This is a genomic window from Rhodanobacter fulvus Jip2 (assembly GCF_000264315.1).
Lineage (GTDB): Bacteria > Pseudomonadota > Gammaproteobacteria > Xanthomonadales > Rhodanobacteraceae > Rhodanobacter > Rhodanobacter fulvus.
Window position 1 is genome coordinate 1 of the sequence record NZ_AJXU01000018.1, and the last position, 56,646, is coordinate 56,646.

46 protein-coding genes and 1 pseudogene are annotated in these 56,646 nt (G+C 67.3%); 25 read left to right on the plus strand and 22 right to left on the minus strand.

Going from position 1 to position 56,646, the window contains the following annotated elements; all coding sequences use genetic code 11:
- Positions 1-58 precede the first annotated feature (58 nt).
- The 8 genes from UU9_RS03825 to UU9_RS03860 form a co-directional block, all read right to left on the minus strand.
- Positions 59-379 (minus strand): DUF3325 domain-containing protein, encoded by a 321-nt coding sequence (locus UU9_RS03825; protein ID WP_007080401.1) that lies wholly within the window; start codon positions 377-379, stop codon positions 59-61.
- Positions 372-2,039, minus strand: a complete 1,668-nt coding sequence (locus tag UU9_RS03830; RefSeq protein ID WP_007080402.1) for a PepSY-associated TM helix domain-containing protein — start codon at positions 2,037-2,039, stop codon at positions 372-374. The genes UU9_RS03825 and UU9_RS03830 overlap by 8 nt, the downstream gene beginning before the upstream one ends.
- Positions 2,040-2,052: 13 nt before the next feature.
- Positions 2,053-2,367 (minus strand): hypothetical protein, encoded by a 315-nt coding sequence (locus UU9_RS03835; RefSeq protein ID WP_007080403.1) that lies wholly within the window; start codon positions 2,365-2,367, stop codon positions 2,053-2,055.
- Between the two features lie 29 nt (positions 2,368-2,396).
- Positions 2,397-4,487 carry a TonB-dependent siderophore receptor gene (locus UU9_RS03840; RefSeq protein WP_007080404.1) on the minus strand — a complete coding sequence of 697 codons (2,091 nt, stop codon included), beginning with the start codon at positions 4,485-4,487 and terminating at the stop codon, positions 2,397-2,399.
- A 421-nt stretch (positions 4,488-4,908) separates the two neighbouring features.
- Positions 4,909-5,478, minus strand: a complete 570-nt coding sequence (locus tag UU9_RS03845; RefSeq protein ID WP_007080405.1) for an SCO family protein — start codon at positions 5,476-5,478, stop codon at positions 4,909-4,911.
- Positions 5,479-5,487: 9 nt separating this feature from the next.
- Positions 5,488-6,249, minus strand: a complete 762-nt coding sequence (locus UU9_RS03850; RefSeq protein ID WP_007080406.1) for a formylglycine-generating enzyme family protein — start codon at positions 6,247-6,249, stop codon at positions 5,488-5,490.
- Positions 6,250-6,251: 2 nt separating this feature from the next.
- Positions 6,252-7,775: a copper-containing nitrite reductase gene (gene nirK, locus UU9_RS03855; protein WP_040670200.1), complete on the minus strand. Its 1,524-nt coding sequence runs from the start codon at positions 7,773-7,775 to the stop codon at positions 6,252-6,254.
- Between the two features lie 119 nt (positions 7,776-7,894).
- Positions 7,895-9,142 carry an NnrS family protein gene (locus UU9_RS03860; protein WP_007080408.1) on the minus strand — a complete coding sequence of 416 codons (1,248 nt, stop codon included), beginning with the start codon at positions 9,140-9,142 and terminating at the stop codon, positions 7,895-7,897.
- 185 nt (positions 9,143-9,327) lie between these two features.
- On the opposite strand from UU9_RS03860, the gene UU9_RS03865 reads away from it, so the two are divergent.
- The 12 genes from UU9_RS03865 to UU9_RS03920 all read left to right on the plus strand — a co-directional run bounded on the left by UU9_RS03865 (position 9,328) and on the right by UU9_RS03920 (position 23,797).
- Complete coding sequence (locus tag UU9_RS03865) at positions 9,328-10,089, plus strand: glucose 1-dehydrogenase (RefSeq protein WP_007080409.1); 762 nt, start codon at positions 9,328-9,330, stop codon at positions 10,087-10,089.
- Positions 10,090-10,113: 24 nt separating this feature from the next.
- Positions 10,114-10,548, plus strand: coding sequence for a universal stress protein (locus UU9_RS03870; RefSeq protein ID WP_007080410.1), 435 nt, complete (start codon positions 10,114-10,116; stop codon positions 10,546-10,548).
- Positions 10,549-10,585: 37 nt separating this feature from the next.
- Positions 10,586-13,117, plus strand: coding sequence for a cation-translocating P-type ATPase (locus UU9_RS03875; protein ID WP_007080411.1), 2,532 nt, complete (start codon positions 10,586-10,588; stop codon positions 13,115-13,117).
- A gap of 174 nt (positions 13,118-13,291) precedes the next feature.
- A complete protein-coding gene (locus tag UU9_RS03880) occupies positions 13,292-13,900 on the plus strand; it encodes a TetR/AcrR family transcriptional regulator (RefSeq protein ID WP_007080412.1) in 609 nt (202 codons plus the stop codon).
- A 46-nt stretch (positions 13,901-13,946) separates the two neighbouring features.
- Positions 13,947-14,372 (plus strand): hypothetical protein, encoded by a 426-nt coding sequence (locus UU9_RS03885; protein WP_007080413.1) that lies wholly within the window; start codon positions 13,947-13,949, stop codon positions 14,370-14,372.
- Positions 14,373-14,400: 28 nt separating this feature from the next.
- Entirely contained in the window at positions 14,401-15,426 is a 1,026-nt protein-coding gene (hlyD, locus tag UU9_RS03890; protein ID WP_040670202.1) for a secretion protein HlyD, read from the plus strand.
- A 1-nt stretch (position 15,427) separates the two neighbouring features.
- Positions 15,428-17,200 carry an ATP-binding cassette domain-containing protein gene (locus tag UU9_RS03895; protein WP_007080415.1) on the plus strand — a complete coding sequence of 591 codons (1,773 nt, stop codon included), beginning with the start codon at positions 15,428-15,430 and terminating at the stop codon, positions 17,198-17,200.
- Complete coding sequence (locus UU9_RS03900) at positions 17,197-18,360, plus strand: ABC transporter permease (RefSeq protein WP_007080416.1); 1,164 nt, start codon at positions 17,197-17,199, stop codon at positions 18,358-18,360. Before UU9_RS03895 ends, UU9_RS03900 begins: the two co-directional genes overlap by 4 nt.
- A 4-nt stretch (positions 18,361-18,364) precedes the next feature.
- Positions 18,365-19,483: an ABC transporter permease gene (locus tag UU9_RS03905; RefSeq protein WP_007080417.1), complete on the plus strand. Its 1,119-nt coding sequence runs from the start codon at positions 18,365-18,367 to the stop codon at positions 19,481-19,483.
- 31 nt (positions 19,484-19,514) lie between these two features.
- Positions 19,515-21,152: an efflux transporter outer membrane subunit gene (locus tag UU9_RS03910; RefSeq protein ID WP_007080418.1), complete on the plus strand. Its 1,638-nt coding sequence runs from the start codon at positions 19,515-19,517 to the stop codon at positions 21,150-21,152.
- A 33-nt stretch (positions 21,153-21,185) separates the two neighbouring features.
- A complete protein-coding gene (locus tag UU9_RS03915; RefSeq protein WP_040670204.1) occupies positions 21,186-22,607 on the plus strand; it encodes a bifunctional enoyl-CoA hydratase/phosphate acetyltransferase in 1,422 nt (473 codons plus the stop codon).
- Positions 22,604-23,797 (plus strand): acetate/propionate family kinase, encoded by a 1,194-nt coding sequence (locus tag UU9_RS03920; RefSeq protein ID WP_007080420.1) that lies wholly within the window; start codon positions 22,604-22,606, stop codon positions 23,795-23,797. Before UU9_RS03915 ends, UU9_RS03920 begins: the two co-directional genes overlap by 4 nt.
- On the opposite strand, the gene UU9_RS03925 is transcribed toward UU9_RS03920, so the two are convergent.
- A complete protein-coding gene (locus UU9_RS03925; RefSeq protein ID WP_007080421.1) occupies positions 23,794-26,193 on the minus strand; it encodes a phosphoketolase family protein in 2,400 nt (799 codons plus the stop codon). The two genes, UU9_RS03920 and UU9_RS03925, sit on opposite strands and share 4 nt — an antisense overlap.
- Before the next feature lie 213 nt (positions 26,194-26,406).
- On the opposite strand from UU9_RS03925, the gene UU9_RS17240 reads away from it, so the two are divergent.
- On the plus strand, positions 26,407-27,150 hold the full coding sequence (locus tag UU9_RS17240; RefSeq protein WP_007080422.1) for a SpoIIAA family protein: 744 nt from the start codon (positions 26,407-26,409) through the stop codon (positions 27,148-27,150).
- Positions 27,151-27,357: 207 nt separating this feature from the next.
- Here UU9_RS17240 and UU9_RS03935 read toward each other — a convergent pair whose 3' ends face one another.
- From UU9_RS03935 to UU9_RS03945, 3 genes are all read right to left on the minus strand, one after another.
- Complete coding sequence (locus UU9_RS03935) at positions 27,358-27,981, minus strand: DUF2238 domain-containing protein (protein WP_050982378.1); 624 nt, start codon at positions 27,979-27,981, stop codon at positions 27,358-27,360.
- A gap of 77 nt (positions 27,982-28,058) precedes the next feature.
- Complete coding sequence (locus UU9_RS03940) at positions 28,059-29,663, minus strand: L,D-transpeptidase family protein (protein WP_040670206.1); 1,605 nt, start codon at positions 29,661-29,663, stop codon at positions 28,059-28,061.
- Between the two features lie 413 nt (positions 29,664-30,076).
- Positions 30,077-31,378, minus strand: a complete 1,302-nt coding sequence (locus UU9_RS03945) for a GGDEF domain-containing protein (RefSeq protein ID WP_237710206.1) — start codon at positions 31,376-31,378, stop codon at positions 30,077-30,079.
- A gap of 253 nt (positions 31,379-31,631) precedes the next feature.
- Between UU9_RS03945 and UU9_RS03950 the strand changes: the two genes are divergently transcribed.
- The 8 genes from UU9_RS03950 (at position 31,632) to UU9_RS03985 (ending at position 39,987) form a co-directional block, all read left to right on the plus strand.
- Positions 31,632-33,023: an MBL fold metallo-hydrolase RNA specificity domain-containing protein gene (locus tag UU9_RS03950; protein ID WP_007080426.1), complete on the plus strand. Its 1,392-nt coding sequence runs from the start codon at positions 31,632-31,634 to the stop codon at positions 33,021-33,023.
- 212 nt (positions 33,024-33,235) lie between these two features.
- On the plus strand, positions 33,236-34,543 hold the full coding sequence (locus UU9_RS03955) for a hypothetical protein (RefSeq protein WP_202799799.1): 1,308 nt from the start codon (positions 33,236-33,238) through the stop codon (positions 34,541-34,543).
- Position 34,544: 1 nt separating this feature from the next.
- Positions 34,545-35,105, plus strand: a complete 561-nt coding sequence (locus tag UU9_RS03960) for a peptidase associated/transthyretin-like domain-containing protein (RefSeq protein WP_156804176.1) — start codon at positions 34,545-34,547, stop codon at positions 35,103-35,105.
- Positions 35,106-35,405: 300 nt separating this feature from the next.
- Entirely contained in the window at positions 35,406-35,657 is a 252-nt protein-coding gene (locus tag UU9_RS03965) for a hypothetical protein (protein WP_007080429.1), read from the plus strand.
- Positions 35,654-36,613 (plus strand): cytochrome c, encoded by a 960-nt coding sequence (locus UU9_RS03970; protein ID WP_007080430.1) that lies wholly within the window; start codon positions 35,654-35,656, stop codon positions 36,611-36,613. The genes UU9_RS03965 and UU9_RS03970 overlap by 4 nt, the downstream gene beginning before the upstream one ends.
- Positions 36,613-38,295 carry a cbb3-type cytochrome c oxidase subunit I gene (locus tag UU9_RS03975; RefSeq protein ID WP_007080431.1) on the plus strand — a complete coding sequence of 561 codons (1,683 nt, stop codon included), beginning with the start codon at positions 36,613-36,615 and terminating at the stop codon, positions 38,293-38,295. Before UU9_RS03970 ends, UU9_RS03975 begins: the two co-directional genes overlap by 1 nt.
- A gap of 222 nt (positions 38,296-38,517) precedes the next feature.
- The gene (locus UU9_RS03980; RefSeq protein WP_007080432.1) at positions 38,518-39,276 is read left to right on the plus strand and encodes a cyclic nucleotide-binding domain-containing protein; all 759 of its coding nucleotides are present in this window, start codon (positions 38,518-38,520) and stop codon (positions 39,274-39,276) included.
- 147 nt (positions 39,277-39,423) lie between these two features.
- Complete coding sequence (locus UU9_RS03985; RefSeq protein WP_007080433.1) at positions 39,424-39,987, plus strand: GNAT family N-acetyltransferase; 564 nt, start codon at positions 39,424-39,426, stop codon at positions 39,985-39,987.
- A gap of 46 nt (positions 39,988-40,033) precedes the next feature.
- Here UU9_RS03985 and UU9_RS03990 read toward each other — a convergent pair whose 3' ends face one another.
- From UU9_RS03990 to hppD, 7 genes and pseudogenes are all read right to left on the minus strand, one after another.
- Complete coding sequence (locus UU9_RS03990; protein WP_007080434.1) at positions 40,034-40,795, minus strand: helix-turn-helix domain-containing protein; 762 nt, start codon at positions 40,793-40,795, stop codon at positions 40,034-40,036.
- A 31-nt stretch (positions 40,796-40,826) separates the two neighbouring features.
- A complete protein-coding gene (gene hemN, locus UU9_RS03995; RefSeq protein WP_007080435.1) occupies positions 40,827-42,227 on the minus strand; it encodes an oxygen-independent coproporphyrinogen III oxidase in 1,401 nt (466 codons plus the stop codon).
- Between the two features lie 168 nt (positions 42,228-42,395).
- On the minus strand, positions 42,396-43,382 hold the full coding sequence (locus UU9_RS04000; RefSeq protein WP_007080436.1) for a fumarylacetoacetate hydrolase family protein: 987 nt from the start codon (positions 43,380-43,382) through the stop codon (positions 42,396-42,398).
- Positions 43,383-43,450: 68 nt separating this feature from the next.
- On the minus strand, positions 43,451-44,041 hold the full coding sequence (locus tag UU9_RS04005; RefSeq protein ID WP_007080437.1) for a hypothetical protein: 591 nt from the start codon (positions 44,039-44,041) through the stop codon (positions 43,451-43,453).
- Positions 44,038-45,393, minus strand: coding sequence for a homogentisate 1,2-dioxygenase (gene hmgA, locus UU9_RS04010; protein WP_040670217.1), 1,356 nt, complete (start codon positions 45,391-45,393; stop codon positions 44,038-44,040). The genes UU9_RS04005 and hmgA overlap by 4 nt, the downstream gene beginning before the upstream one ends.
- A gap of 234 nt (positions 45,394-45,627) precedes the next feature.
- Positions 45,628-45,837 (minus strand): annotated as a pseudogene (locus tag UU9_RS18345) (GIY-YIG nuclease family protein); the annotation flags it as partial.
- Positions 45,838-46,023: 186 nt separating this feature from the next.
- Positions 46,024-47,118 carry a 4-hydroxyphenylpyruvate dioxygenase gene (gene hppD / locus UU9_RS04015; protein WP_040670208.1) on the minus strand — a complete coding sequence of 365 codons (1,095 nt, stop codon included), beginning with the start codon at positions 47,116-47,118 and terminating at the stop codon, positions 46,024-46,026.
- A 127-nt stretch (positions 47,119-47,245) separates the two neighbouring features.
- On the opposite strand from hppD, the gene UU9_RS04020 reads away from it, so the two are divergent.
- Positions 47,246-47,707: a MarR family winged helix-turn-helix transcriptional regulator gene (locus UU9_RS04020; RefSeq protein ID WP_007080440.1), complete on the plus strand. Its 462-nt coding sequence runs from the start codon at positions 47,246-47,248 to the stop codon at positions 47,705-47,707.
- 4 nt (positions 47,708-47,711) lie between these two features.
- Here the strand turns inward: UU9_RS04020 and acnA are convergent, their stop codons facing one another.
- The 3 genes from acnA to UU9_RS04035 form a co-directional block, all read right to left on the minus strand.
- Entirely contained in the window at positions 47,712-50,528 is a 2,817-nt protein-coding gene (gene acnA / locus UU9_RS04025; RefSeq protein ID WP_007080441.1) for an aconitate hydratase, read from the minus strand.
- Positions 50,529-50,961: 433 nt separating this feature from the next.
- On the minus strand, positions 50,962-52,470 hold the full coding sequence (locus tag UU9_RS04030) for a peptide MFS transporter (RefSeq protein WP_007080442.1): 1,509 nt from the start codon (positions 52,468-52,470) through the stop codon (positions 50,962-50,964).
- A gap of 135 nt (positions 52,471-52,605) precedes the next feature.
- Positions 52,606-53,454 carry a tryptophan 2,3-dioxygenase gene (locus tag UU9_RS04035; RefSeq protein WP_007080443.1) on the minus strand — a complete coding sequence of 283 codons (849 nt, stop codon included), beginning with the start codon at positions 53,452-53,454 and terminating at the stop codon, positions 52,606-52,608.
- A gap of 324 nt (positions 53,455-53,778) precedes the next feature.
- Between UU9_RS04035 and pdhA the strand changes: the two genes are divergently transcribed.
- From pdhA to UU9_RS04050, 3 genes are all read left to right on the plus strand, one after another.
- Positions 53,779-54,864, plus strand: coding sequence for a pyruvate dehydrogenase (acetyl-transferring) E1 component subunit alpha (gene pdhA / locus UU9_RS04040; RefSeq protein ID WP_007080444.1), 1,086 nt, complete (start codon positions 53,779-53,781; stop codon positions 54,862-54,864).
- 3 nt (positions 54,865-54,867) lie between these two features.
- A complete protein-coding gene (locus UU9_RS04045) occupies positions 54,868-55,848 on the plus strand; it encodes an alpha-ketoacid dehydrogenase subunit beta (protein WP_007080445.1) in 981 nt (326 codons plus the stop codon).
- A gap of 170 nt (positions 55,849-56,018) precedes the next feature.
- The coding region (locus tag UU9_RS04050; protein WP_007080446.1) for a biotin/lipoyl-containing protein at positions 56,019-56,646 on the plus strand (628 nt) is incomplete at its 3' end.

Consider the following 56,646-nt stretch of genomic DNA (forward strand, 5'->3'; position numbering starts at 1 on the left):
CCGCTGCGCGGCTACGCTCAGGGAGAACGGTGGCTGATGCGATCCAACGAAGGTCGCGTCACACCCACGGCGCCAGCACGCGCAACCAGCGTGGACGCCAGGCCAGGGTGAAGGCAACCAGCAGGGAGGCGCCGGTCGAGGCCATCACCCAGACCAGCACGGCCATGGACGCGTGGTCTACGGCCAGGCACAAGCCCAGTGCGGCGATGATGCCCGCCACGCCCAGCCATCGCAGCAGACGCGCCATCGCCGATGAGGGAATGCGCTCCCACACCTGCTGCGCGTGTCCCGGCATCGACACCGCCAGCCAGCCCATGCCGGCCACGCTGGCAAGCCATGCCGCCAGTAACAGGTATGTCGCGAGCGCGGCTTCAGACACGCGCCATCTCCATGCCGGCGATGCGTGACTGCGCGGCGCTGGCGCGGCGCTTCAGTGCACGAGCCGTCAGGCAGGCCACCGCCGCGCTGCACAGCAGGAACAGGTCGATGCCCGCCACCGGCCAGTAGCCGGTCGCGATCGTGCGCCATAGATAATCGCCGGTGGATATTCCGTTCAACGCCACGGCCGCCAGCGCCAGCGTGGCGATCGCCCAACACTGTTCGCGCCAGGCCGGGTTGGCCAGCCCCTGCGCCACCGGCGCACTGCGCCAGCCGGCATGCAGCAGCGCCAGTGCCCAGGTACACCAGAACACGTAGCGCTCCCAGTCGCCGCGTGCCGGCAGGTTCTCCGGCAGCAGGCGATTGGCCACCAGGATGCCCAGCGTGGCCAGCACCATGCCGGTCACCGTGGTGACAGCCAACGCATCCACGATGCGCGCGCCCTGGCTGCCCCGCTGCGCATGCTGGCGCTTGCGCTTCTCGACAAAGAACACGAAGCCGGTGGCAATGCACACCGCGCCGGCCAGCCCGCCCAGCATGTAGAACCAGCGCAGCAGCCAGTGACGGAAATGCTGCAGGTGCAGCCCGGTGAGGAACTCGCTGACGCGACCCGTGGGCGTGGCTGGCGGGTCCACGCGGATCAGTTCGCCGGTCGACGCCTTGAAGTGGATGCCGTCGCCCACCAGCGCGATGCGGTCCGTGCCGGCGCGGTAGACGCTGACGTAGCCGTTGGCATCGCCCACATGCTGCAGCATCAAAAAGCCCACATCGCCGGCCTTGCCGTCGGCGGCCCAGCGGCGTTGCGCCTCGGCCACCATCGCGTCCACCGAAGCCAGCCCCGCTGGCACGCCGGCGCGATCGTGTGGCAGGCCGGTTTCCTGCGCTTCCACCTGCTCATGCAGCTCGTGCAGGCCATGCAGCTGCGTTTGCCCGACCGGAAAGTAGTAAGTGCTGGCGAAGATCACCAAGCCGGTGAAGGCAAAGAAGAAGTGGAACGGCAGCGCCACCACGCCGGTGAGGTTGTGCAGGTCCAGCACGCTGCGCAGGCGCGCCTTGCCCGGACGGAAGGTGAAGAACTCGCGCAGCAGCTTGCGGTGCATGATCACGCCGCTGACCAGCGCCGCCAACATCATCAGCGCGGAAAAACCCACGATCCAGATGCCCAGGTTTTTCCAGTCCAGCGTGAGGCTGTAATGCATCGGGTAGAAGAAGCCGCTGCCGATCTTGAGCTGGTCATCGGGCAGCGCCTTGCCGTTGCGCGGGTCGATGGTGTCGTAGGCCCAGATCGCCTCCTCCGGGTCCTTCGCGTTGGGCACCTCGTAGCCGGCGTACAGCTCCAGCACCGGATCGCGGTGGGTGGTGTAGGCGCTCCAGTTGACCACGGTGTCGAAACGTTGCGGCATCGCGCCGTCGACCCGCGAGCGCATGGCGTCGATCGCCTCGGGCGTGGGGTGCATGCGCTCGAACGCCGGTCGCAGCACCTGCTCGAACGAGGGCATCGGCTGCGGCGCGATACGGGTGGTGGGGACCGTCCAACGGTCGATCTCGCGATCGAACACCGACAGCGCGCCGAAGAAGAATGCCGCCATCAGCACGAAGCCCAGCACCAAGCCGAACCAGGTGTGCAGCCAGGCCATGGCCTGTCGGAAATTGGCGAACATGATCGTCCCCACCTCAGGTCAGCAACGATTGCACGAACGAACCGATGGCCGTCATCAGCGCGCCCGCGCCCAGCAACACCAACCAGGCCAGCGCCAGCCGACGCGTGGCCACGGTGCCCAGGAAGGCCGCCAGATAAGCAAGCAGCCCCGCCATGGCGCCCAGGAATTCGGCATCGTGGAATTCCATGTCCGCGGCGGACAACAGGCTGGTCACGGCGGCAACCGTGCCCCACGCGAAGACGTAGCCACCAAGCACGGCGGCCGCGATGCGCGAGACGACGCGAAGGCGGGCCGTGGACGGGTATGGGACAACGAGAGTGTTGGACATCGGCTATTGCCTCCCCACGGTGAAGTCACTCAGAAGCGCCAGTCGAGGCTCAACATGTAGTTGCGCGGTGCGCCGTAGAAGCCGCTGTAGCGCAGCGTGTTGATGTACTTCTCGTTGCCGATGTTCCTGACGTTGAAACGCAGCGTGGCATCGGGGCGGAAGTCCCAGGCGACGAAGCCGTTGAATACCGCGTAACTGCCCTGGCGCACGGCGAAGCCGCTGGTCTCCACGTTGGAGATGGCGCTCTGCCAGCGCCCGCCGATGCCGAACGACAGCGGCGTGTAGCTGGGCAGGTGCGCGCTGAGCATCAGGTTGGCGGTACGGCGCGGCACCCAGCGGTAAGTGTCGTCGCCATCCTGGCCGGTCAGTTTCAGGGCGGTGTAGCCGAACACCAGGTCGACGTTGTCGCCGAGCTTGCCGGTGGCTTCGAATTCGACGCCTTTCGATTCGACATCGACGCCGCCGTAGTAGTACTGGCCGTCGTCGTTGTAGCCGATGCCGGTGGCCAGTCCGTCCTGCTCGGCCTTGAACACGGCCAGCGTCGTCAGCAGCCGGTGGTCGAGCCAGTCGGCTTTCACGCCCACTTCGACATTGGTGCCCTTGGTGGGATCGAGGTAACGCTGTTCCTTGTCGGCCTGATCCTGCGGCTGGTAGATGTCCGAATAGCTGACATAGCCCAGCACGTGCTCGTTGAAATCGTAGGTGAGGCCGCCGTAGGGGCTGGTGTGGCCCTCGGTCTGGTCGAAGGGCACGCCGTAGTTGGCGCCGTCGCGGTGGTAGTTCGCGTAGTTGAAGCCGACCACGGCCTTGAGCCGGTCGGTAAGCGCCAGCCGGGTGGCGCCGAACGCGCGCTTCAGTCGCTGATCCAGCGTGCTGTAGACCGAGAGCTCGCCCCACTGCGGCTCGGCGACCGCATCGCCGGCCCACGGAAAGCCGGGCATCGCGATGTAGCCGCAGGTTTCAGTACCGCATATCGCCTGCGCGTATTCCCGGTTGGTCGCTTCGCTCCTGCCCACGCTGACACCCAGCGTCAGTTCCTGGTCGCGGCCGAACAGCTGGAAATGACCATTGAGGGTGGCCGCACCGAGGTGGGCCGTCGTTGCATCGGGGCCGCCCCAGGGATAGCCGTACAGACCCAGGTTGGTGCCCGGCTGCATGCCGGTGCCGTCGACGTCGGTGGCGTAGAACATCCGGGTGTCGTTGTCGATGCGGCGGTAGTTGTAGGAAAGCTTCAACTGCCAGTCCGCGGCCAGCTGGTGGGTGTACTCCAGGAAGCCGGTCTGGCTGGTGGTGTTCCAGTAGGTCCAGTCCTGGGTGGTCGATGCGCCGCGATCCCATTCGGCCTGGCTCCCGTCGCTGTACATGAAACTCAGCGCGCCCCACATGTTGCCGTTGGTTTTGGCCTTCTGCCACGAATAGCCCAGCGCCAACGTACCGTTCTCGCCCACCTGGCCGTCGATCACGCCGTAGAGGAAATCGCGTTTGTCGTCCTTGCCGCGCAGGTACGAGTCGCCCTCCTCGTGGGCGGCGACCACGCGCCCGGCCCAGCTGCCGTCGGTGGTGAACGGGGTCGAATAATCCGCCTGGACGCGCGTGGTGCCCCACGAACCGTAGCTGATGCCGACCGAGCCCTGCTCGTCATTGGTCGGGCGCTTGCGCACGTAGTTGATGGTGCCGGCCGCGTTGCCCACGCCGGTCAGCAGGCCGTTGGCGCCGCGGATCACTTCCAGCTTCTCGTAGCCGTAGGCATCCATTGCACCGGTGGCGACGCCCCAGCCATTGGGCAGGCCGACGCCGTCGATCTGGGTGTTCTCGATATCGAAACCCCGCGAGGTATAGGTGGTGCGGTTGGTTTCCCATTCCTCCACCTGCACGCCGGTGGCCAGGCGCAGCGCATCGTTGACGCTGGTGGCGCCGAACTGCGCCATCTGCTCATCGCTCACCACGCTGATCGACTGCGGCGTGTCCTTGATGCCCAGATCGAGGTTGGTCGCGCCGCTGGAAACACGGTCGGCGCGCTGGGCCACGACCATCACCGCGCCCAGATCGGTGGCGTCGCCGCCGTCTCCCGCTGGCTGCGGGGTGGCAAGCGCCGCACCCGATGAACAGGCCAGCGCCATGCAGATCGCAAAACGCAGACGGCCATGGGTTGCTGCGGTCGAACGATTTCCGGGCGCGCTGAAAGACGGCAGACGAAGGGGGCTCGTGGGGCGCATGAGGATCCTGGGTAGGGAGGAACGGACGCTGCTCCGCATCGCGATGGCATGCGCCGCCGCGGCCTGAAGGCAACGAATCAGTGCATTATTAAATGCGAATGCTTCTCATTATGCAAGACTTGCCGACAACGGTATCGCCGGTCACCCACGGGGCTCCGAACGCCGCACTTCTGACGGAGGCACGTTGGCCGTGGATCGGGGCGGCGCGCGTGGACGGGATTCGGCCGCGCGGCGCGGCGTCTTGTCGGTACCGGCTCGATCGAAGCGCTTCCGCGCCGGGGCTACAGCAAAAGCATCGCGACTGAAGTCGCTCCCACCGTGGGGGTCAGTGCGTTGCCAGCGTCTTGTCGATGGCCTGGACGAACGCGGGATCGACGCGGCCGATAATGGTGGTGCGCGCCACGATGCGGCCGTCGGCATCGAGCAGGATCAGTTCGCTGCTGTGATTGAAATCGCCGTCAGGAAGCTGGCGGTATTGCAGGCCGAACAGCGCCGCCAGCGGACGGGCGTCCTTCGCCTCGGTGCGTGCGAGTGTCCAGTGGCGCATATCGAGCCTGCGCGCGGCGGCGTAGTTGCGCAGCGCCTCCACGTTGTCGCGTTCGGGGTCGAAACTCACCGCCAGCAGGGCCAGCTTGTCGCGCGCGGGTTCGGCCACGGCCTTGCGGGTGAGTTTCATGGTGTCCACGATCATCGGGCAGACCATGGCGCAGGAGGTGTAGATCATGCTGACCAGTTGCACCTGTCCGCGGCGCGCGGCCAGCGGCCGTGCGTGGCCGTCCTGATCGGTGAGGGTGACGTTGAACTGGTAAACCGAATCGGGCGGCAGCGGCGTGGCGGCAAAGGCCTGGCCGGCCAGCAGCAGCGCGAGGAGCAACCATGGGGCAAGGCGTTTCATGGAAAAACCTCAGTCGGGCTTCGCGCAGCGAAAGCCCATGTTGTTGGTGGTGTCCACCGCCTTCAACGCGCTCAGCATGGCGATGCGCATCAGGGTGGCGTAGTTCTCTTTTTCCTGCATGCTGACGGCGCCGGCGCCGCAGAACTTCATCTTGTCGGCGCCATCCTGGTCGCGGCTGTCGCTGCCCACCAGCAAGGCGTTGAAGTCGTCCACCCATTCCCACACCACGCCGTTGAGGTCGCGCACGCCATGCACGTCCGCAGCACCGCCGATGGTCGGCAGCGATTGGCTGGATGGACGGCTATACCACTGCAGCACGCGCTCGCGCCACGCGGGATCCTTGCGTGCATCGGAGCGGGTAGCGTCGGCCGCGGCGGCGTATTCCCATTCGTACCAGCTGGGCAGACGGGCGTGTTCGCTTTCGCAATAGGCCTGGGCGGCAAACCAGCTCACCCGTGTCACCGGCTGTTGCGGCAAGGCATCGCCCAGCGCGTCGGGCGCGGCCCAGTGGGTGAGGTAGCGGCGGTCGGCGAAGACCGGGGCCACCTGATCGCGCCGCCATTGCGGGTGCGCTTTCACGAAGGCGAGGAACTCGGCGTTGGTCACCGGCTCGGTGCGCATATGGAACGGCGCGATCTTTGCCGGTGCCGCCTTGCCGTCGGCGGGTAGCACGCTGGTGAACGTGCCGCCCGGCAGCGGGGCGTATTCCGCCGCCGCCACCGGGCCGGCCAGCAGCGCGCCCAGCATCAGCATTGATGGCCAGGCGCGCATGCTCAGTGCTCCGGTGCCGCGGCGGGTGCCGGCTGCGCGCGGACCTTGGCCACCTCTTCCTTGGTGATCTGGCCGCCGGCGTTATCCCAGCTGTTCAGCACGTAGGTGAGGATGTTGGCCACCTCGTCATCGTTGAGCTGGCTCATCGGCGGCATCACCGAGTCGTAATCCACGCCGTTGACGGTGATCTTGCCGTGCAGGCCGTGCAGCGGGATCGAGATCAGGTGCTCGCGATCCTGCTTGACCAGGTAATCCGACTTGGCCAGCGGGGGGAACACGTTGGTCATGCCCTTGCCATCGGCCTGGTGGCAGACCGAGCAGGTGCCGGTGAACAACTGCTGGCCGGCCTTGATCTGGTCTTCCTTGGTCAGCGTACCCGCGGCATTCGCCTTGGCCGCCGCCGTCACCGCGTGCAGGTTGGGCTCGGCGCGGTCGCCCAGGTAGACCGAGTCCACCTCCTTGCCCGAATAAACCAGCTTGTTCTCCGGCCCGTCCACCTTGAGGATGCCCAGCGCACCCTTGTTGAAGGCGCGGAAGATCGAGTGGTCGACCAGCACGTAGCTGCCCGGCACGTCGGTGTGGAATTCGACGATGGCCGCGCCGCCGGCGGGGATCAGCGTGGTCTGCACGTTCGACTGCGGGTGGGTGCCGCCCTCGGGCTGCACGCGGTCGAAGATCTCGCCGATCACGTGGAAGCTGGAGATCAGGTTGGGGCCGCCGTTGCCCACGAACAGGCGCACCGTTTCGTTGGTTTTGGCGGTGAGCGCGTTGTCGCCGGTGAGCGCACCTTCGTGGCCGTTGAACAGCACGTAGGTGGGGTGCTCGTCGATGGCCTTGTCCATGTCGAACGGCTGGTGGCCCTTCTCGCGGTACTTGCCGGTGGTGTAGAAATCGCCCTGCATCACGTAGTACTCGTGATCGACCTTGGGCAGGCCCTCCGGTGGCTCGACCAGGATCAACCCGTACATGCCGTTGGCGATATGCATGCCCACCGGCGCGGTGGCGCAGTGGTAGACGTAGATGCCGGCATTGAGCGCCTTGAAGGTGAACTGCGACGCATGCCCGGGCGCGGTGAAGCTGGACGCCGCACCGCCACCGGGGCCGGTGACGCCGTGCAGGTCGATGTTGTGCGGCATCTTGCTGTCGGGCGCGTTCTTCAGGTGGAACTCCACCGTGTCGCCCTGGCGCACACGGATGAAGCTGCCCGGCACGGTGCCGCCGAAGGTCCAGTAGGTGTAGCTGACGCCTTCGGAGATGGGCATCTCCTTCTCGATCACTTCCAGCTCCACGATGACCTTCGCGGGATAGTTGCGATTGACCGGCGGCGGCACGTGTGGCGGGCTGGTGAGTACGGCGTGGATCGGCTCGCCCTGCGGCGGGCCGAAGCTTTCCGGCGGGGTGACGGCCGCCGCTGCGGCACTGCCGAAGGGGACTTCGCTGGCGCCGCCGCTTGCGGGTTTTTCGGAGCAGGCTGCAAGGGCCATCAGGCCGGCTGCAGCGAGGATGAGTGACAACTTACGTGTCATGGCGCTTCTCTCTGTGGAGTTCGGCGCCAGACTATGTGATCGCTGCTTGTCCGATTTGACGCGGGTCAATTTCCGCGGTGTAAACCCGCCTCTGCGTCAAGCTGCCACAGCGGGAACGCTCACCCCGGTTTGCCGTCGCGGCGCGGGGTCAGGTAGATCCATGCCGAACGCAGCACCCACGGCAAAAATGCCACCAGCCAACCGTAGGCGGCGATCACCAGCCACAGGTACACGTCGCCGCCCAGTTCGGCGCGGATACGCAGCAGCGCCACGACCTGCAGCAACGCGAAACACAGCCACGCGATCTTGCCCATCTGCAATGGCCGGCCGGAGTGACCCATGGTCACGCGCGTCACCATCGCCACCAGCATCGAGCCGAAATAACCGATGGCCAGCGCGTGCAGCGGCGCGCGCATGAACAGCAGCTCGCCGCGCGTGGCATAGATCACGTCCTGCACCGCATACAGCACGAACGCGATCGGCAGCCAGGCGAAAGCCAGATGCAACACCGCCAGGATGCCGGGGCGCATCGCCTTCCACGGCTGCCAGGCCACCGCGTGCCAGGCGAACACCAGCGCCAGCGGCACGTCGACCAGCCAGCGCCAGGCCAGCAGCCCGCGCCACTCCATCAACAGATGCGCCAGCAGCAGCACCCACACCACCGGCAGGCTCCAGCGCGGGCGCACCACGTGGTAATCCTTCACCACGTTGCTGCTGAAGAACGGCAGCATGCGATGCGTTACGGTGAAGAAGATCGGCAGCAGCAGGCCGAACGTGCCGATATGTATCGCCAATAGCGCACACGTCTCCGGGCCGCCGAACAGATACACCAGGAACGCCACCAGCCCCACGCAACCGAACCCCAGCGCCAGCAGGCATGACTTTGCGTGATCGATGCGGTTGCTGGCCGCCCGCAGCACCCGGCCCAGGATGGTGGTGCCGATCAGGTAGCCAACCAGCATCACGATGAAACCGGCCTTGACCAGCCACGGCATGCCCAGCAAACCGACATTGGCCAGCACGTAACCGCCGAACACGCTCGCCGCCACCGGTACATAGTGACGCCGCGACAGCGCCGGCAGGTTCATCCAGCGCGGGAACACCGTCAGCAGAAAGCCGAACATGAACAACGGAAACAGCCCGTACTGGATCACCATCGCATGCGCCCAGCCCGGCGGAATCGACGGCTGCGGCCACCCGCCCAGGCCGAAGCGCATCCAGGTCAACTCCACCGCCCACCACGCCATGCTCAGCAGCACCGCGACGGCGCCGGCCAGAAACAGCAAACGGTGCGGCGCCGAGCTGAGCAGGGCGGGCAGTTCGGCGAATGTCGCCGGCTTGACGCTGGAAGTGCGTGATTCGGCCATGAGCCATCTCGAATGAGAATGATTTTCACATAATGGCAGATCGGCATCCGCCACAACATTGACCTGTATCAGCGCACACCGCGCGCTTTTGCCGCGCCGGCGGAAGACGGGAGGTTGACCAGGATCAACACCTGGCCTCGCGATCAGGGGCAGCCTATGCCTGACATCCACATGGAGACACGACCATGGGCAGACTGAGCGGCAAGGTGGCGCTGGTGACCGGCGGCGCACTGGGCATCGGCGCGGCGTGCGTGACACGGATGATCGAAGCCGGCGCGAAAGTGGCCATCGTCGACCTGCATGACGGCACGGGCCAGGCGCTGGCCAGGCAGCACGGCGGCAACGCGCGCTATTTCCACGCCGACGTGTCGGTGGAGGCCGAAGTGGCCGCCGCGATCGCCGGTACGGTGGAAGCGTTTGGACGTCTGGACGTCCTGGTCAACAACGCCGGCATCACCGGGCCGAACAAGCCCACGCACGAGCTTACCGAAGCGGAATGGGACCGGGTGCAGGCGGTCAACGTGAAGAGTGTGTTCTTCGGCACCAAGCACGCGATCGCGCCGCTGCGCGCCGCGGGTGGCGGCAGCATCATCAACCTGTCGTCGATCTACGGCCTTGTAGGCGCGCCCGACCTGCCGCCCTACCACGCCTCCAAGGGCGCAGTGCGCCTGATGAGCAAGACCGACGCGTTGCTGTACGCGGCCGACCGCATCCGCGTCAACTCGATCCATCCCGGCTTCATCTGGACGCCCATGGTGGAGCAGCACATCGCCTCGATGGGCGGCGACCCCGAGCAACATCGCCGCGATACCGGCGCCCTGCATCCGCTGGGGCACATGGGCGACGCGGACGACATCGCCTGGGGCGTGGTCTATCTCGCCTGCGACGAATCGAAATTCGTGACCGGCAGCGAGCTGGTCATCGATGGCGGCTACACCTGCCGCTGATTACCCACCCCGGAGGAGTTCGTCATGTTCAAGCGCATCCTGCTACCCATCGATGGTTCCGAGCTGTCGCTGCGTGCCGTCGACATGGGCATCGAGCTGGCCGCCAAGATCGGCGCCAGCGTGTACGCGTTCCACGTCATCGCTCCGCTGTCCGCCTCGGTGTACGCCGCCGAGTTCATCCAGGTCGATCCCGAATACACCATCGAAGCCAGCGCCAACGCCGAACGCTATCTGGCCGAGGTGCATCAGCGCGCAAGCGCCGCCGGCGTCGCGTGCAACAGCAGCTACCAGACCGATCCGCGGCCCTACTCCGCCATCGTCGAGGTGGCCCGCAAGCACCAGTGCGACCTGATCGTGATGGCCTCGCACGGCTGGCGCGGCTTCGACCGGCTGCTGCTGGGCAGCGAGACGCACAAGGTGATCTTGAACGGCGACGTGCCGGTGCTGGTGTGCCGCTGAGCACTTCCATCGGCGCCATCGCGCGGCGGGGTAATGCATGAGCCACGCACCCCCGCCGCAATCGACGGACCGCGCCGGCCTCGATCCGGCCGAAGCGGCGCGCCGGCTCGCCGCGCACGGACCGAACCTGTTGCCCGGCAGCAAACCCAAGGGCCTGTTCGCGATCGTCCGCGGCGTGCTGCTGGAGCCGATGTTCCTGATGCTGCTGGTCGCCGGCGGCCTGTACCTGGCGCTGGGCGATCGGGCGGAAGCGGCGTTCCTGCTGTCGTTCGTGTTCGTGGTGATCGGCATCACGCTGGCGCAGGAGCGCAAGACGCAGCGCGCGCTGGAGTCGTTGCGCGAGCTGTCCGCGCCGCGCGCGCTGGTGATCCGCGGCGGCCAGGAACGGCGCATTCCCGGGCGCGAGGTGGTGGTCGGCGACCTGCTGGTGCTGCACGAGGGCGACCGCATCGCCGCCGACGCGGTGCTGCTGGACGGCCACCTGGATGTCGACGAGTCGCTGCTCACCGGCGAGGCGGTGCCGGTGACCAAGCTGCCCGGCGCTGAAGGTGGCCAGCTGTTCGCCAGCACGGTGGCGACCAAGGGCGTCGGCGTGGCCGAGGTGCGCGCGATCGCCGGCGCCACCGCGGTGGGCCGCATCGGGCAGGCGCTCAGCGCCACCGTCGAGCCGGTCTCCGGCCTGCAGCGCGCCTCGCGCCGGCTGATCCGCAACCTCACCATCGGCGGCCTGCTGCTGGCCATGGCGTATACGCTGCTGAGCTGGCTGTGGGACGGCCACGGCCTGCTGGAAAGCGTGCTGGCCGGCATCGCGCTGACCATGGCGATCCTGCCCGAGGAAATCCCGGTGATTCTCACCGTGTTCCTGGCGCTGGGCGCATGGCGCATTTCGAAACACAAGGTGCTGACCCGGCGCGTGCCGGCGGTGGAGGCGCTGGGCGCGATCTCGGTGCTGGCGGCGGACAAGACCGGCACGCTGACGCAGAACCGCATGCAGGTCGCCGAGCTGCGCCTGCCCGACGACAGCAGCCACGACGACCGTTGCACCGACCTGCCCGAGCCGTTCCACACGCTGGTCGAATTCGCCATGCTGGCCACGCCGGCCGATCCGTTCGACCCGATGGAGAAGGCCATCCAGAGCTTCGGCCTGCACTGGCTCACCGACACCGAGCACGTGCACGCGGCGTGGGCATCGGAGATCGAGTACGGACTGTCGCCGGAGATCCTGGCGATGACCCGCGTGTTCCGCGGCGACGCGTCCGGCGAGCACCTGCTGGCGACCAAGGGCGCGCCCGAGGCGGTGATCGACCTGTGCCACCTGAGCGCCGCCGAGGCCGCGGCGATCCTGCGCCAGGTCGAGGCGATGGCCGAACGTGGCCTGCGCGTGCTGGGCGTGGCGCGCGGCGAATGGCAGGGTGCCAGCTGGCCGCGCAGCCAGCACGATTTCGACTTCCGCTTCCTGGGCCTGCTCGGCTTCGTCGATCCACCGCGTCCGGAAGTACCCGCCGCCATCGCGCAATGCCGCGCCGCCGGCGTGCGCATCATCATGATGACCGGCGACCACCCCGCCACCGCACGCGCGATCGCCCGCCAGGTGGGCCTGAGCGAGCGCGCCGCGGTGATCACCGGCGCGGAAATGGCCGCGCTGGACGACGCCACGCTGCGCGAGCGGCTGCGCCACGTCGACCTGTGCGCGCGGCTCAAGCCGGAACAGAAGCTGCGCCTGGTGCAGTTGCTGCGCGCGGACGGCGAGGTGGTGGCGATGACCGGCGACGGCGTCAACGATGCGCCCGCGCTGAAAGCCGCCGACGTCGGCATCGCGATGGGCGAGCGCGGCACCGACGTGGCGCGCGAAGCGGCCGCGCTGGTGCTGCTGGACGACAGCTTCGCCAGCATCGTCACCGCCATCGCCCAGGGCCGACGCATCTACGACAACATCAGCAAGGCCACCCGTTTCGTGTTCGCCGTGCACATGCCGATCATCGTGCTGGCGTTGGTGCCAACCTTGCTGCATTGGCCGGTGCTGCTGATGCCGGTGCACATCGTGCTGCTGGAGCTCTTGATCGACCCGGCCTGCTCGATCGTGTTCGAGGCCGAACCTGCCGACGACGACATCATGCAGCGGCCGCCGCGCGCACCGTCGGATTCGCCGTTCGCCGCCGCCAACCTGCGCCACGCGGTGATCCAGGGCCTGGGTTTTGCCGGCATCCTGCTGCTGGGCTACGGCTTGCTGCTGGGCCAGAACCTGGACGCGACGCAAAGCCGCAGCGCCGTGTTCATCGCACTGGTGATCGGACTGTTCCTGCTGACCCTCGCCAACCGCGACCTGACCCATCCCGCATTGGCCCGCCATCCGGTGAAGAACCCGTGGCTGGCGCGGATGTTCGGCGCCGTGGCACTGATGCTGACGGTCGTGATCGGCGTGCCGTTCCTTCGCGGCGTGATGAGCCTGGCCGTGCCGGCGCCGCTCAGCCTGCTCGCCGCCGCCGCGATGCTGGCCGCCGCCGTCGCGTGGCTGGAACTGCTGCGCCGCGCGACGCGCGGAAGGCTGCGCAAGGCAGCGGTGCGCTGAAGCGGACGCTTGCGTCCGGTGCCGACAACGGCCGTGCTCCGCTCCATCGCCAATCACTCAGCCGCCGTCTCCTCGACACGGCCCTGCCGCTACTCCGTCGTCAATGACGGTTGACAGCCGCGCCGTTTCGAATAAGGTAGTAATTACTTACTCACTTTCGACGGGCCCATCGCGATGGACATTCAGCGCAAACATCTGCCTGCGGAGGAGCGCCGCGCGGTTACCGTCGAGGCAGTCATCAAGCTGGCGGCCGAGCAGAACCCCAGCGAGATCACCACCGCGGCGATCGCCAGCTCGATGCAGCTGACCCAGGGCGCGCTGTTCCGCCACTTCCCGAGCAAGGACGCGATCTGGCAGGCGGTGATGGAATGGGTGGCCGACCACCTGCTGGCGCGGGTCGAGCGCGCCGCGCGCAATGCCGCCAGCCCGTTGGCCGCGCTGGAAGCGATGTTCATGGCGCACATTGCCTTCGTCACCGAACACCCGGGCGTGCCGCGCATGATGTTCGGCGAATTGCAGCGGGCCGAAGGCACGGCCGCCAAACAGATGGTGCAGACCCTGATCCGCCGCTACGGCGAGCGTTTGCGCACCCTGATCGAAGACGGCAAGGCGGCCGGCGAACTGGACCCGCAGCTGGATCCGGCCGCGGCGGCCACGCTGTTCATCGGCAGTATCCAGGGCCTGGTGATGCAGGCCCTGCTGGCCGGCGACACCCGCCGCATGCGCAAGGAAGCGGTGGGCGCATTTGCGATCTACCGCCGCGGCATCGCGCGCACCGCCTGAAGCGATCGCCCTCCTGCACCGGATGTTCCCCCACGAACCGAGCGCCATGACGATGACCACCCACCCGCGACGCGGCATCTGGACCCGGCTGCTTTCCCTGTTCGCCATCGGCTTCGGCCTGCTGACGCTGAGGGAGGGCGGCGCCGTGCTGTTTGTTGACGGTGCCGCGCGTGAAGCGGCCGGCCACTACGTGCCGTTCGTGCTCTGGTTCAACTTCCTGGCCGGCTTCGCCTACGTCATCGCCGGCGTCGAGCTGTGGCGGCGCCGGCGCTGGGCGGCGTGGCTGGCATCCGCCATTGCACTCGCAACCGCGCTGGTCTTCCTCGCTTTCGGCGTGCATGTGGCCCTGGGCGGTGCCTGGGAAGAGCGCACGCCGATCGCCATGACCTTGCGCACGCTGGTGTGGGTCGGCATCGCGACCATGGCATGGCGCACGTCGGCGAACGCCGCGCCGCTGGCACGCACGCACTGAACGCCTTTCTCAAGCGGAAATCCTCTCCATGAAAACCCCGAGCCTCCCCACTAGAAAGACCCGCTGGATAGCCATCGCCGTCGTGGCGATCGCGCTGGGCGGCATTCTGGCGTTCTGGCTGCTGCGCGACCGCGGCAATCCGGACGTGTTGCGCCTGTACGGCAATGTCGACATCCGCGAGGTGGAGCTGGCCTTCCGTCAGTCCGGCCGCTTGACCGGCATGGCTTTCGACGAAGGCGACACCGTCACCGCCGGCACGATGATGGCGCAGCTCGACGCCACGCCTTACCGCGAGAAGCTGGCGGCGGCCGAAGCCGAACTCCAGGCCGCGCAGGCCCAACTGGACAAGCTGCACCGCGGCAACCGCCCACAGGAAATCGCCCAGGCGCGCGAGCAGGTGCGCCAGGCGCAGGCCAGCGCCACTGAGACCGAGCGCAACTTCAAGCGCCAGCACACCTTGCTTGCATCCGGCGCCAGCAGTCAGCGTGCCGTCGACGCCGCGCGCACCGCGCGCGACCAGTCCGCCGCCAAGCTGGCCGCGGCGCAGGCAGCGCTGTCGCTGGCGAGCGCCGGCTTCCGCAGCGAAGACATCGCCGCCGGCAAGGCACGCGTGGCCGCGGCCGCCGCCGCCCTGAGCCAGGCGCGCACCGCGGTGGGCGATGCGACGCTGATTGCGCCCAGCAACGGCATCGTGATCGCCCGCGTACGCGAACCGGGCAGCATGGTGGCCAGCGGCATGCCGGTGTACAGCCTGAGCCTGCGCGATCCGGTATACCTGCGGGCGTATGTCGGCGAACCGGATCTGGGCCGCATCGCACCGGGCACCCAGGTGCGCGTGCACACCGATGCCTCGGCCACCGTCTATCACGGCCAGGTCGGCTTCATCTCGCCGCGCGCGGAATTCACGCCGAAGACGGTGGAGACCGCCGACCTGCGCACCGACCTGGTCTATCGCCTGCGCGTGGTGGTAGCCGATGCCGACCAAGGCCTGCGCCAGGGCATGCCGGTGACGATCGACGTCGACACCAGCGCCAAGCCCGCGCGGGGGCACTGAGATGGGCGCGCAGCCGGCCAGCGATGCGCCGCGCCAGCACGGCCAGCACGACGCCGCGGTGGTGATCGATAACCTCGCCAAGTACTTCGGCCAGGTGCAGGCGCTGCGCGGGCTCAGCGCCAGCATCCGCTACGGCCGCCTCACCGGCCTGGTCGGTCCCGACGGCGCCGGCAAGACTACGTTGATGCGGATCATGACCGGGCTGCTGGTCCCCGACGCCGGCCGCGTCACCCTGGCCGGCTTCGACGTGGTCAAGGACAACGACGCCATCCACGTCGCCAGCGGCTACATGCCGCAACGCTTCGGCCTGTACGAAGACCTGTCGGTGCTGGAGAACATGCGCCTGTACGCGCGCCTGCGCGGCATGGACGCGGAGCACAACGCCGAGCTGTTCGACGAGCTGCTCGAGTTCACCCGGCTCAGGCCCTTCACCGCGCGCCTTGCGGGCAAGCTCTCCGGCGGCATGAAACAGAAGCTGGGGCTGGCTTGTGCGCTGATGGCGCGGCCCAAGGTGCTGCTGCTGGACGAACCGGGCGTCGGCGTCGACCCGGTCAGTCGGCAGGACCTGTGGCGCATGGTGCAGGCGCTGACTGACGAAGGCATGGCCGTGGTCTGGTCCACCGCCTATCTCGACGAGGCCGAGCGCTGCGAAAGCGTGCTGTTGCTGAACCAGGGGCAGCTGCTGTTCGACGGCCCACCGCAGGAACTGACCGCGCAGCTCGAAGGCCGCAGCTTCCGTCTCGAAAACGTCGGGGCCGAGCGCCGCGCGCTGCTGACCGAGGCGTTGGATCTGCCCAGCGTGAGCGACGGTGTGATCCAGGGCGCCGGCGTCCGCGTAGTGTTGCGCGCGGGTGAGGGCACGGAGCAGGTCCAGGCGCTCGCCGACCGGGCACACGTAGAGCTGGCGCCGGTGCCGGCGCGCTTCGAGGACGCCTTCATCGACCTGCTCGGCGGCGGCCCCGGCGGCACCTCGACGCTGGCCGAACGGCTGCCGCCGGTCGAACTGGGCTCGGACATTGCCGTGTCCTGCCAGAACCTGACCAAACGCTTCGGCGCCTTCACCGCCACCGACCACGTCAGCTTCGAGGTGCACAAGGGCGAGATCTTCGGCCTGCTCGGTCCCAACGGCGCGGGCAAATCGACCACCTTCAAGATGCTCTGCGGCCTGCTCAAGCCGAGCGCGGGCGAGGCGCACGTGGTGGGCCTGGACCTGCGCCGCGCCACCGGCGCAGCCAAGAGCCGGCTGGGCTACATGGCGCAGAAGTTTTCGCTCTACGGCCTGCTTTCGGTGCGGCAGAACCTGGAGTTCTCGGCCGGCGTCTACGGGCTGGAAGGCGACACGCGACGCGAGCGCATCGAGGAAATGATCGCGACCTTCGACCTCGGCGACTGGCTCTGTGCCACGCCCGACTCGCTGCCGTTGGGCCACAAGCAGCGCCTGGCGCTGGCCTGCTCGCTGATGCACCGGCCGCCGGTGCTGTTCCTGGACGAGCCCACTTCGGGCGTGGACCCGATCACCCGCCGCGAGTTCTGGACCCACATCAACGGGCTGGCGCGCAAGGGCGTGACCATCATGGTCACCACCCACTTCATGGACGAGGCCGAATACTGCGACCGGGTGGCCATGCTCTCGCGCGCGCGGCTGGTTGCGCTGGACACGCCCGACGCGCTCAAGCGCATGACCGCCAGCGCGCAGCGACCGGACCCGACCATGGAGGATGCCTTCATCCAGCTGGTGGAAGCGGCCGAGCGCGAAACGGCGGCGGCCGCATGAACGCCGCCATGCGCAAGCCCGACGATGGCGCGCTGCCGACCGGCTCGCGGCGTTTCGACGGGCGCCGCCTGATGGCCCTGGTGGTCAAGGAAAGCCACCAGGCGTTGCGCGACCCCTCGACGCTGCTGATCGCGTTCGTGTTGCCAGTGGTGCTGCTGTTGCTGTTTGCCTATGCGGTGTCGCTGGATGCCAAACAGGTGCGCATGGGCGTGGTGCTGGAATCGCCCGGCGCCTCCGCCCAGTCGCTGGCCGCCGCGTTTGCAGGCACCCGCTTCCTCGACGCGCACTTCGCGCATGACCGGCGCGAAGTGGCCGGGCAGTTGGTCTCCGGCGCGCTGCGCGGCTACGTGGTGATCCCGCAGGATTTCGAGCAGCGGCTGGCCCAACGCGGCCGCGAGCCGCTGGTGCAGATCATCACCGATGGCTCCTACCCCAACACCGCCAATTACGTGGAGAACTACGCTCGCGGCGTGGTGCAGTCCTGGCGCGCCGGGCGCTCTGCCGCGCCGGCGCCAGCCATCGCGCTGGAGCCGCGCTACTGGTTCAACCCCGAACTGGAGAGCCGCCGCGCGCTGATTCCCGGCGCCATCGCCATCATCATGACCATCATCGGTACCATGCTCACTGCACTCGTGGTGGCGCGCGAATGGGAGCGCGGCACGATGGAGGCGATACTCTCCACGCCCGCCTCGGTGGCCGAGATCCTGATCGGCAAGCTGCTGCCCTATTTCGTGCTCGGCATGCTGTCCACGCTGGGCGCGGTGGCGCTGGCGGTGTTCGTGTTCGGCGTTCCCCTGCGCGGCTCGCTGGCGGCGCTGCTGCTGGTGTCGGCGGTGTTCATGGTGCCGGCGCTGGGCCAGGGCCTGCTGATCTCCTCGCTGGCGCGCAACCAGTTCCTGGCGGCGCAGATCGCGCTGTTCACCGGGTTTCTGCCGGCCTTCATGCTGTCGGGCTTTTTGTATGAGATCGACGCCATGCCGGCGCCGATCCGCGCCATGACGCGGCTGGTCCCGGCGCGTTACTTCGTCGACTCGCTGAAGACGGTGTTCCTGGCTGGGGACATCTGGGCGGTGTTCGTCCCCAACCTGCTGGCGATGACGGCCATCGGCGCGGTGTTCTTCCTCCTGGCCAAGCGCGCCACGCGCAAGAACCCGGAGTAGCGACGTGTCCAACGCCATCCTCAGTTTCACCCGCCTGCGCGCACAGTTCGTCAAGGAAGTCCTGAGCATCCTGCGCGACCCGCGCAGCCGCATGGTGGTGTTCGTGCCGCCGATCCTGCAGCTGCTGGTGTTCGCCTTCGCCGCCACGCTGGAAGTGCGCAACGTCGACATCGCCGTGTACAACCAGGACGCCGGCCGCTGGTCGCACGAGTTGATGCAGCGCCTGGACAGCGCGCGTTTCATCAGCCATGTCCACCTGGTGGACAGCCAGCGGCGGCTGCACGAGCTGATCGACCGCGGCGAGGTCATCGCGGCGTTGGCTATTCCGGCGGATTTCTCGCGCACGATTGCCGCCGGCGACAGCGGCCGCGCGCAGGTGCTGGTCGATGGCCGGCGCAGCAACTCCGGCCAGATCACGGTGGCCTATCTCTCGACCATCGCCGCCGAGGTCGGCGCCGGCATCACACCCGACGCGCAGGCGCCGACGCCGGTTACCGTGCGTCACTGGTTCAACCCGAACCTGGTCTATCGCTGGTTCATCGTGCCCGGCCTCACCGGCATCCTGGCGCTGTTCAGCGCGCTGCTGATCACCTCGCTGTCGATCGCGCGCGAGCGCGAGCTGGGCACCTTCGACCAACTGCTGGTGTCGCCCACCTCGACGCCGGAAATCATCATCTCCAAGTCGCTGCCGGCGCTGGCAATCGGCACCCTGCTGGGCCTGCTCATGATCAGCGCGGGCGTGTTCGCGTTCGGCATTCCCTTCACCGGCTCGTTCGCGCTGCTGCTGGCGAGCCTGGTTCTGTTCATCCTCTCGGTGGTCGGTATCGGCCTGATGATTTCGGCCGTCAGCGCAACGCAACAGCAGGCCATCCTTGGCGCCTTCGCGATCGGCGTACCGGCGGTGCTGATGTCGGGCTTCGCCACGCCGGTGGAAAACATGCCGACAGCGCTGCAATGGCTGGCGCAGGCGATCCCGCTCACCCACTTCCTGGTCATCGTCGAAGGCACCTTCCTCAAGGCGATGCCGGCGGCGGACATCCTCGCCAATGCCTGGCCGCTGGCGGTGATCGCGCTGGTGACGCTGACCCTGGCCACGCTGCTGGTGCGCAGCCGCCTGCAATGACCGGCCCCCTGCCCTGCATGAAGGAGTTGCCATGACCCGCTCATCGAATCGCCGCTGCCGCGCGCCACGCACGGCGGCCGTCGCGCTGGGCACGCTGCTGCTCGGCGCGTGCGCGGCCGGCCCCGACTACCGCGGGCCGCCGCAGGTCGACACCGGCAGCGGCTGGACGCAGCCAGCGGCCGCCGCGCAAGCGCCGGCCGGTCTGTCGAACTGGTGGACCACGCTGGGCGATCCGACCCTGGACCGGCTGGTCGCCACCGCGTTGGCGGACAACCTCGACCTGCTCCAGGCGCAGGCGCGCATCGCCGAGGAACGCGCCTTGCGTGATCGCGCGGCCGGCGGCTACGCGCCCTCGGTCGGCGTCAGCGGCAGCGTAACCCGGCGCCGGCAGAGCGAAAACGGCCCGCTGCCGATCGGCGCCATTCCCGGACTGGCACGCGACCAGACCATCCATGACGCCGGCTTCGACGCCGGCTGGGAAATCGACCTGTTTGGCCGCACCCGGCGCGCCGTGCAAGGTGCCGAGGCGCGCATGCAGGCCGCGCAGGACGACGCCGCCGGCGTGCGCGTCAGCATCGCCGCCGAAGTGGCGCGCAGCTATCTCGACTTGCGCGGCGCGCAACGCGAATTGGCCGCGCGCGCAGCCTCGGTGCAGGCGCTCGCGCAGACAGCCGACCTCGTCGGCAGGCGCTTGCGTGCAGGGGACGCGGCACAGGCGGATGTCGATGCCGCGCAGGCGCGCCTGGGCGCCGCCGCGGCCAGCCTGCCCGCGATCCAGGCACGCGCGCGCGCCGCCGCGCTGGGCCTGGGCGTGCTGCTGGGCGCGCCGCCCGAACGCGAGCTGGCCCTGCTCGACACCACCGCCGCGCAGATCACGCTGCTGCCGATCCCGGTCGGCCAACGCGCCGACATCATGCGCCGCCGGCCGGACGTGCGTGCGGCCGAGCGGCGCCTGGCGGCACGCAGCGCCGACATCGGCGTGGCGACGGCGGAGCTGTTCCCGAAACTGTCGATCGGCGCCAGCGGCGGCTTCCAGGCCCTGGACGCAGGCCAGCTGTTCGAGTCGGCCAGCCAGCGGTTCTCGGTCATGCCGCTGATCTCCTGGCGGGTGTTCGACGGCGGCCGCGTACGCGCCGAGATCCGCGCCAGCGAGGCACGCGAACAGCAAGCCGCGCTTGCCTACGAAAAAGCGGTACTGACGGCACTGGGTGACGCCGAGCGCGCGCTGGGCAACTACCAGCTGGGCCTGGACGCGGTGCAGCGCCAGCAGGCCGCGCTCGACGCCGCGCGACGCAGCTACGCCCACGCGCAGGCGCGCTACGCCGCCGGCGACATCGCGCTGGCCGACCTCTTAGCCGAAGAGCGCGTGCTGCGCGACGCCGAGGACGGCTATGCACGCATGCATACCGCCACCGCGATCGACCTGGTGGCGCTGTACAAGGCGCTGGGCGGCGGCTGGAATGCCGACGACGCGCGCAGCGACGATGCGGGCGGATCACAGCACCGGCACGACGCCGCGGGCAGGCCCGTGGATGAACGGCTGCCGCGGCGCCCGACTACGGCGCGCGACACAGCACGCCAGACAGGTGTTTCCTCGACGCCACCGTGTCGAGCACCGTGCCGTACATGCACGCGCCATTGCCTCACCTCATCTGGCAGCATGGGATGATCACGAGGTCCCGCCGTTTACCGGAAGCCATCCATGGACAAGACGCCGACTGCAGCACCCGCAGCGACATCCCGGGCCGATCCCACGGCCGTGTGCAACAAACGGTTCGACGAGATCAGCGTCGGCGACAGCGCCACGATCACGCGGCGCTTGCGCGCCGAGGATGCGCAGATGCTTGGGGCGCTGCACGGCTGCGCACCGTCCAGCGGAACCACGCCGGGCGATGCGTCGCCCGGCCTCGGCCATGACGGTTGGGGCGTCACACTGATCCACGCGGTACTGAACACGCGGCTGCCTGGCCCGGGCACGGCATGCATCGACCAGTCCCTGCGCTTTCTGGCTCCGGTAGCGATCGGCGACACGCTGGCCGCCAGCGTGCACGTGACCGACCGCGATGCGGCGACTCAACGCCTGCGTTTCGCCTGCCGCTGTGTGAACCAGCACGACGCGGTGGTAATCGAAGGCACGATCGAGGTGCAGGCTCCCGCGCAGCGGATCGCGCAGGCGCCCGGTCAACTGCCCGAGACGCGCGTACTCGACCGTAGCGGGCAGTCGCTGCTGGAGCGGGCGCGACGCCTGGGGCCGATCCGCGTGGCCGTGGTGCATCCCTGCGACGCGGCCAGCCTCGGCGCCGCGTTGGAGGCAGCGCGGGAGGGCTTGATCGAACCGGTACTGGTCGCCCCGCGCAGGAAGCTCGAACAAATCTCCAGGGCTGCCGCGCTGGATCTGGCCGGCATTTCCATCGACGACGTACCGCACAGCCACGCCGCCGCCGCGCGCGCGGTCGAGCTGGCCACGGGCGGCGGCGTCGACGCGCTGATGAAAGGCAGCCTGCACACCGACGAATTGATGACCGCGGTGATTGCCGCCACCTCCGGCATGCGCACGGCGCGGCGCATCTCGCATTGCTACCTGATGCACAGCCCGGCGTACCCGCGCCCGTTCATCATCACCGACGGCGCGGTCAATATTGCGCCCACGCTGGAAGAGAAAGCCGACATCGTGCGCAACGCGATCGACCTGGCGCACATCGTGGGCGTGGCGCTGCCACGGGTGGCGATCCTGGCCGCGGTGGAGACGGTCAACCCGCGCATGCAGGCCACGCTGGATGCCGCCGCCCTGTGCAAGATGGCCGACCGCGGCCAGATCACCGGCGCCGTGCTGGACGGCCCGCTGGCCTTCGACAACGCCATCTCCGTCGCCGCGGCCAAGATCAAGGGCATCGTCTCCGAGGTGGCAGGTCGCGCGGACATCCTGCTGGTGCCCGACCTTGAAAGCGGCAACATGCTGGCCAAGCAACTTGAATACCTGGGCGGCGCCACCAGCGCGGCGGTGGTGATGGGCGCGCGCGTGCCGATCGTGCTGACCAGCCGCGCCGACTCGCGCGAATCGCGCATCGCCTCGTGCGCGCTGGCCGCGCTGGTCGCCCACCATTACCGGCTCAGCCCGCCATGAACGAGCGCAGCGACGGCTCGCTGATCCTGGTGCTGAACTGCGGCTCGTCCAGCATCAAGTTCGCGCTGTTCGACGCGGCCGCGACACCGCTGGCGCGCACACCAGCGTGGAGCGGCAAGGTCGAAGGCATCACCGGCGACGCCCCGATGTTCAGCGCAAGCGGCGGCGCCGCCGAAACGCTGACGCTGGACCGCGAGCGCCCCTACCCGGCGGCGCTGGCCTATCTGCGCCAGCACATCGAGGCGCGGCTGGATGGCCGCCGCATCGTGGCGATCGCGCACCGCGTGGTGCACGGCGGCAGCAAGTACTTCGAACCGGTGCGCGTCGATGCGGCGGTGCTGGCCGACCTGAAAAGCTATATTCCGCTGGCGCCGCTGCACCAGCCGTTCGCGCTGGAGGCGATCGACGCGCTGCTGGCCGAACGGCCGCAGTTGCCGCAAGTGGCCTGCTTCGACACCGCCTTCCACCAGAGCATGCCGACGGTCGAGAAGATGCTGCCGCTGCCGCGCTCGGCGTGGGAACAGGGCCTGCGCCGCTACGGCTTCCATGGCCTGTCCTACGCCTACCAGTCACAGGTGCTGGGCGAGTGCTACGGCGACGCCGCGCGCGGCCGCACCATCGTGGCGCACCTGGGCAATGGCGCCAGCCTGTGCGCGATGCGCAACCTGCAAAGCGTCGCCACTACGATGGGCTTCTCGGCGCTGGACGGGCTGATGATGGGCACGCGCTGCGGCGCGCTGGACCCCGGCGCAGTGATCTACCTGATGGAGATCCGCAAGCTGTCGCTGGAGCAGGTAGCGCGGATGCTGTACCACGAGTCCGGCCTGCTCGGCGTTTCCGGCGTGTCCTCCGACTTGCGCGACCTGCTGCCGCGCGAAGACCAAGAACCGGTGCGCGAGGCCCTCGCGCTGTATGTGCGCAGCATCGTGCGCGAAGTGGGCGCGCTGACGGCCACGCTCGGCGGGCTGGACATGCTGGTCTTCACCGCCGGCATCGGCGAGCACCAGCCGGTGATCCGTGAACGCGTCTGCGCCGGCCTGGGCTTTCTCGGCGTGGCGATCGACGCGGATGCAAATGCCGCCCACGCGCCGGTCATCTCCAACGCCGCCAGCCGGGTGAAAGTGGTGGTAGAAGCCACCAACGAGGAATGGGTAGCCGCCACGGCCGCGGAGACGCTGCTCCGTCGCTAGTCGAGCGTACCGGCCTCCGGCGCATCCCACATCCAGTGGCGGATTTCCGGCAAATCCTCGCCATGCTCGTCGATGTAATGCTTGTGCTCGATCAGCTTGTCCAGCAGCTTCTGCTTGAGATAGACGCCGCGCTCGCCCGCCTGCGGCACGCGGTTGATCACGTCGATCACCAGATGGAAACGGTCCAGCTCGTTGAGCACGGTCATGTCGAACGCGGTGGTGATGGTGCCCTCCTCCCTGTAACCGTGCACGTGCAGGTTGTCGTGGTTGGCGCGGCGGTAGGTGAGGCGATGGATCAGGCTGGGATAGCCGTGGTAGGCGAAGATCACCGGCTTGTCGCGGGTGAACAACTGGTCGAAATCGTCATCGTCCAGGCCATGCGGATGCTCGCTGGGCGCCTGCAATTTCATCAGGTCGACCACGTTGACCACGCGCAGCTTCAGGTCGGGCAGGTAGCGGCGAAGGATCGACACCGCGGCCAGCGTTTCCAGCGTCGGCACGTCGCCAGCGCAGGCCATCACCACGTCGGGCTCGCCGTGCGCGTCGCTGCTCGCCCACGGCCACAGCCCGATGCCCTGGGCGCAATGGCTGGCCGCGGCATCCATGGGCAGCCATTGCGGCGCGGGATGCTTGCCGGCCACCACCACGTTGACGTAGTGCCGGCTGCGCAGGCAATGATCCATCACCGACAGCAGGCAGTTCGCGTCCGGCGGCAGGTACACCCGCACGATGCTGGCCTTCTTGTTGACCACGTGGTCGATGAAGCCGGGGTCCTGATGGGTGAAGCCGTTGTGGTCCTGCCGCCACACGTGCGAGGCGAGCAGGTAGTTCAGCGAGGCGAGCGGGCGCCGCCACGGGATCGCCGCGGTCATCTTCAGCCACTTGGCGTGCTGGTTGAACATCGAGTCGACGATGTGGATAAACGCCTCGTAGCAGTTGAACAAGCCGTGCCGCCCGGTCAGCAGATAGCCTTCCAGCCAGCCCTCGCACTGGTGCTCGCTGAGCATCTCCACCACCCGGCCCTGTGGAGCGAGGAACTCGTCGTCCGGTTTCAGGGCGGCCTGCCACTGACGGTTGGTGGCCTCGAAGACCGCGGCCAGGCCGTTCGATATCGTCTCGTCCGGCCCGAACACGCGGAAGTTGCGCGAGGGCTCATTCAAGCGGATCACGTCGCGCAGGAACGGTCCCAGCGCGCGGGTGTCGCCGTTGCCGCGCGCGCCAGGCTGCGGCGCCGCGACCGCGTAGTCGCGGAAATCCGGCAACAGCAGGTCGCGCAACAGCAGGCCGCCATTGCTGTGCGGGTTCGCGCTCATGCGACGCGCGCCGCTGGGCGCCAGTGCGGCCCACTCCGGGCGCAAGCGACCGCGCTCGTCGAACAACTGCTCCGGCCGGTAGCTGCGCAGCCACGCCTCCAGCTGCGGCAGGTGCTCCGGCGGGCTGGTCGGGGAGATCGACAGCGGCACCTGGTGTGCGCGGAACGTGCCCTCGTTTGGCCGTCCATCCACCATGGCCGGGCCGGTCCAGCCCTTGGGCGATTCGAGCACGATCATCGGCCAGCGTGGCCGCGTGCAAGCGCCGCCCTCGCGGGCATCGCGCTGGATCTGGCTGATCTGCACCACCGCCGCATCCAGCGCCGCGGCCATCGCCTGGTGCATGGCGACGGGATCGCTGCCGACCACGAAATACGGCATCCAACCGTAGCCGCGCAGCAGCTGCTCCAGCTCCTCGCGGCCGATGCGCGCCAGCACGGCGGGGTTGGCGATCTTGTAGCCGTTGAGGTGCAGGATCGGCAGCACCGCGCCATCGCCCACCGGGTCCAGGAACTTGTTCGAATGCCAGGCCGTGGCCAGAGGCCCGGTTTCCGCCTCGCCGTCGCCGATGACACAGGCGGCGATCAAGCCGGGGTTGTCGAACACCGCGCCGAACGCGTGGCTGAGCGAGTAGCCAAGTTCGCCGCCCTCGTGCATGGAGCCGGGGCATTCCGGCGAGGCGTGGCTGGGAATGCCGCCGGGAAACGAGAATTGCTTGAACAGCCGCTGCAGCCCGGCTTCGTCCTGGCTGACCTGCGGATAGACCTCGCTGTACGTACCCTCGAGCCAGGCGTTTGCCACCACCGCCGGGCCGCCGTGGCCGGGGCCGGAGAGGTAGACCATGTCCAGGTCGTACTGCCGGATCGCCCGGTTGAGATGCGCATAGATGAAGTTCTGGCCCGGCGTGGTGCCCCAGTGGCCGAGCAGCATGCGCTTGATGTGCGCCGGCGCCAGCGGCTGGCGCAGCAGCGGATTCGCCCGCAGGTAGATCTGCCCGACCGAGAGGTAATTCGCCGCGCGCCACCAGGCGTCGATGGCCCGCAACTGACTGGCGTCAACAGGTTGCTGATCTGGAAGGTCGATCATCGTCGTCGCTCCGTCCCGACACGCGCGAGGCTGTGGACGCAGTATGTACACGATGGCGGGTGAAATTTGATGCAGCAGGTTGGCGCATGCCACGCGCCTGAACCGCCCGAGCGAAACACTCCTGACCCACCGCAGGAACACATCCACCCGACAGGCCGGCGGTACACTCCGGCGCAACGCGTACCCCTCCGCACCGCAACAGGAGCAACCACCATGTTGACCTTGATCGATGGACTACCGGACCACGTGATCGGCATCCGCATCACCGACAAGCTGCGCGCGGACGACTACGAGAAACAGCTCATCCCGCTGGTCAACGAGCGGCTGGAAAAACACCGCAAACTCGACTTCCTGTGCTGCATCGACGGCGAATGGAAAGGCATGGAGGCCGGCGCGGTGTGGCAGGACCTGCGGCTGGGCCTGGGCCGCATCGGGCACTGGGCGCGCCTGGCGATCGTCACCGACATCGGCTGGATGGAGAACGCGGTCAAGCTGTTCAGCGTGTTTTCGCCGGGCGAACTGCGCCACTTCGACAGCGACGAGTACGACGAAGCCAGGGACTGGGTCTGCGAAAGCGGTCGCGCCCGCATCGGCATCGAGCTCGATGCGGAGACGGGCATCCTGGTACTGGAGCCGGCTGCCGACAAGGCGCTGAGCGAAGATGATTTCGAGGCAGTCGGCAAGGCCATCGGCAGCTATCTCGAAAGCCACGAACGGCTGCGCGGCATCATGATCCACAGCCGGCGGTTTCCCGGCTGGCGGAGCATGGGTGCGCTGTTCGCGCACCTGAAGTTCGTCAGCAGCGTGCACGACCGGATCGACAGGCTGGCCATGGTCACCAGCAGCCCGCTGGGATCGATCGCCGACCATGTGCTCGACCCGCTGATGCTGGCCAAGGTGCGCAAGTTCGATTACGACGAGCGCGACCAGGCCATGGCCTGGCTGAAGGACTCCTAGGAGCCTGCGCCATAGAAACGTTCGAGGCGAAAAATTCTGCCTGCGAGGACAGTTTTTCGACGATTTGCCGGCCCATAGTCGTTCTATGGGCCAAGAACCGGCGGAAAAATGGACCGCAGGCAGGGTTTTGCAGCCCGGACGATTTCTGCGGCCCACGCTCCTAGGAGCGTGCGCCGAAGCATCCCGATCGAATCGCCCGCCTGAGCGTCAACGAGAGTCAGCGCCCGGGAATTTCCGCGGACAGCGGAACACCACGGCGGCGGCCAGCACGGCGACAGCGGCAACGCTGCCGAGCAAGGCCAGGAACATGTCTTGCTGGGCATCCCATGGGTCGCCCTGGGTGCCCAGGTAGGCCACACCCAGATCGCCGCCAAAGCACACCGCCGCGCCCCATTCGAACAACTCGTACACGGCCGAGCTGGCGGTCATCAGGCTGACCGGCACGATCCAGTACCAGGCTCCGCGCGGCGCGGTGCGCCGGGCAGCCAGCTCCACCGCGAGCGGGGTTACCAGCAGGCCATAGGCGAAATGGATGGCGCGGTCGAAGTGGTTGCGGCTGGCACCCCAGGCGTCGTTCAGCGAAAACCCGAACAACGCCGAGAACCAGCGGTCCCAGGGCACTTCGGCGTAGGTGTAGTGCGCGCCCAGCTCGTGCAGCAGCAGGAATCCGAACAAGGCCGCATAGCTGGCGTTGGAAAACCGCCGCCGGCGAAAGCCTGCCACCAGCACGGCCAGCGTCAGCAGCACCAGCACGTTCTCCATCAGCCAGTCCTGGCGATAGTGCGGCGCGATGCCCGAGACCAGCATGGCAACGAGGAAAACGGCCAGCAACGACGCCGGCAGCCGCCAACCTCGTTGCGGCGATGGATCATCCCGGCCCGATGCTGCACCGGGCGCCGTCGACGGCATCAGGGCGACACCCGCGGCCGGTCCAGCGCGGCAAGCACGGGCGCATCGCGCTGGTAGATGTCGGGGCGAAAGCCGATGCGGCCGTCCTCGCGCAGGTCCACCGTCCAGTACGCCAGCAACAGCGTCACCGGCCGGGCCAGGGTCACGTTCTGCGTCTTGCCGGTATCGATGGCACTGTCGATGGCGGCGCGGTTCCAGCGCACCGGATCGTCCAGCAGCAGCTCGGCCAGCTCGCGCGGGCGCTCCACCCGGATGCAGCCGGAGCTGGTGGCGCGTTGCGGGTTGGCAAACAGCTCCTGGTGCGGCGTGTCGTGCAGGTAGACGGCGTAGTCGTTGGGAAAGCGGATGACCAGGCGGCCCAGCGAATTGTGCGGCCCGGCGTCCTGGCGCAGCACGATGCCGCGCGGATTGGCCCAGTCCACGCTCGCCGGCGAGCGTTCGCGACCCTGACCGTCCAGCACGCGGATATGGTTGGCGGCGAGGTAGCCGCGGTTCCGCCGCACCTTGGGCAGCACGTCGTTCTTCAGGATCGTGGGCGGCACCGTCCAGGTCGGGTTGAGCGTGAGGTAGGTGACCTGCGACTTGAACGCCGGCGTGCTGCGGTACGGCTTGCCCACCTGCACACGCGAGCGCCACACCGGCTTGCCGTCGCGGTAATAGGCGACGCGGTAGCCGGCGATATCCACCATCATGAAATCGCCATGCAACTGGTGCAGCAGCCAGCGTGCGCGTTCCAGGTTCACCCGCAGCTGGTCGATGCGCGCGGCCACTGGCACATTCAGCGCCGCCAGCGTGGCCGGGCCGAGCTGGCCATCGACGGTCAGGTATTGCACGGACTGGAACTGTCTCAGGGCCTGTTCGGTCGCCGCGTCATAGTCCTCGGGCGACCCGGCCCCGGCAGCGGCATCGACCGCGGGCGGCAAATAGCCCGCCACACGCAGCCGCTGGCGCAGGGCGGGCACGCGCGCATCGCGCATGCCCGGCTTCAACGTGGGCCCGACCGGGATCGATGCCCAGCCCCCTTGCGCGGCGACTCCGCGCCAGCGCGCCAGTGCGGCGCGCAGCTCGTCGTACAGCGGGTTTTGCGGCCGTGCCCGCGCGAACAGTTCGGCCAGTTGGCCTTGGGCCAGCGCGTCGCGCACGCTTTGCACGCCCTGCCCCGGCGCAGGCTGGCGCGCATCGAAATTCCAGTGCGTGTCCAGCGAGGCGGGGTCCACCTTGCCGCGATAAAGATGGGCCAGCGCGGTGAGGCAGGCATCCGTGGCCAGCAGGTCGAACCGCGCGCGCTGCATGGCCGTGGCGCGCGAATCGGCCAGCGCGGCGCGCTGGCGCAGCAGCTCGTCCAGCGCGTAATCGGCCGGATCGAGGCCGTCCGCGCTCATGCCGCGCAACGCCACCAGCAAGGAGTCGACGTCGGTCGCGCGCGTCCACGCAGGCGCGAAGCCCCCCAGCGCATAGAACTGCGCCCGCGCCTTGCCCAACCCGGCGGTAGGCGCATCCAGCGTCGGCTGCAGCTGTTCGCGAATCAATGCGGCCGCGGGATCGGCGGGCTGTGCCGCCAGCGGCCACGCTGGCAGGCCCGCGCCGAACAAGAGCAGCAGCATGGCAATGCATCGCAGGCTTGGCGGCATGGCGTTTACCTCTCGATCGACGTCGTCTGCCGACATCATCACGGTGTACGGCGAAACCGGCAAACATCCGCTCCCGACGGCAGCTTTGCGTGCCCTCAACCGGCCTTCCGCAGCACGCCGGAAAGATGCGTCCCCGGCGCCACCGTGTTGAACACCGTGCCGTACTTGCGCACGTTCTCGTGCAGCAGGGCCAGGCGTCATCGCCGCTTCGGTCAGCCACTGCGCACGCGGCGCGCTGGTGCATTGCGGTGCGGCGAAGGCGGACGCCGACAGCACGGCGGCGGCAAGGAACAACGGTGCGATGACGATGCGCTTCATGGTGCGTCTCCGGTATCGGCAGGGATTTGCCTTGAGGGACATTGCAACCGCGAAGGCTTATGTGGGTCTTAAGGCACGGCTAACACCGCCTGGTTGCGGCCCGCGTCCTTGGCCGCGTACAGCGCCTTGTCCGCACGCTGGATCAAGTCCGCGGCGGTGTCGTCGCAGGCGGCCTGTGCCACGCCGATGCTGACGGTGACCGCGCGCTGCGGCCAGGCGAAGTCGCGGAACGCGCGCAGGAGGCGCTCGGCAGCTTCGCGCGCGCCGGCCGCATCGGCCTCGGGCAACAGCAACACGAACTCCTCGCCGCCATAGCGCGCGGCCCGATCCGACGGTCGCAGCGAGGCACGCAGCAGCTGGCCGGTGATGCGCAATACCTGGTCGCCCGCCAGGTGACCGTAGTCATCGTTGTAAGACTTGAACCGGTCCAGATCGAGCATCAGCAGCGCGAACGTGTTGTCGCGTTCGCGCTGCCCGTGCAGCAGGCTGGCCAGTGCGCCATCGAACGCGCGCCGGTTGGCCAACCCGGTCAGCACATCGGTGTCGGCATCATTGCGCAACAGCGCCGACTCCATCCGCTGGCGCTCCAGCTTGTCCAGCAGGCTGGCCACCCACCACACCAGACCGGCCACGGCGCCGCCACTGCCCAGCGCCACAAAGGCGAACGCCAGCGTCTCGGGCAGGCCCAGCAGCGATTGCAGCAGCTCCAGCACGAAAACAAAGATTACCGGCAGCAACAACGACGGCAGCAGCAGCCGGCGCGCCAGCGCGCCACCGAACGTATCCGCCGTGGCCACCCGTGTGAGTCCGGTGGTGGGTGATGAGGAAAGCCAGCCCAGTACCGCCAGCAGCAGCATGAGCAAGGTCGGCAAGGGCACCTGCGCGAACGGCCCGCCGATCTTGCTGGCCAGGGCAACCGCATACGAGGCCAGGCCGCTCACCACGATGGCCAGCAATACCATCGCGATGGTCTCGCGCAGCACCAGGTAGCGCCGCGTGGACACCAGCAAACCCAGCACGCCCAGCAAGGTCAGCGCGAACGCCGCGGGTGCCGCCATGCGTCCCGGCGGCCAGCCGGCGGCCCGGGCCACGGGGTCGTCGAACAAATGGTCGAAACCCGGATCCAGCGACCACAGGTGCTCGCCCAGCGTCACCGCGCCGATGCCCGCCACCACGATCGACAGCCACGGGCCGAGACGCCACCGCGGGGGCACGAAATCCTGGGTCAGGAAAAGGGCCAGCCCGGAAAGCGCGAACGCAATCGCCGCGTTCGCCTTCATGGCATGTTGTCCCGGTACCAGCGTGGTCAGCAGCGGCACGTCCAGGCACCACCCCGCCAGCACCACCAGCGCGACCGTACAGATCAACACTGCCACCACGCGAGAGAACACGGCGAAGCCGCGAACGGCCGCAGCGTTCTGATGAAATGGCACTGCGATCATGACCTGTTGTCCCAGCTAGTGTGATTGCCCTTGGCTTGCCAGACTTTCCCCGCGTCGACCCGCCCGGGCGAAAGATCGCGGCACGTCCTGCATCTGACGCCAGTCAAGCCGTCCGGTGCCCCGCCCTGCCACAGTGTCGTTGCATCCCACCCAACAACTGTCGTCCGGAGTGTCGCCGATTATGATCATCTACAGCTGCCACGGTGCGGCCAAACAGGTAACCGGCTCCTGCCATCTCGTCACCTGCAACGACCGCGGCGTGCTGATCGACTGTGGCATGTTCCAGGGCAGCGAGGAGGTGGAACGGGCCAATGCCGAGCCGTTCGGTTTCGACCCGGCCAGCATCGACGTGTTGCTGCTGACCCACGCCCACCTCGACCACTGCGGACGGATTCCGCTGCTGGTGCGTCGGGGTTTTCGCGGCCGCATCATCACCACCGCCGCCACCCGCGAACTGGCGCGGGTGGTGATGCTCGATTCGGCCGGCCTGCAGGAGGAAGAGGCGCGCCGCGCACAACGCCGCCATCGCCGCAGCGAGGAGCTGGCGCCGCCGCTGTACACGCTGGACGACGCGCTGCACGCACTGGACTTCTTCGGCCCCGATGTCGGCTACGACGAAACCGTGCCGGTGGTCGAAGGCATCACCGCATGCTTTCTCGACGCCGGCCACATCCTCGGCTCGGCCTCGATCCTGCTGGGGCTCGACGACGGCAAACTGCAACGCCGCATGCTGTTCTCCGGTGACCTGGGCAACCCCGGCCGACCGTTGCTGCGTGACCCGACACCCGCGCCACCGGCCGACTACGTGGTGATGGAAAGCACCTACGGCGACCGCCCGCACCGCTCGGTGCCGGATTCGGTCGACGAGATGTACCAGGCGATCCGCGACACCGTGAACCGCCGCGGCAACGTGGTGATCCCCACCTTCGCGCTGGAGCGCACGCAGGAGCTCCTCTACTACCTGCACCGCGGGCTGCGTGACGGCGCGATCCCGGCGCACGTGCGCATATTCCTGGATTCGCCGATGGCGATCTCCGCCACCGAGATCTTCCGCCGCCACCCGGAGTGCTTCGACGAACGCTTCCTGGACGAACTGCGGCATGGCGACCCGTTCTCCATGCCGGGGCTGCATTTCACCCGCGACACGGCCGAGTCGATGGCGATCAACAACGTCGACGGCGGCGCGATCATCCTGGCCGGCTCGGGCATGTGCAACGGTGGCCGCGTACGCCACCACCTGAAGCACAACCTGTGGCGCGAACGCAGCAGCGTGGTGTTCGTCGGCTATGCCGCCGAAGGCACACTGGCGCGGCGGATCATCGACGGCGCACCCAGCGTGCGCGTGTTCAACGAGGAGATCCCGGTGCGCGCGCAGGTGTGGACGATCAACGGCTTCTCCGCCCACGCCGACCGACCCTCGCTGCTGGCCTGGCTGGGCGACGCACCGCGGCGCAAGGTGTTCCTGGTGCACGGCGAGTACGACCGCGGCATGCGGGCGATGCAGGAAGTGCTGGCCGCACGCGGCGTCGCGTGCCAGCTGCCCGGGCTGCACGAGCCGATCAAGATCGACTGATCCCGTCGGCGACACACCGCGCATTTGACTTCGATCAAGATTGCACGCCGATGCCCTCATAGACTGGATCCGCCGCCACGGTGGATTCGCCCAGAGGCAACGACGGCGGCCAACGGCTTCGGGAGCAACCCACGATGAAGCGGATCAATTTTCCACCCTTCCTTGCGCGCCATGCCGAGGCCGGGATGCCTGCGCCACCGCCGCACCGCCGAGTGAGGCGCCGGCGTCGGCTCCGCGCACTGCTGCGCACCGTGCCGTTGCTGCTGCTGGGCGCCTGGCTGGCGCTGCTGCCTACACAAGAGGCATCCGCGATGCCCGAGTTCGCGCGCCGCTACAACCTCAGCTGCGCCGCGTGCCACTCCGCCTTCCCGCGCCTCAACAAGTTCGGCGAGGTTTTCGCCAAGAACAACATGCGCCTGCCGAACTGGATGGAAGCCGCCGCCCAGCTCGGCGACGACCGGCTCGCGCTGCCCGACCACGTACCGCTGGCCATCCGCGCCCAGGCCTACGTGCAGGGTCGACAAGGCAAGGCGATCGACCCGATCAGCGGCGCCCGTCAATCCGCGGCAACGGATTTCCAGTCGCCGTACCTGCTCAAGCTGCTGTCCAGCGCGCCACTGAGCAAGAACATCACCTACTACTTCTACGCGATCATGGCCGAGAAAGGTGGCAACGGCGAGATCGTGGTGGAGGACGCCTGGTTTCGCCATGCCGACATCTTCGGCAGCGGCATCGGCATGATGCTCGGGCAGTTCTCGCTGTCCGACTCGATGTTCCCACGCGAGGTTCGCCTGCCGTTTCAGGACTACATGGTCTACCGCATGGCCGGTGTCACCTATGACCGCGGCGTGCTGTTCGACCGCGACATCGGCCGGTTCGGGATCGATCTGGGCTTCACCAACGGCAACGGCATCACCGACAACTTCAAGATCAACGGCACCGGCTATTCGCGCCCGGACCGGATGTTCGACAACGACAGCTCCAAGACCACCTTCGCCCACATCGGCACCGATATCGGGCCGGTGGCCATGGGCGTGTTCGGCGCCGCAGGCAAACAGCGCGGCGCCGCCGGTCCGGCCGGCATGAATAAAAGCCAGCGCAACACCGACAAGCGCATCGTCGGTCTCGATGCCGCCGGCGACATCGGCGCCGATACCCACTGGTACGCGCAATACCTGTGGAACCGCTGGGATGGTTTTCTCGATGCCGACCCGACGCGCAACTACCGCTGGAGCGGCGGCTTCGCCGGCGTGGACTGGATCCCCGGTGACCGCTGGGCGTTCTCGGCGCTGTACAACTACGCCGGCGCCGGCGACCTCGCGCACACCAATACCATCTACGAGGGCATTGCCATCAACAGCCTGAGCCTGACCGCGTCCTACTACTTCATGCGCAACATCAAGGGCGTCATGGAGGTCAACGTCGACTTCCAGAACAAGACCAAACCCACCGGCCCCTACTTCACCGGCCATCTGAACAGCGAGAACTACATCCTGTTCGGCTTCGACACCGCGTTCTGACATGCGCGCCCACTGGCCGGGGACGCGATCACGACGGCACGCCGGCGCCGCCCTGTTGCTGCTTGCCGCCAGTGCCAGCGTGCACGCGCAGGCGCTGCAGGTCGGCACGCTGCGCATCGAGTCGACGCCTTCGGCCGCCGAGGTCGAACTGATCGGTGGCAAGGCAGGCACCACGCCGCTGACCGTCAGCGAGCGCGATATCTACCCGAACAGCTACCCGGACGCGCGCGCCGCGCTCTACGGCATGGTCACGCTGCGCCACGCCGGCTGCGAACCGCTGCAGCACCGCGTGACCCTGGACGATCTCAAACAGGATCTGCACCTGCGCCTGGACTGCGTCGCCGCGAAGGTGACCCCGGCGGCACGCGCGGCAGCAACGTCGACAGCAGTGTCACCGCCAACCGCGTCGCCACCCGACCTGCCGCAACAACGCCTGCGCCAGCTGCAAGTGCTGCAGGAGCTGCTGGACGAAGGGCTGATCAGTCCGGCCGAAGAACAGCGCGTGCGTCGGCGGATCCTGCAAACCGGCGCCGGTGGGGACGGCACGGGTTCGGGCGGCTGAAACGTCCCGCAGGGTCGAGCGGAACGACCCTTTCGCGCTTGCCCTCGCCAGCCAAAGACCGCCCGCACTCCCGGGACAACAGGTCGCGAAAGCGGCAATAGGGCGATCGCCCTCGCTCGCCCCGGCACGCCCCGCCGCGATGTCACCAAGGGCCAACTGCAAAACTGCTTGATCTGAATCAATGGCGGCGCGTGGGAGGCTTCCTATAGTCGACCCGACTGACGCGGAGCCCTCGGGGGAGGAATGCGCCGCGTACGACGTTTCCGGGCAAGTCTCGTTTACGGTTCAGGGGAGAATCGCATGTCGCAGCGGATTTCGGATCTGACGCTCTCGGTGCTTGCCTGCGTGGCGGCATTCTGGCTGTCCTGGCCCTTCTGGCGTGATTTCGAGTACTGGCCCGAATCGCACGTCGCCTGGTGGATCTATTTCGCCGTCGGCTTCGTGCTGGCGATATGGGTGTTCTACCTGTTCATCGGCAGCCTGCGCATCCTGTTCCTGCATGACACCCAGGCCACGCCGCCTTCCGTCGACGACAAAGGGGGCCGGCCATGAGCTGCGGATCAGGCGACAGCAGTTGCGAAAAGCCGCGACGCCGCAGCGCACTGCTTTTGCTCGGCGTCATGGCGCTGATCTTCATCGCCTTGTCGGTGTTCTCCTTCCTGCCCTCGCGCGGACAAGCCACTCCCGACCCGGTGAGCTTCGGCCCGTACCAGGCCAACGACGGCAAGCGCGTGTTTCAGGCCTACAACTGCATGGGCTGCCACACCCTGGTCGGCAATGGCGCCTATCTGGGGCCGGACCTCACCGAGGTGTACAAGCACGCGGGACCGGCGTGGCTGGCGGCGTTCCTGCCCTCGGCCGGCGGCTGGCCGACCGAGGCTGCGGTGCGCGCCCAGTTGCTCGACCCCAACCAGCACGCGGACACCGGCACCGACACGATCGACGCCTACCTGCAGAAATATCCCGGTGCGGCGGCCCGCATCCAGCGGCGCGGCGGCGGCAGCACGCTGATGCCGAACCTGCCGCTGAGCAAGGACGAGATCGGCCAGCTGATCGCCTACCTCAAGTACACCTCGTCAATGAACACCGAGGGCTGGCCACCGAAAGTCGAAGCCGGCACGCTCGACCGCCGCCTGCAACTGGCGCACGGCACGATCGCGCTGGCGCAGGCCGCACCCGCCGCGGCGGCCACGCCGGCGCCGGCCAGCGATCCCGCCGCGCTCGGCGCGCAACTGGTCAAGGACTACGGCTGCGTGGCCTGCCATGCCAGTGACGACAAGAAACTGGTGGGACCTGGCTGGGGCGGTTTGTATGAGTCCAGCGTGAGCCTGGCCGACGGCGGCAAGGTCAGCGCCGACGATGCCTACCTGGCCGAGTCGATCCGCCAGCCGAACGCGAAGATCGTGGCCGGTTATCCGCCAGGCGTGATGCCAGCCTACGACACCCTGCTCAAGAACGACGAAGTCAACGCCATCGTGGCCTACCTCCACACGCTGGAGAAGCAGTGATGCAGATCGAATACCAAACCCAACGATTGAGCCTGCGCTTTTTCATGCTGATGCTGGTTCTGTTCGTGGTGCAGGTGATCTACGGCATGATCCTGGCCGCCCAGCAGATCGACCCGACCCTCCTGCAGGGCTGGCTCAACTTCAACGTCGCCCGCGCCGAGCATCTCAACCTCGGCATCATGTGGATCGTCTGCGGCTTCATCGGCGCGATCATGTTCGTGGCGCCCTTGCTGGCCAAACGCGAGCTGGTCGCGCCGTGGCTGATCAAGTTCCTGTTCTACGCGGTCATCGGCATCGTGATCTGGAACTTCTTCACCCAGTTTCTGGCCGAGCGCGGCATCGCCGGCTGGTGGCTGGGTCAACCCTGGCTGCAGCAGGGGCTGGAATACCTCGAGGCGGGGCGCATCGCCGGCGTGCTGATCCTGGTCGGCTTCCTTATCCTCGCCTTCGTGGTGCTGCGCACGTTCCCGCGCGTGCGCGAATGGAACGAGGTGCACTGGGGCCTGGGCCTTGGCGTCGGCGCGCTGGCGGTGGTGTGGGTGTTCGGCCTGTTCTACGTGGCGCGGCTGGACCTGCAGGAGTACTTCCGATGGTTCGTGGTGCACTACTGGGTGGAAGGCGTGTGGGAGGTGATCCACATCAGCCTGATCGGCTACTTCCTGGTGCTGATGTTCAAGGCCGACGTGAAGTCGGTGGGCTTCGCGGTGTTCTGGGGCATCGCGCTGGTGTGGCTGTCCGGACTCATCGGCAACGCGCACCACTACTTCTGGATCGGCACGCCGGAGTTCTGGCAGTTCTGGGGTTCGCTGTTCAGCGCGCTGGAGCCGCTGCCGCTGGTGTTCTGCTTCTGGCACATCTACCTGGATGCACACACCAACAAGCGGCCGCTGGAGAATGCGCCGGCCTTCTATTTCCTGCTCGGCTCGACCGTACTGGAGCTGGTCGGCGCGGGCATCCTCGGCTTCGTGATGACCTTCGCGCTGACCAACGTGTGGTCGCACGGCACCTGGGTCACGGCAGGGCACGCACACCTGGCGCTGTTCGGCACCTTCGGCATGCTCGGCATCGCGGCGGCGTATTACGTGGTGCCGATCCTGCGCAAGGTACCGCAGTTCGACCAGCGCCTGGGCAAGCTCGGTTTCTGGCTGGTGTTCATCGGCGTGCTCGGCATGGGCTTCGCGTTTGCCATCGGCGGCACGATCCAGATCTATGTTTACCGCATCCTCGGATTGGACTGGTTCGGCGGCGACGTCAACCGTGCCATGGCCACCTACAAGGTCATGCTGCCGCTGTTCGGCCTGGTGCTGAGCAGCGGCGCCGGCGTGCTGGCGTACGACCTTTTCACCATGGGCCGGCGCCTGCGCCCGCAGGCTGCCGACGACGTCGACGCGCGCCCGGCTACCGGCTGGCGCCGGCCGCTGACCGGTTTCGAGGCGGGCATCTGGCTGCTGATGATGTGGCTGTTCGGCACGATCATCACGCTCGGCTTGCTCGCCTTCAACCTGCCGCGGGTACGCGTGGAGGGCGATCCGACCCTACCCTACGTGCTGGCCGGCGTGGGCTATCCGGGGCTGCTGCTGGTCACCCTGCTGTTCGTGTGGCGCTTCATCGCATCGCTGGAGGCGCGGGCTGCCGCGCCGGCGATGTCGCCGCCGCTGCGGGTGCTGCCGGCGCAGGGCTGAGCGGCTCGGGCGACGGGTGCCACGCAAACGCAAAGGCCGCCGGGTCGCCGGCGGCCCTTTTTAACGACACATCTGCGACACCGTCGTGTGCGTCGTTTAACCGCGTGCCGGATCCCCTTTCCCCGCCGCAACCATCGTATGCTTGCCGTTGGGAGAGAGCGCTTTCTTTGTGGAAGCGCGACCCCGCCCAACCACTGGCGGCTTCGGCCGTTCGAGGCGCCGATGGAAACCCCCGCCACCGTGTTCGACCTCAACCAGCTGCGCCGCAGTTGCAGCTCCTGCGCGTTGTACGAGTTGTGCCTGCCGGCGGGTATTGCCGGCGACGACCTCGACCGCCTCGACGCCACCGTGAAGGACAAGCGCGCGCTGGATCGCGGCGCCATGCTTTACCGCGAAGGCGACCCGTTCGAGGCGCTGTACGTGGTGCGCTCCGGTGCGCTGAAGACGTTCGTGCAGAACGAGGCGGGCGACGCCCAGATACTCGCGTTCCACCTGCCGGGCGAAATCCTTGGTTTCGACGCGCTGGCCAGCAACCTGCACGTCAGCCAGGCGGAGGCGCTTGAACGATCCAGTATCTGCGAACTGCCCTACGCCAAGCTGCAGCAGGTCACCAGCGACGTGCCCGCACTGCATCGCCAGCTGATGCGCGTGATCAGTCGCGAAGTGGTCGAGGAGCACCGCCATCTGGTGATGATGGGTCGGCAGCAGGCGCAGGAGCAGTTGGCCACTTTCCTGAAGAACCTGGCCGACCGCTACGAACGGCTGCACCGTGACGGCACTTCGCTCAATCTGCCGATGTCGCGCTACGACATCGCCAATTACCTGGGGTTGGTGGTCGAAACCATCAGCCGCCTGTTTTCGCGCATGGAGGAAATGGGCGTGCTGGAGGTCAACCGCAAATCGGTACGCATCCTGCGACCCGACCTGCTGGCCACCCTCTGCCGCACCGACGCCCCATCGCGGCGCAACGACGTGGGCTGATCGCGGCTGCATGACACGGCGGTCAGTTGACGGAGGTCAACTGACCATCCTCGTCGTCGGCGTACAACGGACCGTGCAGCAACCGGTCGCCCATGTCCGCTGGTCGGACCTCGTGGCCGTTTCGACCACTGCAGCGAGGACCATGCCATGTCCGACATTCCCCACGCCCGCGACGACACCGGCCCCGTGGAAAAGCTCGACGGTTCCCACTGGATCGAGTCGCTCACCGACGGCACGCAGGTACTTATCCGCCCCTTGCGCGAGGAGGACCGCGAGCGCGAGGAAGATTTCATCCACCGCCTGTCGCCGGAATCGCGCCGACTCCGTTTCATGGGCGGGTTCAAGGAAGCCAGCCCGGCCCTGGTCGATCAGCTGATGGATGTGGACTACATGGGGCACATGGCGTTCGTGGCGCTGGCACATGACAACGGCAAGCTGCGCGAGGTGGGCGTGAGCCGCTACAGCGCCACCGACGAGCCCGGTCACTGCGAATGCGCGGTGACCGTCGCCGATGACTGGCGTGAACGCGGTCTGGGCGTGCTGCTGATGGGGCGCCTGATCGAACAGGCCCGCCAGAATGGCTACCGGCAGATGATCTCGCTCGATGCTGCCGACAACGAGGCCATGCGCGATCTGGCCGACTATCTGGGTTTCCACCGTCGGCTCGATCCGCTTGATCCGAGCCAGGCCATCCACACGCTTGAGCTGTGACCGCCTGCGACGCATGACTGCCAACGCCGACGTTGCATCGCCACGATCAGTCTGGCAGCAACGCCTGGCCGATCTTGCGCAAACCGGCTGGATCCAGCAGTTGCAGCTCGCGCCCTTCGATCTGGATCAGCTTCTGGTTGCGGAAACGGCTCAGCACGCGGCTGACGGTTTCCGCCGCAAGGCGCAGGTAATTGGCGATGTCGCCGCGCGACATGCTGAGATGGAAGCGGGTGGCGGAGAAGCCGCGCGCGGCGTAGCGGCCGGCCAGGTCCATCAGAAACGCCGCCACGCGCTCGTCGGCGCTGTGGTCGCCGGCCAGCAGCGAGGCGGTGCCCAGCTCCTTGCTCAACATGCGAAACAGGTGCTGCTGCACCGCCGGCACGCGCGAGGCCAGCGCGCTCATCGCGGGGAACGAGAAACGGCAGAAGAACGCCGTATCCAGCGCCACCGCATCGCAAGGAAAATGCTCGGGGTAGATCGCGTTGAGGCCGATCACCTCGCCGGGCAAATAGAAGCCCAGCACCTGCTCGCGACCTTCCTTGTCCACCATGCGGGTTTTCACGGTGCCGCCGCGCACGGCGAAGATCGCGCGGAACGGATCGCCGGTGCGGAAGATGTGCTCGCCGGCCCGGAACGGCCCCACGTGCTCCACCAGGCACTGCAATTCGGCCAGCTCGGGCTTGTCGTAGCCGGCGGCAATGCAGGCGCTGGAGAACGCGCAGGTGCCGCAAAAATGCGTCTCGTCACCGTCGTCGGCGATCGGACTGGGCGGCTCGGGCAGGCGGCCTGCCGGGTACTTGGATGACATGGAGTTGGGAACGCCGGTTTTGGAGCGCGGATCAGATCGCGCGTGAATAACGCGGTGTGTGCGCCTGCCCATCAAGATAGGCGTCGAAGCACATGGCGATGATACGCAACAGCAGGCGTCCCGGCGAGGTCACCTGCAACGATGTGCGGTCTTCGAGCAGCAGGCCGTCGGCGATCAACGGTTGCAGCCGCTCGCGCGCGGCGGCGAAATATTCGTCGAACAACAGCCGATGGCGCTCGCCGAAACGCCGCTTGTCCAGGCTGCCGTGGCACATCAGCTCGCCGATCAGCTCGCGCCGGATCACGTCGTCCTCGTCCAGCAGCAGGCCGCGGGCCACCGGCAGGCGGCCGGCATCCAGCGTGGCGTAATAGCCGGTGAGGTCGCGCGCGCTCTGGCTGTAGCTGTCGCCGATGCGGCTGATGGCGCTGACGCCCAGGCCGATGATGTCGCAGTCGCCGTGGGTCGAATAGCCCTGGAAATTGCGCTGCAGCGTACCGGCGCGCTGGGCCACGGCCAGCTCGTCGTCGGCGCGGGCGAAATGGTCCATGCCGATGTAGACGTAGCCGGCGGCGGACAATTGCGCCAGCGCGCGACCGAACAGGGCCAGCCGGGTGCCGGCATCGGGCAGCTCTTCCGCGACGATTTGCCGCTGCGCCTTGAACATCTCCGGCAGGTGCGCGTAACCGTAAACGGCCACCCGATCCGGGTGCAGTTCCACGATCTGATCCAGCGTGCGGCTGAAACCGTCCACGCTTTGTCTGGGCAGCCCGTAGATCAGATCCACGCTGACCGAACGAAAGCCCGACTCGCGCGCGGCCACGATGACTTCCTGCGTCTGCTCGAAACTCTGGATGCGGTTGACCGCCTCCTGCACCGCCGGGTCGAAATCCTGGATGCCGACCGACATCCGGTTGAAGCCCAGCTCGCCCAGCGCATGCACGTAATCGCCATCGGCAAAGCGCGGGTCCAGCTCGATACCGTACTCGCGCTCGGCCTGCTGGCTGAAGCTGAAATGGCGCGCCAGCGATTCCATCAGCTCGCGCATGCGCGGCACGTCGAGGAAGTTCGGCGTGCCGCCGCCGAAATGCAGCTGGCGCACCGGCCGATCGCGGTCGAACAGTGGCGCCGCCAGCTCGATCTCGCGGTACAGGCGCTCCAGGTAGCGATCGGCCTGGCCAATGTCGCGGGTGATCACCCGGTTGCAGCCGCAGTAGAAGCACGGGCTCATGCAGAACGGCACGTGCACGTAGAGCGACAGCGGGCGCGGGATCGGCTCCTCGTTGGAGGCGCGGATCACCTGTCGCAATGCGGCCTCGTCGAACGAGGGCGTGAACTGCGGTGCGGTGGGATAGCTGGTGTAGCGCGGGCCCGCCACGTCATAGCGGGCAACCAGCGCGGGATCGAATTCGGGAGGAATGATGGAAGTGGCCATGGGGCAAGTCTGTCGATGCACCCGCCGCAGCACATTGATCCGGATCAATCACGGCCACGATCGCGATGTGGGAGCGACTTCAGTCGCGATGCTTCTGCTCTGGAGCCCCAAGGCAAGAGCATCGCGACTGAAGTCGCTCCCACAAATAAGGAGGCCAAGCCCCTTCGTTCAGTTTGCCAGCGGCTCGACCTGCTGCTCGATCGAACCGAAGATCGAGGCGCCGGCGGCGTCGGTGACGTCGATCTTCAAGCGGTCGCCGAATTTCAGGAACGGCGTGCTGGGCTGTCCGTCGCGCAGGGTTTCCACCGTGCGCTGCTCGGCCAGGCAGGACGCGCCCTTGCCGGTGTCCTGGTTGGCGATGGTGCCCGAGCCGATGATCGTGCCGGCGGTGAGCGGGCGCGTGCGCGCCACGTGCGCCACCAGCTGGGCAAAGCTGAACTGCATGTCCACGCCGCATTCGGCTTCACCAAACCACTGGCCGTTGAGCCAGGTACGCATCGGCAGGTGCAGCTTGTCGCCCTGCCACGCGTCGCCCAATTCATCCGGCGTCACCAGGACCGGCGACAGCGCGGAGCGCGGCTTGCTCTGCAGGAAGCCGAAGCCCTTGGCCAGCTCGCCGGGAATCAGGCCGCGCAGGCTCACGTCGTTGACCAGGCCCACCAGCTGGATGTGTTCCGACGCCTGCGCCGGCGTGGCCGCCATCGGCACGTCGTCGGTGACCACCACCACCTCGGCCTCCAGGTCGATGCCGACATCCTCGCTGGGCACCACCACCGGATCGCGCGGCGCCAGAAAGCCCGCACTGGTGGCCTGGTACATCAGCGGGTCGGTATAGAACGACGCCGGCACCTCGGCGCCACGGGCGCGACGCACGCGCTCGACGTGCGGCAGGTAGGCGCTGCCATCCACGAATTCGTAGGCGCGCGGCAACGGCGACGCCAGTGCGTGCATGTCCAGCGCGAACGCGCCCGCGGCGGTGCCCGCATTCAGATCCTCGGACAGCGCGTTGAGCCGCGGCGCGGTGTTGGACCAGTCATCCAGCGCAGCCTGCAGCGTCGTGGCGATACCGCTGGCGCGTACCGCGCGGGTGAGATCGCGGCTGGCCACCACCAGCGTGCCGTCGCGGCCGCCTTCCTTGAGACTTGCAAGTTTCATCGGGACTCCAGTATTTCGCTGTTTCTTGAATGGGTTTGTTCTTTCGCCGCCAGGGAACGCGGTATCAACTAACCACAGCCTTCCACGTAATCGACTTGCGGCGGCACACCCGCACGCCACCGCGTTACCTTGCCCTGCGCATCGGTTTCGAACACCAGTGCGCTTTCGCCCTGCGGCGCGGCGACGCGCAGATAGCCGGCGCCGGCCACGTATTTGTGCGGCTGCGCTTCGACGCGCTCGCCGTACAGCGCACGGATTTCCGCCTCGTCCATGCCGACCTTGCCGCCACCGGGCGCCGTTTCCCTGGCGGTGCCGACGTCGTAGCGCACGAAGCGGCCGTCTTCGAACATGAAGGCGAAATCCACCGGATGCTTCACCCACCGGGGCGTCTTGTAGAAACAGCTGGAACCGGGCTGGGGCGCCCCGTTCAGCTCGCCGCCCCAGGCGGTCGCGAAGGCCGCTTCGTCCATGCCGAAACGCATGTCGCCGTAGCCGTCGTAGCGGGCCATCGTGGCCGGCTGCACCGGTGCGTTCGGCACCACGGGGGTGGCGGTAGCGCTGGCCGCGGCCACGGGCGCAGCAGCCGGCGTGGTTGGCTGGTCGGGGTTGCTGCACGCGCTCAGCAGCAGCACACCCGCGACGAAAACCACGCGCATCATGGCTTGTTGCCGCCATCGAAATGCTTCGCGATGCCCTGCCAGCATTCGTAGTAGTTGCCCTGCAATTGCGGCGAGTCCAGCGCCTGCCGCGTGGGGCGGATCACCTTGCGCGTCTCGAACATGAAAGCCATGGTGCCGCCGATCACGTCCGCTTTCGACAGGTCGGCGTTCGACGCTTTCTCGAACGTAACCGCATCCGGCCCGTGCCCGCTCATGCAATTGTGCAGCGACGCGCCGCCTGGCACGAAACCCTCGGCCTTGGCGTCGTAGACGCCGGCGATCAGCCCCATGAACTCGCTGGCCACGTTGCGGTGGAACCACGGCGGCCGGAACGTGTGCTGCGCCACCAGCCAGCGCGGCGGGAAAATCGCGAAGTCCACATTGGCCGTGCCCGCGGTATCGCTGGGCGAGGTCAGCACGGTGAAGATGGACGGGTCGGGATGGTCGTAGCTGATCGAGCCGATCGCGTTGAAGCGGCGCAGGTCGTATTTGTACGGCGCGTAATTGCCGTGCCAGGCGACCACGTCCAGCGGCGAGTGGTCGATTTTCGCCGACCACAGCGCACCCTGGAATTTCGCCACCAGCTCGAACGCGCCGTCGACGTCTTCATAGGCTGCGCACGGCGTGAGGAAGTCGCGCGTGTTGGCCAGGCAATTGGAGCCGATCGGGCCGAGATCAGGCAGCCGCAGCAGCGCGCCGAAGTTCTCGCATACGTAGCCGCGGGCCACTACTGCGCGTCCTGCGCCCGTGGCACTTGCACTTCCCTGTGCGTCGGCCTCGCCGTCGATCACATCCACGCGAAAACGCACGCCGCGGGGAATCACCGCAATCTCCTGCGGCTCGATATCGATCACACCCAGCTCGGTGGCCAGCCGCAGGCGCCCCTGCTGCGGCACGATCAGCAGCTCGCCGTCGGCATCGTAGAAAAACCGCCCTTCCATCGAGCAGTTCGCCGCATAGAGGTGAATGCCGACGCCGGCCTGCTCCGCCGCACCGCCGTTGCCCGCCAGCGTGGTGAGGCCGTCGATGAAATCGGTGGGCGCTTCAGGCAGCGGCAGCGGATCCCAGCGCAACTGGTTGGGCGTGGCCGGCGCCTCGTCGAAGCGGTTGTGGAAGCTGGCGTGCGCCAGCGGCTGGAACGGCTCATGCACCGCCGCCGGGCGAATCCGGTACAGCCAGCTGCGCCGGTTGGCGTGGCGCGGCGCGGTGAACGCGGTGCCGGAGAGTTGCTCGGCGTACAGACCGTGGGCCACGCGCTGCGGCGAGTTCTGGCCTGTGGGGAGCGTGCCTTCGATCGCCTCGCTGGCGAATTCGTTGGCGAAGCCGGATTGGTAGTTGGATGGCACGTTCACTGCTGATCCTCCGATTCCGATGTTCGACGCTGGCTTGCCCTTCGACTCCGGCCCTTCGGGCCTACGTTCAGGGAGAACGGCTTCGGAGGAACCCATGCCGTTCACGCTGAGCGTAGCTTGCGCAGCAAGCGGAGTCGAAGCGTCTCGCAGCATGCGTTGATGCCAATGTTTTCCCTTGGCCAGATCACCAACCGCCTTCCAGTCACCCGCCATGTACGCCAGCTTTTTCGCCCTGCTCCAACCCTTCAGCTTGCGCTCCATGGTCAAGGCTTCGTACCGTGTTTCAAAAGCTTCGGCGTGAAGCAATTTCAGTGGGCGCCGCGTTGAGGTGTAGATGCAGCCCTTGCCTTCGTCGTGTTGCGCCAACCGCTTGCCGAGGTCGTCTGTGTGGCCGATGTAGAACGAGCCATCGGCGCATTCGAGGATGTACAGGGTGAATTCCATTTTCTGGCTTCCTTGCCGGTTTCGCCTGACTGCCCTTCGACTTCGCCGCTGCGCGGCTACGCTCAGGGCGAACGATGAGGGAATTTGCTCAGGGTAAACGGTATGGCAGTACCGTCATTTCTCCTCAGCCGATCCCCCTGAGCGTAGGCCCATAGGGTCGAAGTCGAAGGGCCGCGCCGCCCAAACTTACAACACCCCCCGCTTCATCTGATCCCGCTCGATGCTCTCGAACAGCGCCTGGAAATTGCCCTCGCCGAAACCCTCGTTGCCCTTGCGCTGGATGATCTCGAAGAAGATCGGGCCGATGCAGTTCTGGGTGAAGATCTGCAGCAGTTTGCGCTGGTGGGTTTCGGGGTCGGCGTCGATGAGGATCTTGTTGCGCGCCAGCCGCGGCACGTCCTCGCCGTGGTTGGGCACGCGCTCGTCGATCACTTCGAAGTACGCGTCGGGCGTGTCCAGGAAGGCCACGCCGGCGGCGCGCATCTTTTCCACCGTGTCGTAGATGTCGTCGGTGAAACAGGCGATGTGCTGGATGCCCTCGCCCTTGTACGCGTCGAGGTATTCGTTGATCTGGCTCCTGGGATCGTCCGACTCGTTGAGCGGGATGCGCACGATGCCATCGGGCGCGGTCATCGCCTTGGACACCAAGCCGGTCTTGGCGCCCTTGATGTCGAAGTAGCGGATCTCGCGGAAGTTGAACAGGCGCTCGTAGTAATCCGACCACTTCTGCATGTTGCCGAAATACAGGTTGTGGGTGAGGTGGTCGATGAAGGTGAGGCCGAAGCCGGCCGGGTTCTGCGCCGCGCCGTCGACAGGCTCGTAATCGCCGTCGTAGATGCTGCCGGCGTCGCCGTAGCGGTCCACCAGGTACAGCATGCAGTTGCCGATGCCCTTCACCACCGGCGCGTTCACCGCCCTGGTATCGGCCTTCTCGGTGAACGCTTCGCCGCCATTGCCCAGTACGGCCCGCAGCACCTCGGCGGCCGGTTTGCGGAAGCGGATGGCGAAGCCGCAGGCGCTGGGGCCATGCGCCTGCGCGAAGGCCACGGCGAAGGAGTCGGGGTCCTCGTTGACGAGGAAGTTCACGCCGTTCTGGCGATAGACGATAATCGGGCGGTGCTTGTGCCTGAGCACGGCGACGAAACCCATGCGCTGGAAAAGGGTATGCAGTTCGGCGGCGCGCCCGGGGGGCGCGGCAAACTCGACGAATTCGAAACCGTCGATACCCATCGGATTCTCGAACGTGGCGACCTGCATGCCGGGATCGGGCTTGGTGTTCATGGCACTCTCCGGTTCAACACGGGCGAAATGACTCTGAGCGCCGCAAGGATGCGCTGCTGCCCGCGAAAGGATTTGCATGCCAATGTTATAGTTACAACTGAAACCAGTTGCAAGGAGCACTGCCGCAGTGTCGACCGACCGCAAACGCATTCCCGCCAGCGCCGAGCACGCGCCGCTCGAACTGGAACACTTCCTCCCGTACCGGTTGTCGATCCTGTCCAACGCGATCAGCCAGTCGATCGCCGACGACTACCAGCGCCGCTACGACCTCAGCATGACCGAGTGGCGGGTGATGGCCGTACTGGCCCGCTTCGACGGTTTGTCCGCCCGCGAAGTGGCCGAGCGCACCCTGATGGACAAGGTGGCGGTGAGCCGCGCGCTGGCGCGGCTGGTGGAAGCGGGTCGGGTCACCCGCGCCACCCATGCGGGCGACAAGCGCCGCTCCGTGCTTGGCCTGTCCGAAGCCGGCTGGGCCTTGCACGACGAGGTGGCGCCGATGGCGCGTGCGCGCGAGCGCGAAGTGCTGGCGAAACTGGATTTCGAGGAGCAGCACTGGCTGACGCGGATCATCGACAAGCTGATGGTCTGACGGCTCACGTCCCGGTCGGCGAAGGGTCCAGCAGCTGGCGCAACATGTAGGGCAGGATGCCGCCATGGCGGTAATAGGCCGCCTCGGCGGGCGTGTCGATGCGCACGATGGCGTCGAACGCGATCTGCCTGCCCTGCGGGTCGGTGGCTTTCACGCGCACCTCGCGCGCCGGCGCCTCGCGACCGGCCAGGCCGGCGATCTCGAACGTCTCCTCGCCGGACAAACCCAGCGTGTCCGCATGCTGGCCGTCGCGGAATTGCAGCGGCAGCACGCCCATGCCGATCAGGTTGGAGCGGTGGATGCGCTCGTACGATTGCGCGATCACCGCCCGCACGCCGAGCAGCGCCGTGCCCTTCGCCGCCCAGTCGCGCGACGAGCCGGAGCCGTACTCCTTGCCCGCCAGGATCACCAGCGGTGTGCCGGCGGCGACGTAATTGACCGACGCGTCGAAGATCGTGCTCACCGGGCCGCCTGGCCGGGTGAAGTCGCGGGTGACACCGCCTTCGGTGCCCGGCGCCAGCTGATTGCGCAGGCGGATGTTGGCGAAGGTGCCGCGGATCATCACCTCGTGGTTGCCGCGACGCGAGCCGTAGGAGTTGAAATCCTTGCGCTCCACGCCGTGCGCGACGAGGTACTGCCCCGCCGGTGAATCGAGCTTGATCGCGCCGGCCGGGCTGATGTGGTCGGTGGTCACCGAATCACCCAGCCGGGCCAGCACGCGCGCGCCGCGGATGTCGGTCAACGGCGCCGGCTCGCGCCCCACGCCATCGAAATACGGCGGCTGGCGCACGTAGGTGGAATCGGCATTCCACTGGAAGGCATTCCCTGCGGGCAGCGGCAGGCTGCGCCAGTTGTCGTCGCCGGCAAACACGTCGGCATAGCCGCGGGCGAACATGTCCGCCTTCACGCAGCTGTCGATGACATCCTGGATCTCGCGGGTCGAGGGCCAGATGTCGCGCAGGTACACCGGCTTGCCGTCACGGCCGGTACCCAGCGCATCCCGCAGCAGGTTGACGTGCATCGTGCCGACCAGCGCGTAGGCCACCACCAGCATGGGCGACATGAGGAAATTCATCTGCGTCTGCGGATGGATGCGGCCCTCGAAATTGCGATTGCCGGAGAGCACCGAACAAACGTTGAGGTCGTGTTCGGCCACCGCCGTGGCCACTTCGGGAATCAGCGGACCGGAGTTGCCGATGCAGGTGGTGCAGCCGTAGCCGACCAGGTTGAAGCCAAGCTGGTCCAGGTACGGCGTGAGCCCGGCGCGGTCGTAGTAATCGGTAACCACGCGCGAACCCGGCGCCAGCGAGGTCTTCACCCAGGGCTTGCGGCTCAGGCCCTTCTCGACCGCACGCCTGGCCAGCAGGCCGGCGCCGATCATCACCAGCGGGTTGGAGGTGTTGGTGCACGAGGTGATGGCGGCGATGACCACGTGACCGTTGTCGAGCTGCGCGCTGCCGCCGCTGGCCAGGGTCACGTCGACCGGTGCATGCGGCCAGTCGTGCTCGAGGTCGCAAGGGCCGGGTGACTGCGGCGCGTCGCTGGCGCTACTGCGGACGATCGACACCGGGTCGCTGGCGGGAAACGATTCGTCGATCGCTTCGTCCAGACGGCCCTGGGTGGCTTTTTCGTACGTCTGCCCCGCCAGCAGCGCGCCGACGGCGCCGGGCGCCACCCGCACGGGGATGCGATCCTGTGGCCGCTTGGGGCCGGCAATGGAGGGCTCCAGCGTGCCGAGATCCAGCTCCAGCGTCTGCGAGTAGTCGGCGTCCTGCTCGGGGTCGTGCCACAGTCCCTGTGCCTTGGCGTAAGCCTCGACCAGGCGAACCTGCTGCTCCGAGCGGCCGGTCAGGCGCAGGTAGGCAAGCGTCTCGTCGTCGATCGGGAAGATTGCGCAGGTGGCGCCGTATTCCGGGCTCATGTTGCCCAGCGTGGCGCGGTTGGCCAGCGGGATGCGCGCCACGCCCGGCCCGTAGAAATCGACGAACTTGCCGACCACGCCCGTCTTGCGCAGCAGTTCGGCGACGGTCAGCACCAGGTCGGTGGCGGTGGTGCCGGGCGGAAACTCGCCGGTGAGCTTGATGCCGACCACCTGCGGAATCAGCATGCTCATCGGCTGCCCGAGCATGGCCGCCTCGGCCTCGATGCCGCCCACGCCCCAGCCCAGCACGCCCAGCCCGTTGACCATCGGCGTGTGCGAGTCGGTGCCCACCAGCGTATCGGGATAGGCCTGCAGGCCGTCCGGCCCTTCGCGGGTGAACACCACGCGCGACAGGTATTCCAGGTTCACCTGATGGCAGATGCCGGTGTCCGGCGGCACCACCTTGAAATTGTCGAACGCCTGCTGCGCCCAACGCAGCATCTGGTAGCGCTCCACGTTGCGCTCGAATTCCCGCTGCGCGTTGATGGAAAAGGCATCGTCCTGGCCGAAGGCATCAACGATGACGGAGTGATCGATCACCAGTTCGCTGGGCACCAGCGGATTGATCCGCTGCGGGTCGCCACCCAGCGCGATGATCGCGTCACGCATGGCCACCAGGTCCACCACGCACGGCACGCCGGTGAAGTCCTGCATCAGCACGCGCGCCGGCGTGTACTGCACTTCCTGTTGCGCGGCGGCGCGCGGTTGCCAACCGGCCAGGGACTGGATCTGCTCCCGCGTCACCAGATGGCCGTCTTCATTGCGCAGCAGGCTTTCCAGCAGCACCTTGAGGCTGTAGGGAAGTCGATGCGCGGTCTTGACCCGATCGAGCCGGTAAATCTCGTAACCGGTGCCGTCGACGACCAACCGGTCGCGCGCGCCGAAGCTGTCGCCGCTCATGGAAATCTCCTCATCGAGCTTGAACGAACCACTGCCACCCGCCTGCGCTGCCCCGCCGCGGGCGGGTCAGCGAAATATCAGATGCATGCCGGGAAACACACCGATGGCCATCAGTGCCAGGCAGGTCAGGCCGGTCGCGACCAGCGCCGCAAACTTCACATGACGCGCAGGCTCGGTTTCATGTGCCGAACAGCGCCGCCAGCAGCACCGCCATGGTCACGGCCACCGCGGCTCGCCCCAGCTCGGGCAGCGCTGTTTACCCGGCCATCGTGGTCTGCAGAGGGTGAAACCCCGGTCAAGAAGCGCGGCTCCGTTGTCGACATTGCGCCAACCGGTCACCCCAAAGCGCGCCCGAACCGGCGGCCAGCGGCGTCACGCGCCACCCTCGCGCGCAATCGCCAGTGATCAATCACCGGGGGAAAATGCGGGGCGCTCAGCGCACCCCGTGCATCAGCTTGTTGATCAGCGGCGCGATCAGGAACAACACCACGCCGCCGCCCAGCAGGATCCAGAAGCCCATGGTGTAACCGGACAGCGCCGATTCCACCGTCATGCCGGTCTCGCCGCTGACGTGGCCGGCAAACAGTCCCGCCAGGTTGTTGCCGATGGCGGTGGAGAGGAACCAGCCGCCCATGCCCAGGCCCACCAGCCGCAGCGGCGCCAGCTTGGTCACCATCGACAGGCCGATCGGCGACAGGCACAGCTCGCCGGCGGTCTGCAGCACGTAGCACAGCACCAGCGTCCACAGCGGGATCATGCCGTCGCTGCCGACCAGGTTGGACAGCGCATACATCAGCACCGCAAAACCCAGCGCGTTGCCGATCAGGCCCAGGCCGAACTTGCGCGGAATCGACGGCTCGGCGCGACGCTTGTCCAGCCATGCCCACACCAGCGTCACCAGCGGCGCCAGCAGCACGATGGCCACCGGGTTCACCGACTGGAACCAGCCGATGGGGAAATCCCAGCCGCCCAGGTTGCGGTCCACAATGTGCTGCGCCAGGAAGTTGAACGAACTGCCGGCCTGTTCGAAGAACATCCAGAACAGCACGTTGAAGGCGAAGATGATCAGCATCGCGATCACCCGCTGGATCTGCACGCGGCCGGTGCGGATGGCCTCGACCACCAGCATCACCGCCACACCCAGGAACAGCACCGTCAACAGCCACTGCAGCACCACCGCGCCGGCGCGATCCATCAGCAGATACACCAGCGGAATGGCCACCAGCACGCCCAGCGCCACCCACACCACGCGCACGCGGCTGGCGATTTCCGGTGCCGGGCGACCCACCATGCCCAGCTGGCGGCGACCGAACCAGAACCACACCAGGCTGATCAGCATGCCCACGCCCGAAGCGGCGAACACCACGTGGTAGTTCTGGTGCCCCGGCGTGCCGAACACGCGCGTGGCCAGCAGGCTGGTCAGCACCGGCGCAATCAGCGCGCCCGCATTGATGCCCATGTAGAACAGCGTGAAGCCGCGGTCGCGGCGCGAATCACCCGGCGCATACAGCTGGCCCACCATCGAGGAAATGTTCGGCTTGAACAGCCCGTTGCCCACGATCACCGTGGCCAGGCCGAACATGAACACCTGATGGTTCGGCACCATCACCATGAACAGCCCCGCGGACATCACCACCGCACCCAGCAGGATCGATCGCTGGTAGCCGATGATCTTGTCCGCCACGTAACCACCGAACACCGCGGTGGCATACACCAGCGCCAGATACGCGCCGTAGGTGCGGCTGGCGGAAGCCTGGCCGGCATCGTCGCCGCCGTAGAACTGCGCCACGATGTACAGCGTCAGCGCCCAGCGCATGCCGTAGAACGCAAAGCGCTCCCAGAACTCGGACATGAACAGCATCCACAGCGGCCGCGGGTGGCCCAGCAGTTGCGGGTAGTCAGGCGCGCCGCGCGGCGCGGCGGTGTCGGTAGCAGGAGTCATGGTTTCCCCTCAAGCGTCAGGTCGGCACTTCACGTGCGGATCGATTCAATATGTGCGCGAAGGTGTACCCGCTGGCCGCGCGCGCCGTCAAATGCGCCGCAGCATTTGCAGCCCTGCCACTGCAGGGCCGGTTGATCAGCTGCCCAGGATGGTGCGCACGTCCAGCAGCTCGGGGAAAAATTCCAGTTCCAGCGCTTTTTTCAGGAAACCCACGCCCGACGAGCCGCCGGTGCCGCGGCGGTGGCCGATGATGCGTTCCACCGTCTTCATGTGCCGGAAGCGCCATAGCTGGAAGCTTTCCTCCACATCCACCAGCTGCTCGCACATGTGGTATTCGGGCCAGAAATCGGCGCGATGCTCGTAGATGCGCTTGATCGCCGGCAACAGCGCCTCGCTGCGCTGGTACGGCTGGGCCCAGTCGCGCTGCAGCAGGTTCGCCGGCACGGCGTGGCCGCGACGCGACAGGTAGCGCAGGAATTCGTCGTACAGGCTGGGCGCTTCCAGGATCCCGCGAAGCGCGGCCTGGGCCACCGGATCATGGGCAAACACCGCCAGCATCGCCGGCTGCTTGTTGCCCAGCAGGAATTCGATCTGCCGGTATTGCAGCGACTGGAAGCCCGACGACGGGCCCAAGGCGTGGCGGAACTCCAGGTACTCCGACGGCGTCAACGTCTCCAGCACCGCCCATTGCTCGAACAGCTGGCGCTGGATCTGCTTCACCCGGGCCAGCACCTTGAGGCAGGCGTCGATCTGGTCGCGCTGCAGGTGATCCACGGCGGCCTTCATCTCGTGGATCATGAGCTTCATCCACAGCTCCGCCACGTGATGCTGCACGATGAACAACATCTCGTCGTGATACGGCGGATCGCTCAGCGGTCGCTGCGCCGACAGCAGCGTGTCCAGTTGGAGGTAACCGCCGTACGTCATCCGCCCGTCAAGATCGGTCTGGATGCCCTCCTCAAGCTCACGCTGGTTGTCGCTCATGCCGGTTCCGTATGCCGCAAAGCGGCCATGGTAACGGCTGCCCGGCGGTGCGGTCTTGACCTATGGCAGGCGTACCGACGCGGGCGGGCAATTACAATGTCGGTTCCACGCCTTGAGGAAGCGCCTTAAAACAGCCATATAACAGAGGCTTACACGATTTTCATACAGCCGCCGATGTTGCGCTGTACCTTGCCGCCCCACGAACGGGCCTGTTATCAAGCGCGGTCTTGTCTGGTCGGTTTCGTGCGCCGGGATGGTTTTCCAGCCGCCATGGCGCCGTCCACCGCCTTTGTTCCCCCTAGATTCCCCACCTCGGAGCGAGTCGTGACTATCGCCGCCAAGTTTGAAATTGAATACCTGCAATACCTCGATGCCGAGGGCAAGCAGATCCGGGACGACCTGCCCGCTTTCGCCAACGACCTCGAGCACATGGTCGGGCTGTACAAGACCATGCTGTCGACCCGCGTGTTCGACGCCAAGTCGGTGGCGCTGCAGCGCACCGGCAAGCTGGGCACCTACGCCAGCTGCCTGGGTCACGAGGCGGCCCACGTGGGCGTCGGCAGCGCCATGAAGCCCGAAGACGTGCTGACCCTGAGTTATCGCGAATACGGCGCGCAGCTGTACCGCGGCGTGCAGCCGCGCGAGGTCTACATGTACTGGGGCGGCGACGAGCGCGGCAACGATTACCAGAACGAGCCGGCCCGCCACGATTTCGCCTGGTCGGTGCCGATCGCCACCCAGTGCCTGCACGCCGCCGGCTCTGCGCTGGCATTCAAGATCCGCAAGGAGCCGCGCGTGGCGGTGTGCACGGTGGGTGACGGCGGTTCGTCGAAGGGCGATTTCTACGGCGCCATCAACATCGCCGGCGCGCAGAACCTGCCGATGGTGGCGGTGATCGTGAACAACCAGTGGGCGATCTCGGTACCGCGCCGGATCCAGTCCGGTGCCACCACGCTGGCACAGAAAGGCATCGCCGCCGGCCTCGACTGCATCCAGGTCGACGGCAACGACATCATCGCCGTGCGCAAGGCGATGGGCGACGCGCTGGACCGCGCCCGCAAGGGCGAGGGCGCCAGCGTGGTCGAGCTGGTCACTTACCGCTTGAGCGACCACACCACCGCCGACGACGCCCGCCGCTACCGCGGCGAGGATGAGGTGAAGGACGCCTGGAGCAAGGATCCGATGAAGCGCCTGCGCAACTGGCTGACCGCCAGGGGCGCGTGGGACGACGCCAGGGAAGAAGCCTGGAAAAACGAATGTGATGAGTGGATGGACAACGAAGTGAACGCCTATCTCGAAACCAGGAGCCAGCCGGTGACGGCGATGTTCGACTACATCTTCGCCGAAGTGCCCGCCGATCTCGCCAAACAGCGCGATTACGTCCTTTCCCTCGAACAGAAGGGGCACTGACCCATGGCGCAGATCACACTGGTTGAAGCAGTAACCCAGGCACTGGCCTACGAGATGGCCCACGACGATTCCGTCGTGGTGCTGGGCGAGGACGTGGGCGTCAACGGCGGCGTGTTTCGCGCCACCCAGGGCCTGCAGGAAAAATTCGGCGAACTGCGCGTGCTGGATACGCCGCTGGACGAAGCCACCATCGCCGGCGTCACCGTGGGCCTCGCCGCGCAGGGCATGAAGGCCGTGGCCGAAGCGCAATTCGAGGGTTTCATCTACCCGATGATGGAGCAGATCGCCTGCCACGCCGCCCGCATGCGCAACCGCACCCGCGGGCGCATCACCGTGCCGGCGGTGTTCCGCGCACCGTGGGGCGGCGGCATCCGCGCGCCGGAGCATCACTCCGAGGCGAACGAGCACCTGTTCACCAATATCCCCGGCCTGCGCGTGGTGCTGCCCTCCTCGCCCGCGCGCGCCTACGGCCTGTTGCTGGCGGCGATTCGCGATCCCGATCCGGTGATCTTCTTCGAGCCCAAGCGCATCTACCGCCAGTACAAGGAAGAGGTGCCCGACGACGGCGAGGCGCTGCCGCTGGATGTGTGCTTCGTGCTGCGCGACGGCACCGACGTGACCCTGGTGACCTGGGGTTCGCAGGTGAAGGAATGCCTGGAAACCGCCGACGAACTGGCCGCCGAAGGCATCAGCGCCGAAGTGATCGACGTGGCCACGCTGACCCCGCTGGATTTCGACACCATCGCCGAATCGGTGCAGAAAACCGGCCGCTGCGTGATCGTGCACGAGGCGCCGAAAACCGCCGGCTTCGGCGCCGAGATCGCCGCGCGTCTGTCCGAGGAATGCTTCTACGACCTGCTGGCGCCGGTCGAGCGCGTCACCGGCTTCGACACCCACATCCCGCTGTTCCGCCTGGAAATGAAATACATGCCCAGTGTGGAACGCATCACCGCGGCCGTGAAGCGTACGCTGGCGGTCAGCTGAGCTGACCGCCGGGAATCGGGATTGGGGATTCGGGATTCGTCAAAGCAGCACCCGCTCCGTCTCGCCGGTTTCCCGGTCCTTTTTGCCAATGGAGCGGGAATCGCCAAAAATCGACAGCCCGCGCCGCTTTTCCCAATCTCAAATCCCGTCTCCCGAATCCCGGAAAAAAAATGGCTGACCTCAAGACGTTCTACCTGCCCGACCTCGGTGAAGGCCTGCCCGATGCCACCGTGGTCGAGTGGCACGTGAAAGTGGGCGACAGCATCAAGCTGGATGCGCCGCTGTGCTCGATGGAAACCGCCAAGGCGATCGTCGACGTGCCCTCGCCGTACACCGGCAAGGTCACCAAGCTGCACGGTGCGCCGGGCGACGTGATCGAGACGGGGGCCGCACTGGCCGAGTTCGAACCGGACCCCAACGCCAAGCAGCGCGCCGAAGCCGAGTCCACCGGCCATCACCACGGCCCGCGCAAGAGCGTGGGCAGCCCGGCGCCGGACAACCGCCAGAAAGTCGTGGCGTCGGATGAAGGCGGCGAAGTGGCCGTGCACGGTACCGACCGCGAGGACGAAGGCACCGTGGTCGGCGCGATGGTCAGCGGCAACACCGTGCATGTGGAACAGGCCGCCTCGGTCGGCGGCGTGAAAGCCGTGCCCGCGGTGCGCGCGTTGGCGAAGAAGCTGAAGGTCGACCTGGCCCGCGTGGCACCCAGCGGCGCCGACGGCGTGGTCACGCTGAAGGATGTGAAGGAAGCCGCCGCCAACGGCTCCGCTCCGCTCCCCTCTCCCGGTACCGGGAGAG

Bases quoted from the DNA above. Each gene is read 5' to 3' on its own strand.
- nirK (WP_040670200.1), bottom strand. From the start codon at position 7,775: ATGACACGTAAGTTGTCACTCATCCTCGCTGCAGCCGGCCTGATGGCC.
- UU9_RS03970 (WP_007080430.1), top strand. From the start codon at position 35,654: ATGAGCTGCGGATCAGGCGACAGCAGTTGCGAAAAGCCGCGACGCCGC.
- UU9_RS03885 (WP_007080413.1), top strand. From the start codon at position 13,947: ATGACGATGACCACCCACCCGCGACGCGGCATCTGGACCCGGCTGCTT.
- UU9_RS03940 (WP_040670206.1), bottom strand. From the start codon at position 29,663: ATGCTGCTGCTCTTGTTCGGCGCGGGCCTGCCAGCGTGGCCGCTGGCG.
- hemN (WP_007080435.1), bottom strand. From the start codon at position 42,227: ATGGCCACTTCCATCATTCCTCCCGAATTCGATCCCGCGCTGGTTGCC.
- UU9_RS03900 (WP_007080416.1), top strand. From the start codon at position 17,197: ATGAACGCCGCCATGCGCAAGCCCGACGATGGCGCGCTGCCGACCGGC.
- UU9_RS03965 (WP_007080429.1), top strand. From the start codon at position 35,406: ATGTCGCAGCGGATTTCGGATCTGACGCTCTCGGTGCTTGCCTGCGTG.
- UU9_RS03985 (WP_007080433.1), top strand. From the start codon at position 39,424: ATGTCCGACATTCCCCACGCCCGCGACGACACCGGCCCCGTGGAAAAG.
- UU9_RS03915 (WP_040670204.1), top strand. From the start codon at position 21,186: ATGGACAAGACGCCGACTGCAGCACCCGCAGCGACATCCCGGGCCGAT.
- UU9_RS03920 (WP_007080420.1), top strand. From the start codon at position 22,604: ATGAACGAGCGCAGCGACGGCTCGCTGATCCTGGTGCTGAACTGCGGC.
- UU9_RS03870 (WP_007080410.1), top strand. From the start codon at position 10,114: ATGTTCAAGCGCATCCTGCTACCCATCGATGGTTCCGAGCTGTCGCTG.
- UU9_RS03860 (WP_007080408.1), bottom strand. From the start codon at position 9,142: ATGGCCGAATCACGCACTTCCAGCGTCAAGCCGGCGACATTCGCCGAA.
- UU9_RS03840 (WP_007080404.1), bottom strand. From the start codon at position 4,487: ATGGCGCTGGCCTGTTCATCGGGTGCGGCGCTTGCCACCCCGCAGCCA.
- UU9_RS03850 (WP_007080406.1), bottom strand. From the start codon at position 6,249: ATGCGCGCCTGGCCATCAATGCTGATGCTGGGCGCGCTGCTGGCCGGC.
- UU9_RS03830 (WP_007080402.1), bottom strand. From the start codon at position 2,039: ATGTTCGCCAATTTCCGACAGGCCATGGCCTGGCTGCACACCTGGTTC.
- UU9_RS03895 (WP_007080415.1), top strand. From the start codon at position 15,428: ATGGGCGCGCAGCCGGCCAGCGATGCGCCGCGCCAGCACGGCCAGCAC.
- UU9_RS03865 (WP_007080409.1), top strand. From the start codon at position 9,328: ATGGGCAGACTGAGCGGCAAGGTGGCGCTGGTGACCGGCGGCGCACTG.
- UU9_RS04005 (WP_007080437.1), bottom strand. From the start codon at position 44,041: ATGATGCGCGTGGTTTTCGTCGCGGGTGTGCTGCTGCTGAGCGCGTGC.
- UU9_RS03875 (WP_007080411.1), top strand. From the start codon at position 10,586: ATGAGCCACGCACCCCCGCCGCAATCGACGGACCGCGCCGGCCTCGAT.
- UU9_RS04000 (WP_007080436.1), bottom strand. From the start codon at position 43,382: ATGAAACTTGCAAGTCTCAAGGAAGGCGGCCGCGACGGCACGCTGGTG.
- hlyD (WP_040670202.1), top strand. From the start codon at position 14,401: ATGAAAACCCCGAGCCTCCCCACTAGAAAGACCCGCTGGATAGCCATC.
- UU9_RS03990 (WP_007080434.1), bottom strand. From the start codon at position 40,795: ATGTCATCCAAGTACCCGGCAGGCCGCCTGCCCGAGCCGCCCAGTCCG.
- UU9_RS03925 (WP_007080421.1), bottom strand. From the start codon at position 26,193: ATGATCGACCTTCCAGATCAGCAACCTGTTGACGCCAGTCAGTTGCGG.
- UU9_RS03960 (WP_156804176.1), top strand. From the start codon at position 34,545: ATGCGCGCCCACTGGCCGGGGACGCGATCACGACGGCACGCCGGCGCC.
- UU9_RS03910 (WP_007080418.1), top strand. From the start codon at position 19,515: ATGACCCGCTCATCGAATCGCCGCTGCCGCGCGCCACGCACGGCGGCC.
- hppD (WP_040670208.1), bottom strand. From the start codon at position 47,118: ATGAACACCAAGCCCGATCCCGGCATGCAGGTCGCCACGTTCGAGAAT.
- UU9_RS03975 (WP_007080431.1), top strand. From the start codon at position 36,613: ATGCAGATCGAATACCAAACCCAACGATTGAGCCTGCGCTTTTTCATG.
- UU9_RS04035 (WP_007080443.1), bottom strand. From the start codon at position 53,454: ATGAGCGACAACCAGCGTGAGCTTGAGGAGGGCATCCAGACCGATCTT.
- UU9_RS17240 (WP_007080422.1), top strand. From the start codon at position 26,407: ATGTTGACCTTGATCGATGGACTACCGGACCACGTGATCGGCATCCGC.
- UU9_RS03880 (WP_007080412.1), top strand. From the start codon at position 13,292: ATGGACATTCAGCGCAAACATCTGCCTGCGGAGGAGCGCCGCGCGGTT.
- UU9_RS04045 (WP_007080445.1), top strand. From the start codon at position 54,868: ATGGCGCAGATCACACTGGTTGAAGCAGTAACCCAGGCACTGGCCTAC.
- UU9_RS03980 (WP_007080432.1), top strand. From the start codon at position 38,518: ATGGAAACCCCCGCCACCGTGTTCGACCTCAACCAGCTGCGCCGCAGT.
- UU9_RS04030 (WP_007080442.1), bottom strand. From the start codon at position 52,470: ATGACTCCTGCTACCGACACCGCCGCGCCGCGCGGCGCGCCTGACTAC.
- UU9_RS03845 (WP_007080405.1), bottom strand. From the start codon at position 5,478: ATGAAACGCCTTGCCCCATGGTTGCTCCTCGCGCTGCTGCTGGCCGGC.
- UU9_RS03835 (WP_007080403.1), bottom strand. From the start codon at position 2,367: ATGTCCAACACTCTCGTTGTCCCATACCCGTCCACGGCCCGCCTTCGC.
- acnA (WP_007080441.1), bottom strand. From the start codon at position 50,528: ATGAGCGGCGACAGCTTCGGCGCGCGCGACCGGTTGGTCGTCGACGGC.
- UU9_RS03950 (WP_007080426.1), top strand. From the start codon at position 31,632: ATGATCATCTACAGCTGCCACGGTGCGGCCAAACAGGTAACCGGCTCC.